This window comes from Streptomyces sp. TN58, assembly GCF_001941845.1.
Taxonomy (GTDB): domain Bacteria; phylum Actinomycetota; class Actinomycetes; order Streptomycetales; family Streptomycetaceae; genus Streptomyces.
Map to the genome: position 1 here is coordinate 2726155 of NZ_CP018870.1, position 55680 is coordinate 2781834.

53 protein-coding genes (2 of these 53 cut by a window edge) are annotated in these 55680 nt (G+C 71.6%); 13 read left to right on the top strand and 40 right to left on the bottom strand.

Annotated elements, in window-relative coordinates; all coding sequences use genetic code 11:
• The 4 genes from rdgB to BSL84_RS12435 all read right to left on the bottom strand — a co-directional run.
• A protein-coding gene (gene rdgB, locus BSL84_RS12420; protein ID WP_030026571.1) for an RdgB/HAM1 family non-canonical purine NTP pyrophosphatase crosses the window boundary here: on the bottom strand, positions 1-281 show its start. The gene continues 334 nt to the left of window position 1, outside the view; only the first 281 of its 615 coding nucleotides appear in the window; it begins with the start codon at positions 279-281; the stop codon falls past the left edge of the window.
• Positions 282-288: 7 nt separating this feature from the next.
• On the bottom strand, positions 289-669 hold the full coding sequence (locus tag BSL84_RS12425; protein WP_030026570.1) for a hypothetical protein: 381 nt from the start codon (positions 667-669) through the stop codon (positions 289-291).
• A 195-nt stretch (positions 670-864) separates the two neighbouring features.
• Positions 865-1590, bottom strand: a complete 726-nt coding sequence (gene rph / locus BSL84_RS12430) for a ribonuclease PH (protein ID WP_030026569.1) — start codon at positions 1588-1590, stop codon at positions 865-867.
• A gap of 212 nt (positions 1591-1802) precedes the next feature.
• The gene (locus BSL84_RS12435) at positions 1803-2126 is read right to left on the bottom strand and encodes a PTS glucose/sucrose transporter subunit IIB (RefSeq protein WP_267886695.1); all 324 of its coding nucleotides are present in this window, start codon (positions 2124-2126) and stop codon (positions 1803-1805) included.
• A gap of 141 nt (positions 2127-2267) precedes the next feature.
• On the opposite strand from BSL84_RS12435, the gene BSL84_RS12440 reads away from it, so the two are divergent.
• A complete protein-coding gene (locus BSL84_RS12440) occupies positions 2268-3563 on the top strand; it encodes a PTS transporter subunit EIIC (RefSeq protein ID WP_075970354.1) in 1296 nt (431 codons plus the stop codon).
• 373 nt (positions 3564-3936) lie between these two features.
• Positions 3937-5163, top strand: coding sequence for a PTS transporter subunit EIIC (locus tag BSL84_RS12445; protein ID WP_199816337.1), 1227 nt, complete (start codon positions 3937-3939; stop codon positions 5161-5163).
• A 94-nt stretch (positions 5164-5257) separates the two neighbouring features.
• On the opposite strand, the gene BSL84_RS12450 is transcribed toward BSL84_RS12445, so the two are convergent.
• Positions 5258-6010, bottom strand: coding sequence for an MBL fold metallo-hydrolase (locus tag BSL84_RS12450; RefSeq protein ID WP_030026562.1), 753 nt, complete (start codon positions 6008-6010; stop codon positions 5258-5260).
• 196 nt (positions 6011-6206) lie between these two features.
• Here BSL84_RS12450 and BSL84_RS12455 point away from each other — a divergent pair, with 196 nt between their 5' ends.
• Positions 6207-6626, top strand: coding sequence for a hypothetical protein (locus BSL84_RS12455; protein ID WP_075972065.1), 420 nt, complete (start codon positions 6207-6209; stop codon positions 6624-6626).
• A complete protein-coding gene (locus tag BSL84_RS12460) occupies positions 6626-6979 on the top strand; it encodes a DUF488 domain-containing protein (RefSeq protein WP_030026557.1) in 354 nt (117 codons plus the stop codon). Before BSL84_RS12455 ends, BSL84_RS12460 begins: the two co-directional genes overlap by 1 nt.
• A gap of 117 nt (positions 6980-7096) precedes the next feature.
• Here BSL84_RS12460 and BSL84_RS12465 read toward each other — a convergent pair whose 3' ends face one another.
• The 7 genes from BSL84_RS12465 to clpS all read right to left on the bottom strand — a co-directional run bounded on the left by BSL84_RS12465 (position 7097) and on the right by clpS (position 11812).
• On the bottom strand, positions 7097-8047 hold the full coding sequence (locus BSL84_RS12465) for a PLP-dependent cysteine synthase family protein (RefSeq protein WP_075970355.1): 951 nt from the start codon (positions 8045-8047) through the stop codon (positions 7097-7099).
• Entirely contained in the window at positions 8047-8334 is a 288-nt protein-coding gene (locus BSL84_RS12470; protein ID WP_030026553.1) for a MoaD/ThiS family protein, read from the bottom strand. The genes BSL84_RS12465 and BSL84_RS12470 overlap by 1 nt, the downstream gene beginning before the upstream one ends.
• A gap of 96 nt (positions 8335-8430) precedes the next feature.
• Positions 8431-8538, bottom strand: a complete 108-nt coding sequence (locus BSL84_RS37635) for a putative leader peptide (protein WP_311736929.1) — start codon at positions 8536-8538, stop codon at positions 8431-8433.
• Between the two features lie 77 nt (positions 8539-8615).
• Entirely contained in the window at positions 8616-9038 is a 423-nt protein-coding gene (locus BSL84_RS12475; RefSeq protein WP_030026551.1) for a Mov34/MPN/PAD-1 family protein, read from the bottom strand.
• Positions 9039-9128: 90 nt separating this feature from the next.
• Positions 9129-10568, bottom strand: coding sequence for an amino acid permease (locus BSL84_RS12480; protein WP_030026549.1), 1440 nt, complete (start codon positions 10566-10568; stop codon positions 9129-9131).
• 318 nt (positions 10569-10886) lie between these two features.
• Positions 10887-11498: a DUF2017 domain-containing protein gene (locus BSL84_RS12485; RefSeq protein WP_075970356.1), complete on the bottom strand. Its 612-nt coding sequence runs from the start codon at positions 11496-11498 to the stop codon at positions 10887-10889.
• A complete protein-coding gene (gene clpS / locus BSL84_RS12490; protein WP_045323904.1) occupies positions 11498-11812 on the bottom strand; it encodes an ATP-dependent Clp protease adapter ClpS in 315 nt (104 codons plus the stop codon). The genes BSL84_RS12485 and clpS overlap by 1 nt, the downstream gene beginning before the upstream one ends.
• A gap of 80 nt (positions 11813-11892) precedes the next feature.
• Between clpS and BSL84_RS12495 the strand changes: the two genes are divergently transcribed.
• Positions 11893-13221 (top strand): nicotinate phosphoribosyltransferase, encoded by a 1329-nt coding sequence (locus tag BSL84_RS12495; protein WP_030026545.1) that lies wholly within the window; start codon positions 11893-11895, stop codon positions 13219-13221.
• A gap of 320 nt (positions 13222-13541) precedes the next feature.
• The gene (locus tag BSL84_RS12500) at positions 13542-14141 is read left to right on the top strand and encodes an isochorismatase family protein (protein WP_030026544.1); all 600 of its coding nucleotides are present in this window, start codon (positions 13542-13544) and stop codon (positions 14139-14141) included.
• A gap of 134 nt (positions 14142-14275) precedes the next feature.
• On the opposite strand, the gene BSL84_RS12505 is transcribed toward BSL84_RS12500, so the two are convergent.
• Positions 14276-14578 carry a hypothetical protein gene (locus tag BSL84_RS12505; RefSeq protein WP_045323902.1) on the bottom strand — a complete coding sequence of 101 codons (303 nt, stop codon included), beginning with the start codon at positions 14576-14578 and terminating at the stop codon, positions 14276-14278.
• Between the two features lie 113 nt (positions 14579-14691).
• Positions 14692-17049, bottom strand: a complete 2358-nt coding sequence (locus tag BSL84_RS12510) for an immune inhibitor A domain-containing protein (protein WP_045323900.1) — start codon at positions 17047-17049, stop codon at positions 14692-14694.
• A 477-nt stretch (positions 17050-17526) separates the two neighbouring features.
• Here BSL84_RS12510 and BSL84_RS12515 point away from each other — a divergent pair, with 477 nt between their 5' ends.
• Positions 17527-17823 carry a hypothetical protein gene (locus BSL84_RS12515; RefSeq protein WP_075970357.1) on the top strand — a complete coding sequence of 99 codons (297 nt, stop codon included), beginning with the start codon at positions 17527-17529 and terminating at the stop codon, positions 17821-17823.
• Between the two features lie 130 nt (positions 17824-17953).
• Here BSL84_RS12515 and BSL84_RS12520 read toward each other — a convergent pair whose 3' ends face one another.
• Both BSL84_RS12520 and BSL84_RS12525 read right to left on the bottom strand, forming a co-directional pair.
• On the bottom strand, positions 17954-18682 hold the full coding sequence (locus BSL84_RS12520) for an RDD family protein (protein ID WP_045323899.1): 729 nt from the start codon (positions 18680-18682) through the stop codon (positions 17954-17956).
• Between the two features lie 130 nt (positions 18683-18812).
• Positions 18813-20402, bottom strand: a complete 1590-nt coding sequence (locus BSL84_RS12525; RefSeq protein WP_075970358.1) for an RDD family protein — start codon at positions 20400-20402, stop codon at positions 18813-18815.
• Positions 20403-20660: 258 nt separating this feature from the next.
• Between BSL84_RS12525 and BSL84_RS12530 the strand changes: the two genes are divergently transcribed.
• Positions 20661-21140 (top strand): SsgA family sporulation/cell division regulator, encoded by a 480-nt coding sequence (locus tag BSL84_RS12530; protein ID WP_030030879.1) that lies wholly within the window; start codon positions 20661-20663, stop codon positions 21138-21140.
• A gap of 125 nt (positions 21141-21265) precedes the next feature.
• Here BSL84_RS12530 and BSL84_RS12535 read toward each other — a convergent pair whose 3' ends face one another.
• Positions 21266-22648: an FAD-binding oxidoreductase gene (locus BSL84_RS12535; RefSeq protein WP_075970359.1), complete on the bottom strand. Its 1383-nt coding sequence runs from the start codon at positions 22646-22648 to the stop codon at positions 21266-21268.
• Positions 22649-22744: 96 nt separating this feature from the next.
• Between BSL84_RS12535 and BSL84_RS37470 the strand changes: the two genes are divergently transcribed.
• Positions 22745-24301 carry a tetratricopeptide repeat protein gene (locus tag BSL84_RS37470; protein WP_267894040.1) on the top strand — a complete coding sequence of 519 codons (1557 nt, stop codon included), beginning with the start codon at positions 22745-22747 and terminating at the stop codon, positions 24299-24301.
• A 289-nt stretch (positions 24302-24590) separates the two neighbouring features.
• Here the strand turns inward: BSL84_RS37470 and hppD are convergent, their stop codons facing one another.
• Positions 24591-25745 (bottom strand): 4-hydroxyphenylpyruvate dioxygenase, encoded by a 1155-nt coding sequence (gene hppD / locus BSL84_RS12545; protein WP_030030501.1) that lies wholly within the window; start codon positions 25743-25745, stop codon positions 24591-24593.
• 141 nt (positions 25746-25886) lie between these two features.
• Between hppD and BSL84_RS12550 the strand changes: the two genes are divergently transcribed.
• The 3 genes from BSL84_RS12550 (at position 25887) to BSL84_RS12560 (ending at position 28409) form a co-directional block, all read left to right on the top strand.
• Entirely contained in the window at positions 25887-26366 is a 480-nt protein-coding gene (locus BSL84_RS12550; RefSeq protein ID WP_030030502.1) for an Lrp/AsnC family transcriptional regulator, read from the top strand.
• Positions 26367-26451: 85 nt separating this feature from the next.
• Positions 26452-27117, top strand: a complete 666-nt coding sequence (locus tag BSL84_RS12555; protein WP_079273174.1) for an ArsR/SmtB family transcription factor — start codon at positions 26452-26454, stop codon at positions 27115-27117.
• A complete protein-coding gene (locus BSL84_RS12560) occupies positions 27114-28409 on the top strand; it encodes an MFS transporter (protein ID WP_075970360.1) in 1296 nt (431 codons plus the stop codon). Before BSL84_RS12555 ends, BSL84_RS12560 begins: the two co-directional genes overlap by 4 nt.
• Here the strand turns inward: BSL84_RS12560 and BSL84_RS12565 are convergent.
• The 19 genes from BSL84_RS12565 to BSL84_RS12655 all read right to left on the bottom strand — a co-directional run bounded on the left by BSL84_RS12565 (position 28339) and on the right by BSL84_RS12655 (position 50778).
• A complete protein-coding gene (locus BSL84_RS12565) occupies positions 28339-29136 on the bottom strand; it encodes a S16 family serine protease (protein WP_030030505.1) in 798 nt (265 codons plus the stop codon). The two genes, BSL84_RS12560 and BSL84_RS12565, sit on opposite strands and share 71 nt — an antisense overlap.
• 155 nt (positions 29137-29291) lie before the next feature.
• Positions 29292-29933, bottom strand: a complete 642-nt coding sequence (locus tag BSL84_RS12570) for an IclR family transcriptional regulator (RefSeq protein ID WP_030662724.1) — start codon at positions 29931-29933, stop codon at positions 29292-29294.
• A gap of 424 nt (positions 29934-30357) precedes the next feature.
• Positions 30358-32142 (bottom strand): DEAD/DEAH box helicase, encoded by a 1785-nt coding sequence (locus tag BSL84_RS12575; RefSeq protein ID WP_030031078.1) that lies wholly within the window; start codon positions 32140-32142, stop codon positions 30358-30360.
• A 148-nt stretch (positions 32143-32290) separates the two neighbouring features.
• The gene (locus BSL84_RS12580; RefSeq protein ID WP_030031079.1) at positions 32291-32659 is read right to left on the bottom strand and encodes a type II toxin-antitoxin system death-on-curing family toxin; all 369 of its coding nucleotides are present in this window, start codon (positions 32657-32659) and stop codon (positions 32291-32293) included.
• The gene (locus BSL84_RS12585; protein ID WP_030031080.1) at positions 32659-32856 is read right to left on the bottom strand and encodes an Arc family DNA-binding protein; all 198 of its coding nucleotides are present in this window, start codon (positions 32854-32856) and stop codon (positions 32659-32661) included. Before BSL84_RS12585 ends, BSL84_RS12580 begins: the two co-directional genes overlap by 1 nt.
• Positions 32857-32888: 32 nt before the next feature.
• Positions 32889-34349, bottom strand: coding sequence for an MFS transporter (locus BSL84_RS12590; protein WP_075970361.1), 1461 nt, complete (start codon positions 34347-34349; stop codon positions 32889-32891).
• A 98-nt stretch (positions 34350-34447) separates the two neighbouring features.
• Positions 34448-35341, bottom strand: a complete 894-nt coding sequence (locus BSL84_RS12595) for an IS982 family transposase (protein WP_030036058.1) — start codon at positions 35339-35341, stop codon at positions 34448-34450.
• 182 nt (positions 35342-35523) lie between these two features.
• On the bottom strand, positions 35524-36072 hold the full coding sequence (locus BSL84_RS12600) for a hypothetical protein (RefSeq protein WP_075970362.1): 549 nt from the start codon (positions 36070-36072) through the stop codon (positions 35524-35526).
• A complete protein-coding gene (locus BSL84_RS12605) occupies positions 36072-38357 on the bottom strand; it encodes a hypothetical protein (protein ID WP_075970363.1) in 2286 nt (761 codons plus the stop codon). Before BSL84_RS12605 ends, BSL84_RS12600 begins: the two co-directional genes overlap by 1 nt.
• Positions 38358-38369: 12 nt before the next feature.
• Positions 38370-38807, bottom strand: coding sequence for a hypothetical protein (locus BSL84_RS12610; RefSeq protein WP_075970364.1), 438 nt, complete (start codon positions 38805-38807; stop codon positions 38370-38372).
• Between the two features lie 61 nt (positions 38808-38868).
• Positions 38869-40044 (bottom strand): type VII secretion-associated serine protease mycosin, encoded by a 1176-nt coding sequence (gene mycP / locus BSL84_RS12615; RefSeq protein WP_075970365.1) that lies wholly within the window; start codon positions 40042-40044, stop codon positions 38869-38871.
• Between the two features lie 21 nt (positions 40045-40065).
• Positions 40066-41535, bottom strand: a complete 1470-nt coding sequence (locus tag BSL84_RS36045; protein WP_159393515.1) for a WXG100 family type VII secretion target — start codon at positions 41533-41535, stop codon at positions 40066-40068.
• Entirely contained in the window at positions 41532-42044 is a 513-nt protein-coding gene (locus BSL84_RS12625; RefSeq protein WP_159393516.1) for a hypothetical protein, read from the bottom strand. Before BSL84_RS12625 ends, BSL84_RS36045 begins: the two co-directional genes overlap by 4 nt.
• 132 nt (positions 42045-42176) lie before the next feature.
• Entirely contained in the window at positions 42177-44465 is a 2289-nt protein-coding gene (locus tag BSL84_RS12630; protein WP_234363621.1) for a xanthine dehydrogenase family protein molybdopterin-binding subunit, read from the bottom strand.
• Positions 44466-44515: 50 nt separating this feature from the next.
• Positions 44516-46741, bottom strand: coding sequence for a 2Fe-2S iron-sulfur cluster-binding protein (locus tag BSL84_RS12635; RefSeq protein ID WP_075970367.1), 2226 nt, complete (start codon positions 46739-46741; stop codon positions 44516-44518).
• Entirely contained in the window at positions 46738-47655 is a 918-nt protein-coding gene (locus tag BSL84_RS12640) for an FAD binding domain-containing protein (RefSeq protein ID WP_075970368.1), read from the bottom strand. The genes BSL84_RS12635 and BSL84_RS12640 overlap by 4 nt, the downstream gene beginning before the upstream one ends.
• Before the next feature lie 349 nt (positions 47656-48004).
• Positions 48005-49732 (bottom strand): beta-N-acetylhexosaminidase, encoded by a 1728-nt coding sequence (locus BSL84_RS12645; RefSeq protein ID WP_079273176.1) that lies wholly within the window; start codon positions 49730-49732, stop codon positions 48005-48007.
• Positions 49733-49904: 172 nt separating this feature from the next.
• The gene (locus BSL84_RS12650) at positions 49905-50189 is read right to left on the bottom strand and encodes a DUF3039 domain-containing protein (RefSeq protein WP_030010729.1); all 285 of its coding nucleotides are present in this window, start codon (positions 50187-50189) and stop codon (positions 49905-49907) included.
• Between the two features lie 28 nt (positions 50190-50217).
• Positions 50218-50778: a YqgE/AlgH family protein gene (locus BSL84_RS12655; RefSeq protein WP_030027547.1), complete on the bottom strand. Its 561-nt coding sequence runs from the start codon at positions 50776-50778 to the stop codon at positions 50218-50220.
• A 277-nt stretch (positions 50779-51055) separates the two neighbouring features.
• Here BSL84_RS12655 and murA point away from each other — a divergent pair, with 277 nt between their 5' ends.
• Entirely contained in the window at positions 51056-52399 is a 1344-nt protein-coding gene (gene murA, locus BSL84_RS12660) for a UDP-N-acetylglucosamine 1-carboxyvinyltransferase (protein WP_030027546.1), read from the top strand.
• A gap of 343 nt (positions 52400-52742) precedes the next feature.
• On the opposite strand, the gene BSL84_RS12665 is transcribed toward murA, so the two are convergent.
• The 3 genes from BSL84_RS12665 to BSL84_RS12675 form a co-directional block, all read right to left on the bottom strand.
• Complete coding sequence (locus BSL84_RS12665) at positions 52743-53024, bottom strand: HU family DNA-binding protein (protein WP_007264399.1); 282 nt, start codon at positions 53022-53024, stop codon at positions 52743-52745.
• 300 nt (positions 53025-53324) lie between these two features.
• Positions 53325-54761, bottom strand: a complete 1437-nt coding sequence (locus BSL84_RS12670; protein WP_030027545.1) for an NAD-dependent malic enzyme — start codon at positions 54759-54761, stop codon at positions 53325-53327.
• Positions 54762-55209: 448 nt separating this feature from the next.
• A protein-coding gene (locus BSL84_RS12675; protein WP_075970369.1) for a HelD family protein crosses the window boundary here: on the bottom strand, positions 55210-55680 show its end. The gene runs 1848 nt beyond the window's last position; 471 of the gene's 2319 nt are visible here — the last part of the coding sequence; the start codon falls outside the window, past its right edge; its stop codon occupies positions 55210-55212.

Sequence of the window (55680 nt, forward strand, 5' to 3'; positions counted from 1 at the left end):
CGGGCGGAGAAGATGCCGGGGGCGCCGTGCAGGACGTCGACGCAGAGGCCGGAGTCGTCGGCGACGGCGGGCAGGCCGGTGGCCTGGGCGAGGGCGTGGGCCTTGAGGAGGGCGTTCTCCGCGAAGGTGACGCCGGTCTCCTTGACGTCGGGGATCTCCGGGTACGCGTCCGCGCCGACCAGCCCGTGGGGCAGGCCGGCGTCGGCGAGGATGGCGCGCAGTTCGGAGATTTTGCCCGCGTTGCGGGTCGCGAGGATCAGGCGGCTGGGCGTCGAGGTCATGCCCTCATTATCCCGGGGTGCAGACCTTGGAGATCTCGCTGGCGGCGTCGGCGACGGGCTTGATGTCGGGGACGGAGTTGCCGCTGTCGATGGAGGTGCGGACGTTCGTGACGGCCTTGTTCATGGAGTCGATGGCCTTGCCGAGGTCGGCGTTGTCGGTCTGGTCGCCGATCTTCTTGAGGTTGGCCTCGATCTGGTCGAGCGCGTTCTTGGCGTCCTGGGGGCTGTTGCCCGCCTGGGAGACGGCCTGCTGGAGGTCGTTGGCGCCGTCCGTGATGGCGACGGCGGTGTTCGCGCAGTCCATGGCCGTGGAGATGGCGTCGCAGGCGGTGAGGGCCGGGACGGTCAGGACGGCTGCCGCGGCTACGGCCGCTATGCGGAGCTTCATGCGTTTCTCCCGAGAGGACGTCTACGTGGGCGGGCGCACGGCTGTTGCGCCGTGCGCCCGTTGTCCGTAGGGACGCCGGAGGGGGCCTGTGTGGTTGCCCCTGGCCCTTGGCCGTGGCCGTGGCCCCGCGTGCGGTGGCCGCGCCGGGTTCACCGCGTGGCGGCGCCCGGCCGGGCAGGCCTCTTCGGCGACCCCTCAGAGGCCCAGTGCGCTGCGCTGGATGGCTTCGAGGTCGGCGCATCCGCCGGCGGCGAGGTCGAGGAGGGCGTTGAGTTCCTTGCGGTCGAAGGGTTCGCCTTCGGCGGTGCCCTGGACCTCGACGAAGCGGCCGTCGCCGGTGCAGACGACGTTCATGTCGGTTTCGGCGCGCACGTCCTCCTCGTAGCAGAGGTCGAGGAGGGGGACGCCGTCGACGATGCCGACGCTGACGGCTGCGACGGTTCCGGTGAGGGGCTTGCGGCCGGCCTTGACGAGCTTCTTGGACTGGCCCCAGGCGACGGCGTCGGCGAGGGCGACGTAGGCGCCGGTGATGGCGGCGGTGCGGGTGCCGCCGTCGGCCTGGAGGACGTCGCAGTCCAGAACGATGGTGTTCTCGCCGAGGGCCTTGTAGTCGATGACGGCGCGCAGGGAGCGGCCGATGAGGCGGGAGATCTCGTGGGTGCGGCCGCCGATCTTGCCGCGTACGGATTCGCGGTCGCCGCGGGTGTTGGTGGAGCGGGGGAGCATCGAGTACTCGGAGGTGACCCAGCCTTCGCCGCTGCCCTTGCGCCAGCGGGGGACGCCTTCGGTGAAGGAGGCGGTGCAGAAGACCTTGGTGTCTCCGAAGGAGATGAGGACGGAGCCCTCGGCGTGCTTGCTCCATCCGCGTTCGATGGTGACCGGGCGGAGCTGTTCGGGCGTACGGCCGTCGATGCGAGACATGTGTCCGAGCCTAGTGGGTGGGAGGGGGTGTCCGGCCGGTGAGGCCGTTTCCGTCCCTTCCGCCCCCCCGTCCCTTCCGCCCCCGTCCCTTCCGCCCCCGTCTCTTCCGCCCCCGCTCTTCCGGCCTCCGTACGCGAAGACCCCGTCCGGGTTCTCGGGACGGGGTCTGTCGGTGTTCGGGCCGGGGGCCCGGGCGGCTCAGGGGGTGCCGGTCACATCATGTCTTCGATGTCGGCGGCGATCGGGTCGGCGTCGGTGCCGATGACGACCTGGACGGCCGTGCCCATGCGGACGACACCGTGGGCGCCGGCGGCCTTGAGGGCGGCTTCGTCGACGAGGTCGGGGTTGACGACCTCGGTGCGCAGGCGGGTGATGCAGCCTTCGACCTCTTCGATGTTCTCGATGCCGCCGAGCCCGGCGACGATCTTCTCAGCCTTGGTGGCCATGTGTGTCTCCCTGAGTGATGCGAAGAACGAGTCTCGGCGGCCGGAGCATGGATGCCCTCCCGCACGGCCCGCGTTGTCACGGTAACGCACGGTTGGCCCATCTACGCGAGCGCGTGTCCGGCCCCTGTCGAATGATGACGATCAGCAGCAACCTGCCCACAACTGGTCTACACCAGTGTGCACGGAACTGCTGCCGCATCCAAAAAACCCGGGCCGGGCAGGGAGACGCCGATGAGTGCGAGCAGCGCCGCCGCAGTACCACGACCGTCCCGGCGCGGCAGCTTCTTCCAGGGGCTGCAGAAGATGGGGCGGAGCCTGCAGCTGCCGATCGCGGTGCTGCCGGCGGCCGGCATCCTGAACCGGCTGGGGCTGATCGACGCCGAGGGCACGGGGGTCTGGCCGCAGATCGCCAAGGTGATGGCGGCGGCGGGCGGCGCCCTGCTCAATGCGGATCTCGGTCTGCCGCTGCTGTTCTGTGTCGGGGTCGCGATCGGGATGGCCAAGAAGGCGGACGGGTCGACGGCGCTGGCGGCGGTGGCCGGGTTCCTGGTCTACCGGAGCGTGCTGCGCGCTTTCCCGGTGCCGTGTCCGGAGGGGACGAAGGACGTGGGGGGTGGCTGCCTGGGGCCGGACGACACCTTCGCGCAGTACACCTTCCAGAATCCGGGAGTGTTCGGCGGCATCGTGATGGGTCTGCTGGCGGCCTGGCTCTGGCAGCGCTACCACCGGGTGAAGCTGGTGGACTGGCTCGGCTTCTTCAACGGCCGCCGGCTCGTGCCGATCATCATGGCCTTCGTGGCGATCGCGTTCGCGGCGCTCTGCCTGTGGATCTGGCCGCCGATCGGCGATGCGCTGGAGGGTTTCTCCGACTGGCTGGTGGGTCTGGACTACTGGGGTGCGGGGATCTTCGGTGTCGCGAACCGGGCGCTGCTGGTGATCGGCCTGCACCAGTTCCTGAACGTGCCGGTGTGGTTCCAGTTCGGCAGCTTCACGAAGCCGAACGGCGAGGTGGTGCACGGCGACATCAACATGTTCCTCAGCGGTGACCCGGATGCGGGCCTGTTCCTGACGGGCTTCTTCCCGATCATGATGTTCGCGCTGCCGGCGGCGGCTCTGGCGATCACGCACTGTGCGAAGCCGCAGCGGCGCAAGGAGGTCGGGGGGCTGATGCTGTCGGTGGCGCTGACGTCGTTCGTCACGGGGATCACGGAGCCGTTGGAGTACTCCTTCCTCTTCGTCGCGCCGGCGCTGTACGCGGTCCATGCGGTGCTCACGGGTGTGTCGATGGCGGTGACGTGGGCGTTCGGCGTCCATGACGGCTTCAGCTTCTCGGCGGGTCTGATCGACTACGTCATCAACTGGGGGTTGGCCACGAAGCCGTGGCTGATCATTCCGATCGGGTTGGGTTTCGCCGTCGTCTACTACGTCGTCTTCCGCTTCGCGATCACGAAGTTCGACATTCCGACGCCCGGTCGGGAGTCGGACGAGGAGATCGAGGCGATGCAGGCGGAGAACACCAAGGCGTGACACGAGCGGGCGGGCGGCAACGCGCCTGGCCCGCAGGGCCGTTCGGTGCGGGCGCCCGTGGCCCTCGGATCGCGGATCCGGGGGCCTGCGTCATGCCGGCGGGTGCGGGTGGCGGGGCGGCTCCGGCGGCGCCCGGTCCGTGTGGCGTAGGCCACAGGAAAACGAAGGTTCCTTATCTATCCCTCACCGTGCTACAACTGGTCTACACCACGATTGGTGTAGACCACGCGGGCCTGTCCGAGCCCGCGTACCCCCATTTCTGAGACGTCGCCGTCCCCCGTTCTTTTCCCCGTCGGCGTCGCCTTGCCCACTGGAGGAAGTTGTGTCCACGGCTACCGCCCCCGCGGCGGAAAAGAAGAAGGGCGCTGGCGTGATGGCCGTCATGCAGCGCATCGGCCGGAGCCTCATGCTCCCCGTTGCCGTGCTGCCCGCCGGCGCGCTCCTGCTCCGCCTGGGCGCGGACGACATGCTCGGCGACAAGGACGTCTTCCCGACGTTCGTACTCAAGATCGCCGGGTACATGGCCGCCGGCGGTGGCGCGATCCTCGACAACATGGCGCTGCTGTTCGCCGTCGGTATTGCGATCGGCTTCGCCAAGAAGTCGGACGGCTCCACCGCTCTTGCCGCCGTCACCGGTTACCTGGTCTTCCAGAAGGTCCTCGCCACCTTCACCGACAGCAACCTGCCCCAGGTCGCCAAGGTGGTCGGCGGAAAGATCGTCATGGTGGACGCCCCGGTCAACGCGGGTGTGCTCGGCGGCGTCGTGATGGGCATCATCGCCGCGCTGCTGTACCAGAAGTTCTACCGGACCAAGCTGCCGGACTGGGCGGGCTTCTTCGGCGGCCGCCGCCTCGTCCCGATCCTCTCCGCCCTGGCCGGTCTCGTCACCGGCATCGTCTTCGGTCTGATCTGGCCGGTGCTCGGCACGGGCCTGCACAACCTCGGTGAGTGGCTGACCGGCTCGGGTGCCATCGGCGCGGGCATCTTCGGCGTCGCCAACCGTGCGCTCATCCCGATCGGCATGCACCACCTGCTGAACTCCTTCCCGTGGTTCCAGGCCGGTTCGTTCGACACCGCCGACGGTGCCGTCCACGGCGACATCGGCCGCTTCCTCGCCGGTGACCCGACCGCCGGCCAGTTCATGACCGGCTTCTTCCCGATCATGATGTTCGCTCTGCCGGCTGCCTGCCTCGCGATCGTCCACTGCGCCCGCCCCGAGCGCCGCAAGGTCGTCGGCGGCATGATGTTCTCGCTCGCGCTCACCTCCTTCGTCACCGGTGTGACCGAGCCGATCGAGTTCACCTTCATGTTCATCGCCCCGGTGCTGTACGCGATCCACGCGGTGCTGACCGGTGTCTCCATGGCGCTCACCTGGGCCCTGGGCATGCGCGACGGCTTCGGCTTCTCGGCCGGCCTCGTGGACTTCCTGCTCAACCTGGGCATCGCGGAGAAGCCGTGGATGCTGGCCCTCGTGGGCCTCTGCTTCGCGGCGGTCTACTACGTGATCTTCCGCTTCGCGATCACCAAGTGGAACCTCCCCACCCCGGGCCGCGAGTCCGACGAGGAGCTCGCCGAGCTGCTGAAGGCCGAGGCCAAGTAGACAGGCGGTAGGTCCCGGACGCGCCGAAGCCCCCGTTCTCCCTTCCGGGAGGGCGGGGGCTTCCGCGTGTGCGGGGTGGCGCCGCTCAGGCCGCTCAGACCTCGTAGACCGCGCCCGCGTACGCCAGGTCGACCGGGCCGTCGTAGACCGCGCGGGCGTCGGCGAGGTTCTGCGCGGGGTCGGTCCACGGCGGGATGTGGGTGAGGACGAGCCGTCCGACGCCGCCGCTCCGCGCGTACTCGCCGGCTTCGCGGCCGTTGAGGTGGAGGTCGGGGATGTCCTCCTTGCCGTGCGTGAAGGAGGCCTCGCAGAGGAAGAGGTCGACGCCCTCGGCGAGCCGGCCCAGCTCGGGGCTGACACCGGTGTCCCCGGAGTACGTGAGCGAGCGGCCGCCGTGCTCGACGCGGATGGCGTACGACTCGACTGGGTGCGCGACCCGCTCGGTACGGACCTGGAAGGGGCCGATCTCGAAGGCTCCCGGCTTCAGGGTCCTGAAGTCGAAGACCTCGCTCATGGAGCGTTCGTCGGGGACGTCGTCGTAGGCCGTGGTCAGGCGCTTCTCGGTGCCCTCGGGCCCGAAGACGGGGATGGTGCCGCAGCGGCCGCCCTCGTGGCGGTAGTAGCGGGCGACGAAGTACGCGCACATGTCGATGCAGTGGTCGGCGTGCAGGTGGCTCAGGAAGATCGCGTCGAGGTCGTAGAGACCGCAGTAGCGCTGCAGGTCGCCGAGGGCGCCGTTGCCCATGTCGAGGAGCAGCCGGAAGCCGTCGGCCTCGACGAGGTAGCTCGAACAGGCCGATTCCGCGGACGGGAACGACCCAGAACAGCCGACGACGGTGAGCTTCATGGAGCGTGAACCTCCGTGGACGGTCCGTGGACGGAATGCGGGCCGTGCGTGGGTCGAGCGTAAGGCGCGAAACGTCCGGTCGCTCCTCCGCGGCAGGCCGTTGTGGGGGGAATCACCTGCGCTGTCACCCGGGGGAGCGATGGTGGGTACGGGCGTTGCCCATGCCGGTGCCGTCCCGCGCGGCTACGGTCGGAACATGGACACGTCCTGGTGGCCCGCGGTGGCCGCGGTCGTGGCCCTGGCGTTGGTGATGCTGATCGCCGGGGGGAGGCTGAGTGGCACGCGCCGGGCCCCGCCCGCGCGCGGCACCGGCCCGCCGCCGCACCCGCAGGCGGGTGAGCTGTGGACCCTGATGGACGGCCGGACCTGCCTGGTCCTGGCTGTGGGCCCGGTACGGGAACACCGGGCGCGGGTCGCGTGGATCACGGCGAAGTACCACGACCGGCGGGCCGGGGTGATCCCGCTGCCGCCGGGGACGGTGGGGGCGCAGGGCCGGGCGGCCTTCCTGGAGGCGGACCGGCCGGAGGAGGTGTCGCTGTGGGAGTTCCGGGTGCGGCTGGGGGTGCTGGACCCGGCGGTGTGGGACGAGGTCAAGGGACTGGGAGGCGGTCGGTGATGGCGGTGATCCGCGTACGGCGCGTGTACGACCCGCCGGAGCCGGAGGCGGACGGGCTGCGGGTGCTCGTGGACCGGTTGTGGCCGCGGGGGCTGGCGAAGGCGGCGGCGGGGGTCGACGAGTGGCCGAAGGCGGTCACGCCGTCGACGGAGCTGCGGAAGTGGTTCCACGACGGGGGTTCGGCGGACGGGTTCCGGCAGCGGTACGAGGCGGAGTTGGCGGAGCCGGAGGCCGTGGCGGAGCTGGATCGCTTGCGCGGGCTGGTCGGGGGTGGGCCGGTGACGCTGCTGACCGCCGTCAAGGACCCGGAGTCCAGCCATGCGGCGATCCTCGCCGAGCGGCTGGCGGACTGACCGGGCTCCGTCCGGACCCGCGCCTCGAACGCCGACGGGGCCGAAAGGCAGCCTCGCCGGCGTTCGAGGCGCGGGGGTGCGGGGGCAGGGCCCGCGCGGTGGTGCCGCGCGGTGCGGCTACGCCCAGAGCTGGCCCTGGAGGACTTCGATGGCTTCCTCCGTGGTCGCCGCGGTGTAGACGCCGGTGGAGAGGTACTTCCAGCCGCCGTCGGCCACGACGAAGACGATGTCGGCGCTCTCGCCCGCGGCCACCGCCTTGCGGCCGACGCCGATCGCCGCGTGCAGGGCGGCTCCGGTGGAGACGCCCGCGAAGATGCCCTCCTGCTGGAGCAGGTCGCGGGTGCGGGTGACGGCGTCGGCCGAGCCCACCGAGTAGCGGGTGGTGAGTACCGAGGCGTCGTACAGCTCCGGAACGAAGCCCTCGTCGAGGTTGCGCAGGCCGTACACGAGGTCGTCGTAGCGCGGCTCGGCCGCGACGATCTTCACTCCGGGTGCGTTCTCACGCAGGTAGCGGCCGACGCCCATCAGGGTGCCGGTGGTGCCCAGGCCGGCCACGAAGTGCGTGATCGACGGCAGGTCGGCGAGGATCTCGGGGCCGGTGGTGGCGTAGTGCGCGCCCGCGTTGTCCGGATTGCCGTACTGGTAGAGCATCACCCAGTCCGGGTGCTCCGCGGCCAGCTCCTTGGCCACCCGGACGGCGGTGTTGGAGCCGCCGGCGGCCGGCGACGAGATGATCTCGGCTCCCCACATGGCCAGGAGGTCGCGCCGTTCCTGGCTGGTGTTCTCGGGCATCACGCACACGATGCGGTAGCCCTTGAGCCTGGCCGCCATCGCCAGCGAGATGCCGGTGTTGCCCGAGGTCGGCTCCAGGATGGTGCAGCCGGGATACAGGCGGCCGTCCTTCTCGGCCTGCTCGACCATGTGGAGCGCGGGGCGGTCCTTGATCGAGCCGGTCGGGTTGCGGTCCTCCAGCTTGGCCCAGATCCGGACGTCGTCCGAGGGCGAGAGCCGGGGCAGCCGGACCAGCGGGGTGTTGCCGACCGCGGCCAGCGGGGAGTCGTAGCGCATTACTTCGATCCGCCGGCCACGGCCGGGAGGATGGTGACGTTGTCGCCGTCCTTGAGGGCGGTGGAGATGCCGTCGAGGAAGCGGACGTCCTCGTCGTTGAGGTAGACGTTCACGAAGCGGCGCAGCTGCCCGCCGGCAGCCTGGTCGATGAGTCGCTCTCGAATGCCCTTGTGCCGCGTCTCCAGGTCCGCGAAGAGGTCGGCGAGCGTGGCGCCCTCACCGTTGACGGCCTTCTCGCCGTCGGTGTAGGTGCGGAGGATGGTGGGGATGCGGACCTCGATGGCCATGGCTGGGCTCCAGTCGTCAGGGCGTAGGCAGGTGTGCGTGTGCGTGGGAAGCTGGCGCGCGGTTCGTCGGCCCTCCGCGCGAGAGGGCTCTGGTGCTCAGGCGGCAGGACAGATGGCGCTGGCGAGGCGGCACAGGTCGACGTGCAGCCGCGCCACGAGCAGCAGCCTGCCGGGCGTCTCGATGCTCACGTCGTGGGAAACCATGCGGTCATGTTAACGATTCCCGGTCCCCCGTTTGGAGTGTGATCCCGCATCTTGGACGCCTTCTGCTCACATGGTGGTCAGTAGGCCTCTACGACCCGCACTTCTTCCTCGGTGATCACGCCGTCGACGATGCGGTACGAGCGGAACTGGAAGTCTCCGAGCCCGTCCTTGTCTGCGGTGGAGACCAGCACGTAGTGCGCGCCGGGCTCGTTCGCGTAGGTGACGTCGGTGCGGGAGGGGTAGGCCTCGGTCGCGGTGTGCGAGTGGTAGACGATCACCGGCTCCTCGTCGCGGTCGTCCATCTCGCGGTAGAGCTTCAGGAGGTCCTTCGAGTCGAACTCGTAGAACGTGGGCGAGCGGGCCGCGTTGAGCATCGGGATGAACCGCTCGGGGCGGCCGGTGCCCGCCGGGCCGGCGACGACGCCGCACGCCTCGTCGGGGTGGTCCTGGCGGGCGTGCTCGACGATCCGGTCGTACAGGGCCTGGGTGAGGGTCAGCATGAGCGACAGGATAAGCAGACGGGCCCTTCCGTACCGAGGAGTGGTACGGAAGGGCCCGCATGGTGGACAGGACGTCCACGGGAGGGGTCGCTAGGAGGCCTTGCTGAAGGCCGCGCCGCGCGGGTCGCGGTTCTTCAGGACCAGGTAGGAGACGCCGAGGACGGCGCCCCACAGCGGCGCGCAGTACAGCGAGACGCGTGCGTCCTTGTCGGCGCCCATCATCACGATGACCATGCCGATGAAGGCCAGGGCGAACCAGCTGGTGAGGGGGGCGCCGGGGGCCTTGAACTTCGAGGCGGGCAGCAGGCCGCGGTCGGCCTTGGCCCGGTAGCGGATCTGGCAGACCAGGATCATGATCCAGGCCCACATGCCGGAGATGGTGGCGAAGGAGACGACGTAGTCGAAGGCCTTGCCGGGGGCGACGTAGTTGATCCAGACGCCGACGAGCATCAGCGCGGCGGAGAAGGTGGTGCCGATGAGCGGGGTGCCGCTCCTGGTGAGCCTGGTGAAGACCTTGGGGCCCTGGCCGTTGAGCGCGAGGTCGCGCAGCATGCGGCCGGTGGAGTACATGCCGGAGTTGCAGGAGGACAGGGCGGCGGTCAGGACGACGAAGTTGACGATCGCGGCGCCGATGCCCAGGCCCATGCGCTCGAAGGCGGCGACGAAGGGCGAGACGCCGGGCTGGAAGTGCGTCCACGGGACGACCGAGAGGATCATGATGAGGGCGCCGACGTAGAAGACGGCGATGCGCCACGGCACGGTGTTGATGGCCTTGGGCAGGGTCTTCTCGGGGTCCTTGGACTCGCCGGCGGTGACGCCGACCAGCTCGACGGCGAGGAAGGCGAACATCACGATCTGCAGGGTCATCAGCGTGCCGCCGATGCCCTTGGGGAAGAAGCCGCCGTCGTTCCAGAGGTTGGTGACGGTGGCGGTGTCACCGGCGTCGGAGAAGCCGATGGTGAGGATGCCGGCGCAGATCAGGATCATGCCGACGATGGCGGTGACCTTGACCATGGAGAACCAGAACTCCAGCTCGCCGAAGAGCTTCACGGAGATCAGGTTGGCGGCGTAGAGGATGACCGTGAAGATCAGCGCGTAGGCCCACTGCGGGAAGCTGTCGTGGGTCCAGTACGACATGTACTGCGCGGCGGCGGTGACCTCGGTGATGCCGGTGACCACCCAGAACAGCCAGTACGTCCAGCCGGTCGCGTACCCCCAGAACGGGCCCAGGAACTCGCGGGCGTAGTCCGAGAAGGAGCCGGAGACGGGGCGGTACATGAGCAGCTCGCCCAGGGCCCGCATGATGAAGAAGATGACCAGGCCCGCGATGGCGTAGGCCAGGATCAGGCTGGGGCCGGCCTTGGAGATCGCCTTGCCGGCGCCCAGGAAGAGGCCGGTGCCGATGGCTCCGCCGATCGCGATCATCTGGATCTGGCGGGCGCCGAGCGTGCGGTGGTAACCCTCGCCGCCCTCGCCCTCGGTGCCCTCGCCGGGCGTGTTGCCGTGCTGTTCGACCTGCACTGAGGTCATGTCTTGGTGCGCCTTTCTCCACGCCGACCCGCGCCGTCGTTGGCTGCGGATCGGGTCCTCGATCCCCCCGGATACGGATGGAGTTGCACCCGGCGGTCTGCCGGTTGAAGCGGGCCGGGGGACATGGGTGGCGTCCCTTCGGCGATCGTGAAGATTTATCACGCGCTTAGGGCCGCCGGATGGGGAGAAATGTGGTGCACGGCATCAAAATTTCCGGACAAAGTGCAGTGATCATGGCAGACCGCCGCATGACGGTGATCTGATCGTTATCCGGATTTGAGCGTCCGCTGAGCGAACGATGCCGTTCCTTGAGGTTCCTCAGAGGGTTTCGATCAAGGATTCCTGGAGGCCTCCCAGCCACAGGTACGCCATCACCATCGGCTTGCGCGGGTCGTCGTCCGGCAGCCGGAAGAGTGCGGCGCTCTCGTCGTCCTCGGTGATGTCGAGGCGGGCGGCGAGGGTCAGGCGCAGGTCGTTGAGCCCGCCGAGCCAGCGCAGCGGCAGCTCGCCGGTCAGCTCCAGCACGGCGGCCACGTCGCCGGCCGGGGTGAGCGCGTCCAGGCTGCGTACGAGCGCCAGCGCGTCGTCGCGCTTGCGGGCGCGCAGGTCGTTCTCGGTGTAGCGGCGGAACTCCGCCGCGCGGGCCTTCAGCTCGGCGGGGTCCACGCCCTCGTCTCCGGCGCCCCCGGGGGAGCCGTAGGCGTCGGGGAAGAGGCGGGCCAGCGCCGGGTCGGAGGGCGGCTCCGTGGGCCCGTCGGCGAACAGCGCGGCGAGCGGATCGGCGTCCTCGGCGGGCTCGGGGTCGCCGGGGCCGATCAGCTCCAGCATCTGGACCGCGAGGGAGCGCAGGATGGAGATCTCGATCTCGTCCAGCGCGACGGCGGCTCCGCCGCCCTTGAGGGATTCGAACATCCCGGTGGACCGGCTCATCAGTTGCGGTCCTGGGAGAGGGTCGCCCACAGGCCGTAGCCGTGCATGGCCTGCACGTCGCGCTCCATTTCCTCGCGGGAGCCGCTGGAGACGACCGCCCGCCCCTTGTGGTGGACGTCGAGCATCAGCTTGTGCGCCACGTCCTTCGAGTAGCCGAAGTACGCCTGGAACACGTACGCCACGTAGCTCATGAGGTTGACCGGGTCGTTGTGCACCAGGGTCACCCAGGGGACGTCAGGTTCCGGGACCGCGAAGGTCTCTTCGGCCGACTCGGTGCGTTCGATCTCAAGGGGAGCAACACTCACTCGTCCCATGCTGCCACCGTGACGGGCCCGTTGCACAAACGGGACCCACATCTCGTCACTTTGACGAAATGTGCGCTAGCATCGCCGCCATGAACCCTGCGGACCTGGGCCTGCCGGTGGACGTGCCGTCGACAGCGCTCTTCACGGACCATTACGAGCTCACGATGTTGCAGGCCGCCCTGGCCAACGGCACCGCCGACCGCCGCTCGGTCTTCGAGGTGTTCACCCGGCGGCTCCCCGAGGGGCGCCGCTACGGGGTGGTCGCGGGGACCGGGCGGGTGCTGGACGCGGTGGAGAACTTCCGCTTCGACGGCGCGGTGCTGGAGTTCCTGCGGGAGCGGGCCGTCGTCGACATGCGGACGCTGGACTGGCTGGCCTCCTACCGCTTCTCCGGCGACATCTGGGGCTACCCGGAGGGCGAGGTCTACTTCCCGGGCTCGCCGATCCTGCGCGTGGAGGGCAGCTTCGCCGAGTGCGTGCTGCTGGAGACGGTGATCCTGTCGATCCTCAACCACGACTCGGCGATCGCGGCGGCCGCCTCCCGGATGTCCTCGGCGGCCGGGGACCGGCCGCTGATCGAGATGGGCGCCCGGCGCACCCACGAACTGGCGGCCGTCGCCGCGTCGCGGGCCGCGTACGTGGGCGGCTTCGCCTCCACCTCGGACCTGGCGGCCGGCTTCCGGTACGGCATCCCCACCGTGGGCACCAGCGCGCACGCCTTCACCCTGGTCCACGACAGCGAGCGGGACGCGTTCACGGCGCAGGTGGCCTCGCTGGGCCGGGGCACCACGCTGCTGGTGGACACGTACGACGTGGCCGAGGCGGTGCGTACGGCCGTCGAGGTGGCGGGTACGGACCTGGGCGCGGTGCGGATCGACTCCGGGGACCTGCTGCTGGTGGCCCACCGGGTGCGCCAGCAGCTGGACGAGCTGGGGGCGTCCTCGACGAAGATCGTGGTCACCTCGGACCTGGACGAGTACGCCATCGCCTCTCTGGCAGCGGCTCCGGTGGACGCGTACGGCGTGGGCACGCAGCTGGTGACGGGCAGCGGGCACCCGACGTGCTCGATGGTCTACAAGCTGGTGGCGCGGGCCACGTCGGCGGACCCGAAGGCGGCGCTGGCGCCGGTGGCGAAGAAGTCCAGCGGTGGCAAGACGTCGATCGGCGGGCGCAAGTGGGCGGCGCGGCGACGGGACGCCGGCGGGGTGGCGGAGGCGGAGGTGGTGGGCGTGGGAGCCGTTCCGGCGGCCCTGGCCGACCAGCAGCTGCTGACCCACCTGGTCAAGGCGGGCGAGGTGGTCGGCCGCGAGCCGCTGGAGGCGGCCCGCGACCGCCACCGCGCGGCGCGGGCGGGTCTGCCGCTGTCGGCGACCCAGCTCTCGCGGGGCGAGGCCGTGATCCCGACGGAGTACGTGTAGCCCTGCGGGCACGCCCCGCGGGAGGGACGGGGGCTGCGCCCCCGACCCCCACAGCGCTCCCGCCGGCGCCCCTCACTCCCCCCAGCTACCGCTGGGAGGCGCCCCCGTACCGGGCCGGCTCGGTCGAGGCCGTCTGCCCGGCGCGGCTGGAAGTGCCCGCGGGGCACTCTCAGCCCCGCCGGCGTTTGAGGCGCGGGGGTCCGGGGGCAGAGCCCCCACGCGGCGCAGCCGCCATGCAGCACAGTGGGAAGGGGCGGGGTGGGGGAAGAGCCTCCCGCAGGGCCCGCCGCAGCACACCATCAAGCCGAAGGGCACGCGAAATGCACCGCGCACTGATCGTCGTCGACGTGCAGAACGACTTCTGCGAGGGCGGCAGCCTCGCGGTCACCGGCGGAGCCGACGTCGCCGCCGCCATCACCGAGCTGATCGGGCAGGCCACCGCCGGGTACCGGCACGTCGTCGCCACCCGCGACCACCACATCGACCCGGGGGCGCACTTCGCGCACCCGCCGGCCGAGCCGGACTACGAGAGCTCCTGGCCGGTGCACTGCGTGGCCGGCACGGAGGGGGTCGGCTTCCACCCGAACTTCGCGCCCGCCGTGGCCTCGGGTGCGGTCGCCGCGGTCTTCGACAAGGGCGACTACGAGGCCGCGTACAGCGGTTTCGAAGGCGCGGACGAGAACGGCGACGGCCTCGCCGCCTGGCTGCGGGAGCGGCACGTCGGCGAGGTCGACGTGGTGGGCATCGCCACCGACCACTGTGTGAAGGCCACCGCCCTCGACGCGGCCCGCGCCGGCTTCACCACGCGCGTCCTGCTGGACCTGACGGCGGCCGTGGCCCCGCACACCACCGAGCGGGCCCTGGAGGAGCTCCGCGCGGCCGGTGTGACCCTCGTGGGCGCGGTCGGGCCCCGGGCCTAGGGGGTCGTCGAAGTAGCGTCGGCCGCCCGTGAGGGCGGGGGTGGCGGGGTCCGGTGCGTGCGTGCCGGACCCAGCCCCCAGACGGAACCGGCACGACGCCCCCCAGGGCCCCGGGACAGGACCGCGCCGGGTCCCTACGTGCCCAGCAGGGCCCGGATGGGGTGCCAGAGCTCCTGGGCGCGGTCGGGTGCGGCGCGCCACAGCAGGCCGTCCGGATGGTGCAGGACGGCCGTCACCTCGTCGGGCGTGGGCGGCTGGGCGTTGCCCCGCAGGTACACGGCGCGCATTCCGAGGTTCCGCAGCCTGGTCAGGGCGCGGGCCCGGTTCGCGGCGTGCACCAGCACGCGGACGTTTCCGCCCTCACCGGACGGCCTCGGCAGCGTGAGCGCCACGACCACGCTGCCGCCTGGCAATCTGACGAAACCTCCACCGGGCATGTCGGTCATCTCCCCCGTCAATAAGAACCTCGTACCGGGGCATCTAAACGCGATCGGCCGCCGCCCGCTAGAGGGCGACGGCCGATCATGCTTTGACCTGCGGTTTTACCGGATTACTTCTTGGAGGGGCCAACCTCGACGGTCATGACCTCACCGTCGTAGGTCTCCTTCAGGATCTTGATCTTGGTGTTGGTGTCAGTGACCTTCACCGATCCGGTCGGGTTCTCCTCGGAGTAGTACTTGCCCGGGTTGCGGTCGTCGAAGACCAGGTTGGTGGGCTTCGGCTTCAGGAACAGCGACTCGCCGTTCTTGTGCAGCGTGAAGGCGTCCGTGGAGTACGCGCTGAAGGTGGCGTCGTACGGCTGGATCTTGTTCCGCAGCAGGGTGCCGTCCGACCACTTCATCGGCTTGGCGTTGGCGTCGATCGGCAGGATCAGACCCTGGCCGGGGTGGACGCTGGTGTTGTTGTCCTTCTGGCTGGTGTCCCACTGCCAGATGAGCAGACCGTCCTGGTACGGGTAGTGCTCGACCCAGTCCGGCTTGGTGTTGCCGAAGCCGAAGTTGTACGGGCCCACCTTGAGGGTGGAGTCGTACGACACGTAGCGGCGGTTCTCGGCCAGGTAGTACTGCGCGTACTCCTTGGTGAAGCCGGCGCCGATCCGGGAGAAGCCCTTGCCGGTCCAGCCGTTGTCGCCGTTCTCGGCGCCGTCGGTGAACAGCGCGGAGCCGTCCGCGGTGATGGTGAGGGCGTCGGCCGCGAAGCCCTTGCCGCCCGCGCCGCCGTCCGTCTGGTAGCGGAAGCGGAGGTCGACCTTCTTGCCCGCGTAGGCGTCGAGCGGGAAGTTGAGGTTCTGCCAGGCACCCGAGACGCCGGTGAGCGACGGGCTGCCGGAGGCGTCGGCCGGGATGGCCGTGCCGTCGGCGGTGCCGGCGAGGGCGGTCCAGGTGGCGCCGCCGTCCGTGGACACCTCGGTGTAGAGGTAGTCGTAGTCGGCCTCGATGTCCCACCAGCCCTTGAGGGACAGGGCGGCGGACGACTTGCCCGTCAGGTCGACGGAGCGGGTGAGGGTGTTCTTGAGGTCGTCACCCATGTTGCTCCACCACTGGGTGGAGCCCTCGGCGGGAGCGACGATGTCCGTCTGGACCTTCTTCTTCGGCAGCTCGACGACCAGGGCCTGCTTGTCCTTGGTGTTGAACGCCGAGACACCGAGCTTGTGCGTGGACTTCGTCGCGGCCTTGGCCGTGTCGTAGTTCAGCCAGCCCAGCTGGAGCTTGTCCCAGGCGGTCATGTCGCCCGGCATGTCGCCTATGGAGTCCTTGCCGGTGCCGAGCCAGGAGCCGGCCGACATCAGGGACCAGAAGCCGACGCCGTTCTCTCCGCCACCGGTGGTGTCGTAGAGGTCGGGCAGGCCGAGGTCGTGGCCGTACTCGTGGGCGAAGACACCGAGGCCGCCGTTCTCGGGCTGCATGGTGTAGTCGCCGACCCAGATGCCGGAGTTGCCGATCTGGGTGCCGCCGGCCTTGTTGTTGTCCGGGCCGGTCTTGCCCGCGGCGGTGCCGTAGGCGTACCAGCGGTGCGCCCACAGGGCGTCGGGGCCCTGCACGCCGCCGCCGGCCGACTCGTCCTCGCCCGCGTGGACGATCTGGAAGTGGTCGATGTAGCCGTCGGGCTCGTTGAAGTTGCCGTCGCCGTCGAAGTCGTAGCGGTCCCACTGGTCGTACTGGGCCAGCTTCGCCTTGATCTCGGCGTCGGTCTTCCCGGCCTTCTTCTGCGCCTCGACCCACGCCGTGACGCCGTCCTTGACGGTGTCCCAGACGTTGGAGCAGTTGGACTGGCCACAGAAGTTGGAGCCGTAACGGGCCTCGTTGTACGGGACCTTGACCCAGTCGGAGACCTCGCCCTCGACCGAGTAGCGGCCCGAGGAGGTCTTCTCGTAGTACGTCTTCAGGGAGTGCTTGCCCTCGCCGGTGGCGAAGTACAGGTCCTGGAAGTGCTGGCGGCTGAAGTCCGCGCGCCAGGCCGTGCTGTTGTCCTTGGCGCGGTCGGGCTGCGCGATGGAGTTGTGCATCGGACCGGGCGTGCCGCCGTACTTCGGCACGGCCGGCTTGGGGCCGGGACCGTCCGGGTCGTGCATGGTCGTGCTGTCGACCTGGTCGCCGAACTCGACGAGGATCGTGAAGATCTTGTCGGTCTTCTCGCGGCCGAGCTCGACGTACTTCTTGTCGTCGAGCTTGACGACCTTGGAGGCGCCGCGCTGCTCGACGCCCTTCTTGCCCTGGAGGACCTGGTCCAGGGCGGCCTTGCGCTGCTGGGCCTGCTGCTCGCTGAACGGGCCCTTGAGGTCGTGCTCGACGACCTTGGCAGGAGTGGTCGGGTCCTGCCGGTCCGCCACCGGGGCGGCCGAGGGCTTGCCCTCGGCCTGGGCGGCGGTGACGGTGAAGAAGGTGGCGCTGGTCGCACATGCGGCCATGGTCACGGTGACGGCGGCAGCGCGAATCGCACGCCGTCTGGCGGAATTGCTGGTCACTTGATGTCGTTCCCCTCCCGCGGCCGCAACGTCTGAGTTCGGAACTTCTCCATAGGAGCGGGGGGTTCCGCGCGGCGCGCGTCTCAAGTGACGACATTTGACCGGAGAGACGCGAGAAAAGACAGACCTTGACTTGCAGCTTACAACTGCACTATGCGGTCAGGGAGTTCCGCTATCCGGACGTTCCACTGCCATACGGGGCGAAGGGCGCTTCACGACCCCGATACGGGTCCGTACCGTCCCCTTTCTCCCCCTGTTCCGGCCCGAGAAAATGATGCCGTGCGCCCCCTGTGCTCCGGCACCGTGTGTTAGGTCACGCTTACCGGCGGCTCCTTCCGGGCATCCCCGTCATAGAGTCACTTGACGCGCGACGTTGGTTGAGCCGACTCCCCCTCCCCCTCACCGAGGACGGATATCGCCATGCCGCGTCCGACTGCCGCCCAGCTCGCGTACGGGTCCGCCACGGTCATCGTGTCGACGATCGCCATGCTGCTGCTCTCGCAGACGAGCACCGGGCTCGGCGTCGCGGTCATCTCCGCCGCCGCGCTCGCCCTGGGTCTGCTCGTCGCCCTCACCGTGCCCGCTCCCAAACGCCGGGGCCGCCACGCGGCGCGTACCGGCTCCGGCGCGGCGACGGCGTCCGCGACAGGGGCGGCGACAGCACCCCGGTTATCCGGACGGCGGGCGGAGTCTGCCGAACACCCCGTCCACCACTGACACTTCGCCCTTCGCCGGTGGGACGACGCGACGCGGGCGGCCTCGCTCGGGGGAGGCCGCCCGCGTCGCGGGCGTGCGCTGTGCGTGTGTGGTCACCGCGGGCCCGGCAGGGGCCGCGGGACGCGGCGGCTCAGGTCGACTGGACCACCACGGTCTTGGCCGCCTTGTCGTGCAGGCCCTGCTTGTAGGGCTTGTCGACGAGGATCGAGATGGCCAGCGCGATCGGCCACAGGCAGAAGCAGCAGATCAGCGCCGGCAGCCAGAGCACGGCGGCCCGGGTCAGGGCCGCGCCGGAGTTCGGCACGGTGCCGTCGTTGAGCATGGCGACGCGCAGGCCCATCAGCCTCTTGCCCGGCGTCCGGCCGTCCTTCTTGGTGAACCACCAGTCGTAGCCGAGGTAGGCGACGATCGAGATCAGGGTCATCAGCAGCCCGCTGCCGCTGTAGGACTTGGTGAAGACCTCGCTGACGTCCTCGCCCCGATCGGTCTGAACGGTGTAGCGGTTCGTGCCGAAGGCCAGCTGGATCAGGGCGAGCGGGATGGCGACGATCAGCACGTCGACGAGGCGGGCGGCGAGCCGCTTGCCGAAGTCGGCGAGCGGGGGCATGCCGGCCAGCGGGTCGGGCATGCCGTAGCCGCCGCCACCGCCGTACGGGTCTCCTCCGCCGCCGTACGGGGGCGGAGGGGGCGGGTATCCCCCGCCGCCGGGGCCCGCGCCGCCCGGGGGCGGGGGGCCGCCGCTCGCGGGGGGCGGCGGGCCGTACGGCGAACCGCCCGACGGAGGCGTCGGTTCCTCGGGCTTCTTGCGGAACGGGTCTTCCTCGGGCGGCTGGCCCGGCGGCGGCTGGTCGCTACTCATGGCCCGAGTCGAACCCGGGTCCGCCGCCCCCGCAACGGGACCGCGTCCGTTCGTGGCCGGGGCACGCCCGGTGACCTTCCGCGGACACCGTCCCAGGGCGTGTCGCGCGCCCGCCGGGGCGGGACAGCCCTCAGCGCGCCACGTACGTCCTGGCCGCCTTGTCGTGCCAGCCCTGGCGGCGGGGGCGGTTCACGAGGCACCACAGGCTGCCGGGCAGGCCCAGGAAGGCGTACACGAGCCAGCGCCGCAGGGCGGCGCCGAAGGACGGCGGGCGCAGGGTGGCGGTGGCCAGGACACGGACGCCCAGCAGCTTCTTGCCCGGGGTACGGCCCCAGCGGGCGGTGGGCAGCACCTCGTAGAAGAGGCCGAAGAGGACGACGGCCGCGAAGACCGCGCCGAGGCTGCCGGCGACGGTCGAGTCGAGCAGCCAGACGGTGGTGGTACGGCCGCTCGCCCGGGCCGCGTCGATCTTGGCCTGGACGTGGGCGGTGACCCCGGGCACGAGGGGCCGGGCGACGGCGGCGGCCACGGCGGCGAACACGAGGGAGTCCAGGACCCGGGCCAGGCCGCGGCGCACCAGCCCGGCGGGGCGTACGGCCCGGTCAGCCATCCGCTCGAAGACCTCCCGCGGCGTGCCGGAGCGGCCGGTGCGGGTGCCCGCGCGGGCTTCCTCGGCTCCGCGGGGCTCCCATCCCCGGGCGGCCGGCTCCGCCGCGGGCGCGGCGTCCGGGGCGGGCTGCGGAGCCTTCGGGCGGGCTCCTGCGGGCCGGGGCTCCCACGCCTCGGGGAGGGCGGGCGCGGCGGGCTGCGGCTCACGGCGTACGGGCCCGGCCGGGGCGGGAGCGGGGGCCGGGGCGGGGGCGGGGGCGGGAACCGGAGCGGGGGCGGGGGCCGCCTCGGGCCAGGAGGAGGTGAGTCCGGAGGGGCCGGGGCCGCCCGCTCCGGGCGCGTCGGGCCAAGCGGGGGCGGCGGGGGCCGCCGGGGCGGCCTGCGCGGCCTGCGCGGCCTGTGCGGCCGGGGAGCGCGCCGACAGGATGCCGGCGGAGGACGGCGCGGCGGGTCTGGCGGGTGCCGCCGCGGCGGACGGCGTACGGGCCAGGGAGATCCCCGCGGGCCGGGCCTGCGGCTGCCCGGGCTCTGCGGCGGGAGCGGCGGCGGGGGCAGGCTCGGGGGCGGCAGCAGGGGTGGGCGCGGAGGCGGGTGCGGGCTGCGGGTCGGCTTCCTGCGGGCTGCCCCACGACACCCGGCGGTCGCGGGGCCCGCCGAAGCCCGCCTGGTGCACGGGGTCGGCCTGCCACACCGCCGGTGCCGGCCCGGCCGCGGGATCCGCGTGGGGATCCGGAGCCGGCGCGGGTTCCGCGGGCGCCTCGGTCGCGGGGCTCTCGTCCAGGAACACCGGCCCCGTCTCGTCGGCGCGGACGGCGGGCGCGGCGACGGGGGTCCGGGCGGCGAGCGGGCGGACCGGAGCGGGGACGGGGGCGGGGACGGGGGCGGGGGCCGGGGCCGGGACGGGGGCGGGCGCGGTCATCGGGGTGGGCGCGGGAAGCGGGACGGGCAGGGGGACGGGCGTGGGGACGGGTGCGGGCGCCGCCGGGGCAGGGCGGCTCGTACCGGGGACCCAGGCCGCGCCGTTCCAGTACCGGATGTACCCGGGAATGGACGGATCCGGGTAGTAGCCCTCGCGGGCCGCGTGCTCGCCGTCACCAGGGGAGGCCGTCATGTCCCCAACTCCGATCGTGGCTTGAGGCTTGTGCAAGGGGAGGACCATAGCCAAGAACCGTGGGCCGACAGGTCCGGTAACGGGAGAATCCAAGCCATTGAGCGAACGTCACTCCACACGACTGTTTTCAGACAGCCGACAGGATTCAGCCAATCTCGCGTTCGGCGGCGAAAGTCGCGTCATACCCGGGCACATGGCAGCTCTCCGCAGGTGTGGGGCGCCGTCCGGCCCCCCGCACCGAACCGAAGTGAGGCAGTCATGCACCACCCCGTCATCGAGCGCGAGCTGGAACTGAAGCTGGTCCTGTCACCCGAGCGCAGCATCCCCGTCCCGGCGCGCCTGCTCTACCTCACGGAAGACCCGTACGCCGTCCACATCACCTTCCACACCGGCTCGGACACCCCGGTCCACTGGACCTTCGCCCGCGAGCTGCTCGTGGAGGGGGTGTTCCGCCCGTGCGGTCACGGCGACGTCCGGATCTGGCCCACGAAGGTCGACAACGACGCCGTGCTCTGCATGGCGCTCAGCTCGCCCGACGGAGACGCCCTCCTGGAGGCTCCTGCGCTGTCCGTGTCGGCGTGGCTGGAGCGGACCCTGCGCGTCGTCCCGCCCGGCACCGAGGCCGATCGGCTCGGCCTGGACGCGGCGCTGGCCGAGCTGCTGGCTCCGACGCCGGCCGACGACCTGTGGCTGCGGGACCCGTGGCCGTCGGACGAGTCGGCGGACGGGGACCTGTGATGGCGAACGGCCCCCGGACGCCGCGCGGTCCCCGCGATCCGCGCGACACCCGCGACACCCGCGATCCGCGCGGGCGCCGGAGCCCGCGCGCCCGGCGGAACCCGGCCGGTCTGCGCCTCGTACGGTCAGAGGACCTTGCCGGGGTTGAGGAGCGCCAGTGGATCGAAGGCCTGCTTGACGGCGCGCTGCATCTCCAGTCCGACCGGGCCGAGTTCGCGGGCGAGCCATTCCTTCTTCAGCACGCCGACGCCGTGTTCGCCGGTGATGGTCCCGCCGAGGGAGAGGCCGAGTCCCATGATCTCGCCGAAGGATTCGCGGGCCCGCCGCGTCTCGTCCTCGTCGGCGGGGTCGAAGCAGACGATGGGGTGGGTGTTGCCGTCGCCGGCGTGCGCGCAGACGCCGATGAGGAGGTCCTGGGCGCGGGCGATGGCGGCGGTCCCTTCGAGCATCTCCCCGAGCCGGGAGCGCGGCACGCACACGTCGTCGATCATCGTGGCGGGCCGCAGGGCCTCCAGTGCGGGGAAGGCCATCCGGCGGGCCTGGAGCAGCAGTTCCGACTCCGCCTCGTCCTCGGCGGGCACGACGGCGGTGGCTCCGGCGGCCGTGCACAGCTCCCCCACGGCGGCGAGGTCCTGGGGGGCGTGCGGGGTGTCGAAGGCGGCGAGCAGCAGCGCCTCGGTGGCTTCGGGCAGGCCCATCCTGCCGAGGGCGTTGACGGCGTGGACGGTCGTACGGTCCATCAGTTCCAGCATGGAGGGGGTCAGTCCGGCCTCCATGACGGCGCAGACGGCCTCGCAGGCGGCTGTCACGGAGGGGAACTCGGCGGCGAGGACCAGTTGCCGGGGTGGCGCCGGTTTGAGGGCGAGGACGGCCTGTACGACGATGCCGAGGCTGCCTTCGGAGCCGACGAAGAGCCGGGTGAGGTCATAGCCGGCGACTCCCTTGGCGGTGCGCCGGCCCGTGCGCAGCAGGCGCCCGTCGGCGAGGACGACGTCGAGGCCGAGGACGTATTCGGCGGTGACTCCGTACTTGACGCAGCACAGGCCGCCCGAGGCGGTGCCGATGTTGCCGCCGATGGTGCACTGCTCCCAGCTGGAGGGGTCGGGCGGGTAGTACAGGCCCCGTTCGGCGACGGCCCGTGAGAGGACGGCGTTGACGACGCCCGGTTCGACGACGGCGATCCGGTCGACGGCGCTGATCTCCAGGATCCGGTCCATCTTCACGAGGGAGAGCACGATGCAGCCGTCGGTGGCGTTGGCGGCGCCCGACAGGCCCGTACGGGCGCCCTGCGGGACCACGGGGATCCGTAGGGCGGTGGCGGTGCGCATGACGTGCCGGACCTGTTCGACCGTCCGGGGCAGGACGACGACCGCCGGGGTGCCGGCGGCGCAGAAGCTGGCCATGTCGCCGGCGTAGGAGGCGGTCACCTGGGGGTCGGTGAGGAGGGCGTCGGCGGGGAGCCCTTCGAGGAGGCTCGCTCGCAGACGTGCGGAGAGGTCATCATCCATGGGGCCAGCGTGGCACCCGGGGCCATCGGTGTGAACACGCCCGCGCCCGTCTGCGGACACCCCGGCATGCTCTTCATATTGACGCACAGTGACCCCATGGACCGTTTCGACGAGGATTCGCAGACGCCGGCGCCGCCCGTGACCTTCACCGGCCGCAAGACGCTCGTGGCCGCCGGGGTGGCGGTGGTCCTGATCGCCGGGGCCCTGTTGATCCGCCCGGCCCGGACCGGTGACGACGCCCGTCCGCCGGGGCCGAGCGAACGCGCCGCCGCGGCGGTGGGGATGGGTGCGCCCGCTTCGGCGACGGACGTGGTGGCGCTGGTGGCGGACCGGGAGAAGTGGGTGGCGTCGCACGCCGACGACGACGCCTCGTGGGCGGTGCTCGGCTCCGCCTACATCGAGCAGGCGCGGCGCACGGCGGACTCGGCCTGGTACCCGAAGGCGGAGAAGGCCCTGAAGCGGTCGCTGGAGGTGCGCCCGGCGGAGAAGGGCAACTTCGAGGCGATGACGGGCATGGGCGCGCTGGCCAATGCCCGGCGGGACTTCGGGACGGCCCGGAAGTGGGGCGAGCTGGTACGGGCGCAGGCGCCGAAGGAGTGGTCGGCGTACCCGGTGCTGGTGGACGCGTACACGGGGCTCGGCGACTACAAGGGCGCGCAGAAGGCGATGGAGCTGCTGCTGGAGCTGCGGCCGGGGCTGGTGGCGCACATCAGGGCCTCGCAGGTGTACCGGGACCGCGGCTGGCGCGAGGACGCGGTGGTGTCGATGGAGTCCGCGGCGGCCGCGGCGAAGGCTCCGGCCGAGAAGGCGTACGCGCTGTTCCGGCTCGGGGAGCTGTCGTGGGAGCGGGGTGAGCCGGCGGAGGCGCTGCGGCAGTACGAGGCGGCGCTGCGGACGGATCCGGCGCAGGCGGAGGCGCTGGCGGGCCGGGCGCGGGCGCTGGCGGCGCTGGGGCGCGGCGGGGAGGCGGTGCGGGACTACCGGATGGCGCTGGGGCGGACCCCGGTGCCGCAGCTGGCGCGGGAGCTGGGCGAGCTGCTGGAGTCGCTGGGCCGGGATCAGGAGGCGCGCGCGCAGTACGACGCGCTGGCGACGATGGCGGTCCGTGACAGTGCGAACGGCGTGGACGCCGATGTGGTGCTGGGCCTGTACGAGGCGGACCACGGGGATCCGGCGGCGGCGGTGCGGCGGTTGTCGCAGGAGTGGGAGCGGCACAAGAGCATGCAGGCGGCGGACGCGCTGGGGTGGGCGCTGCACCGGGCGGGCGATCACACGGCGGCTCTGGAGTACGCGAAGAAGGCGACGGAGCCGGGGCTGCGCAGCGCGGACTTCGCCTATCACCGGGCGATGATCGAGCAGGCGCTGGGTGACGAGGCGGGAGCGCGGCGGCATCTGCAGGAGGCGCTGCGGACGAACCCGTACTTCTCTCCGGTGCGGGGGCCGCTGGCGAAGGAGGCGCTGGCGGCGATCGGTCAGCCGCCGCCGGGCGGGCCGGAGCATCTGCAGCCGGTGGAGCCGTGGGTCGAGCCGGAGCTTCCGAAGCCGAACCCGGTGCCGAAGCCGAAGCCTGCGGCGAAGCCCGAGCCGTCGACGAAGCCTGAGCCGTCCGCGAAGCCCGAGCCGTCGGCGAAGCCGTCGCCGACCGCCCGCTGAGCTGCGGCGGGGGTGCGGTGGCCGCGCGTACGGCCCGGTGCGCGGGCGGGCGGCGGGTCGCCGCGCTCTGGCCCACTCCCCTCCGGAGGACACCACGCGGCGGCGCGCCCGGCCCCGCGCACCGGAGCCGACGGCAGCCCGGGGGCGTGGCGGTCGGATCTCGTCGGCCGGATCCGAACGGCACGCCCCAGGCCCCCGGCACGGGCCGGGGGCCTGTAGGGCCTGTATCGAGTTGCCCCGCGGCGTCGCGGCGCAACTCGATACAGGCCCTAGGTACGTGCGCGCGACGTCAGAGGTTGCCGCGCTTCTCCTGCTCGCGCTCGATGGCTTCGAACAGGGCCTTGAAGTTGCCCTTGCCGAAGCCCATCGAGCCGTGGCGCTCGATGATCTCGAAGAAGACGGTCGGGCGGTCCTGCACCGGCTTGGTGAAGATCTGCAGCAGGTAGCCGTCCTCGTCGCGGTCGGCGAGGATCTTCAGCTCGCGCAGCTCGTCGATCGGCACGCGGGTGTCGCCGACCCACTCGCCGAGGGTGTCGTAGTAGGTGTCCGGGACGGAGAGGAACTGGACGCCCGCCGCCCGCATGGAGCGGACGGTGGCGACGATGTCGTTCGAGGCCAGCGCGATGTGCTGGACACCGGGGCCGTTGTAGAACTCCAGGTACTCGTCGATCTGCGACTTCTTCTTCGCGATCGCCGGCTCGTTGATCGGGAACTTGACCTTCTTGGTGCCGTCCGCGACCACCTTGGACATCAGCGCCGAGTACTCGGTCGCGATGTCGTCGCCCACGAACTCCTTCATGTTCGTGAAGCCCATGACCTTGTTGTAGAAGGCGACCCACTCGTTCATGCGGCCGAGTTCCACGTTGCCGACGCAGTGGTCGATGGCCTGGAAGGTGCGCTTGGCCGGGGGCGCCACCATCGGCTCGACGGCGACGTAGCCCGGCAGGTAGGGGCCGGTGTAGTCGCCGCGCTCCACCAGGGTGTGGCGGGTCTGGCCGTAGGTCGCGATGGCGGCGAGTACGACGGTGCCGTGCTCGTCCTTGACCTCGTACGGCTCGTCGAGGCCGCGGGCGCCCTGCTCGACGGCGTACGCGTAGGCCGCGCGGACGTCGGGGACCTCGATGGCGAGGTCGATCACGCCGTCGCCGTGCTCGGTGACGTGCTCGGCGAGGAAGCGGCCGTGGTCGGTCGTCGCCTTGATGACCGAGGTCAGCACGAAGCGGGCCGAGCCGTTGGTCAGGACGTAGCTGGCCGTCTCGCGGCTGCCGTTCTCCGGTCCGGAGTAGGCGACGAGCTTCATGCCGAAGGCGGTCGAGTAGTAGTGCGCGGCCTGCTTGGCGTTGCCGACGGCGAAGACGACCGCGTCCATGCCCTTCACCGGGAAGGGGTCTGCCTCACGCGCGGTGTGCGGGGTGGTTTCGAGGTTCGCCAGAGACTCAGTCATGAGCGCAGAGTCCCGCCGATCCACAAGCTGCGCAATAGTTTCCTGATTGACTGTACAAACTGCACAGCCACGCCAGAGTATGGTTGAAACATCTGTGCACTATGACCACCCACGGGCATGCGTGGGCTGCGGGAGGCTCGCGTGGGTATCGACGAACTCGACGGCCGGCTCATCGTCCTGCTCGCCCGCGAGCCCCGGATCGGGGTCCTGGAGGCCTCGCGCCGGCTGGGCGTGGCGCGCGGGACGGTGCAGGCGCGCCTGGACCGGCTCCAGTCCAACGGCGTCATCCGCGGCTTCGGCCCGCAGGTCGACCCGACGGCGCTCGGCTATCCGGTGACCGCGTTCGCCACGCTGGAGATCAAGCAGGGGCAGGGGGCCGACGTACGGGCACACCTGGACGGGGTCCCGGAGGTGCTGGAGCTGCACACCACCACCGGCCACGGGGACATGCTGTGCCGCCTGGTGGCCCGGTCCAACGCCGATCTCCAGCGGGTGATCGACCGGGTCGTGGGCTTCGACGGGATCGTCAGGGCCTCGACGGCGATCGTGATGGAGAACCCGGTGCCGTTCCGGATCATCCCACTGGTGGAGCAGGCCGCAGAGGACGACAACAGGGGCTGAACACGGGGGCGCTGGGCCCGAGTTCCAAAGAAAGGGTTGCAAATAAATCCTTGCACAGGTTTCTTTGCAACTCTACGGTGGAGCCATGCCCGAGAACAGCGAACGCAGCGAACGCTTGACGTCCACAGGCCCGTTGGGGTCCGGGCAGCCCGTACAGCCGGACGTCCGCTCCCTCGACGCCCGCGCCCTGCGCGGCCTCGCCCACCCCCTGCGCATGCGCCTGCTGGCCGCCCTGCGCCAGGACGGGCCCGCGACCGCCTCCCGGCTGGCCGAGCGTCTCGGCGAGTCCAGCGGCGCCACCAGCTACCACCTGCGCCAACTCGCCGCGCACGGCTTCGTCGAGGACGCACCGGAGCACGGCAAGGGCCGCGAGCGGTGGTGGCGGGCCGCCCACGAGGGCACCCGCTTCGACGAGACGCTGGTCGACGACGGCGACGAGGCCACGCGCGCCGCGGCGGACGTCTTCCTGCGCCAGATCGCCGCGACCCACGCGCGGGAGGTCAACACCTGGCTGGCCACCTCGCACACCTGGTCACCGCAGTGGCGGACCGGCTCGGACTTCAGCGACTTCACGCTCCGGCTGACCGCCGCGCAGACCGACGAACTGGTCCACAAGCTGCACGACGTGATCAACAGCTACCGCGACCTGCCCGCCGAGGAGGGCACGGAGACGGTCCGCTTCCACACCCACGCCCTCCCGCGCCGCACCCGCGAGGTGCCGGGCAGTGCCGACCACCGCGGCGCCGAATGAGCCGGCGTCCGCTGGCCGCCGTTCTGGCCGCCAACACCATCTCCACCGCCGGCAGTTCACTCACCCTGATCGGTGTCCCGTGGTTCGTGCTCCAGACCACGGGCAGCGCGGGCCGGGCCGGCGTCGTCGCCTTCTGCGCCACCCTGCCCGTCATCGTGGCCGCCCTGGTCGGCGGACCGGTCATCGACCGGATCGGCCGCCGCCGCGTCTCCGCCGCCTCCGACCTGATCTGCGGCCTGGCGGTCGGCGCGATCCCGCTGCTGCACCACCTGGGCGTGCTGGAGTTCTGGATGCTGTGCGCGCTGATGGCCGTCGGCGGCCTGGTGCACACCCCCGGACTGACCGCCCGCGGTGTCCTCCTGCCGAACCTGGCCGAGCACGCGGGCACGACCCTCGCCCGGGCCGCGAGCCTCTACGACGCGGTCTCGCGCGGGGCCCGTATGGTCGGGGCGGCCGTGGCCGGACTGCTGATCGCCGGGTTCGGCGCCGAGACGGTACTGCTGCTGGACGCCGCCACCTTCGGGGTGTCGGCGCTGCTCGTCTGCGCCTTCCTGCGCGGAGTCCCGGCCGCCGAGCCGCAACGGGCCGCCGGCAAGGTGTCGTTCGCCGCCTTTTCCGCCGAACTCGCCGAGGGCTGGGTGTTCCTGACCCGTTCCCGCCTGCTCCTGGCCATCACGGTGATGGTCATGATGACCAACGGCCTGGACCAGGGCTGGTCCTCGGTCCTGCTGCCCGTGCACGGCCGGGACGTCCTCGGCGGCGCCACCGCGATCGGCCTGATGATCTCCCTCTTCGGCGGTTTCGCACTGCTGGGTGCCCTGCTCTACGGGATGTGGGGCGAGCGCTTCCCGCGCCGGACGGTGTTCGCGGCGGCCTTCCTGGTGTCCGGCGCCACCCGGTACGCGGTCGCCGCCGTCACCGACACGACGCTGCCGCTCGCGGTGACGATGGCGCTGGCCGGACTGGGCGCGGGCATGCTGAACCCGATCCTGTCCACGGTCGTCTACGAGCAGGTCCCCGAGGAGCTGCGCAGCCGGGTCGCGGGGGTGAGCACCGCGGGCTGCGAGCTGACCATGCCGATGGGCGGGCTGGCGGCGGGACTGCTCGTCGACGGCTTCGGGGTGGGCACCACGCTGCTGCTCTTCGGCGGCACCTACCTGCTCACGACGCTCGCACCGCTGGTGTTCCCCGCCTGGCGGGGGATGGAGCGTGAGCCGGACGTCAGCAGGACGGGGCGGCCTCTCCCCGGTTCAGCGCGCGAAGAGCGTTCACCGCATCCGTCAGCGAAGTGACGGGCACCAGCTGGAGCCCGTCGGGCAGCTCGGCCTGGGCGTCCGCGCACTCGTCCTTCGGTACGAGGAACACAGTGGCACCGTCGCGCCGCGCGGCCTGCGTCTTCAGGGCCACGCCGCCGACGGCGCCGACCTTGCCGTCGGCGGTGATGGTGCCCGTACCGGCGATGGTGCGGCCGCCGGTGAGGTCGCCGCCGCTGCCGTCGCCGTCGATCTTGTCGACGATGCCGAGGGAGAAGAGCAGCCCGGCGCTCGGGCCGCCGACGTCGGCGAGATTGAGGTCGACCTTCACGTCCTTGGGGTCCTTGTGGAGGAAGCCGAGGGCGGCGTCGGCGGCGGACGACTGCGACCTGGCCATCTCCTCCAGGTTGTGCTTCTCGATCTCCTCGTCGCTTCCACCGGAGGAGTAGACGACCTCACGGGGCAGGACGGCCCGATCAGCCGCGAACCAGTAGTCGGCGAGCTCGTGCAGCTGCATCGTCGAGGACGGTCCGGTGGCCCGGATGGTCGTCATCCGCAGCTGCCCGCTGGTGTCCCGGACGGGGGCCCCGGAGACGGTGATGACGGGCTTGCCCTGGTCGGAGCCCAGCACGTCGGCCGTGAGCCCGGGCTCGGCGACCACGAAGGGCAGCGGCGCGAAGGCCGCGGCGGCGAACAGCCCGAGAACGGGCACGGCGCAGACGGCCAGGGCGGCGGGACGCGGCAGACGTGTGAGACGAGAGAGCACCCGCCCAATCTATCCGCCCCGCCTGCCGTTCCAGCCCCGCCGTCCAATCCGGCCCCGCCGGCGTTCGAGGCGCGGGGGTCCGGGGGCGGAGCCCCCGGCAACGGCGCCGCAGACGGGTACGGGCCCCGGCACTCCGGATCCGCCGAGCCCGCGGCCTAGCGAAGGGCGTCGGCGACCTCCCGCGCCGCGTCCACCACCCGCGGGCCCACCCGCTCCGGCACGGCGTCGGCCAGCATGACGACGCCGACGCTGCCCTCCAGCCCGCTGATGCCGACCAGCGGCGCCGCGGCCCCGCTGGCGCCTGCTTCGAGCTCTCCGTGGGTGAGCGTGTACCCCGGTTCGATGAGGGAGCCCTGACGGGCGGCCAGGATGGCCCGGCCGGCGGCCCCGCGGTCCAGCGGGTGGCGGAAACCGGCCCGGTAGGCGACGTGGTAGTCCGTCCAGGTCGGCTCGACGACGGCGACGGCGAGCGCCTCGGTGCCGTCGACGAGCGTCAGGTGCGCGGTGGCGCCTATGTCCTCGGCGAGGGACCGCAGCGCGGGCAGGGCGGCCTCGCGCACCAGCGGGTGCACCTGCCGGCCCAGCCGCAGCACCCCGAGTCCGACCCTGGCCCGGCCGCCGAGGTCACGGCGGACCAGGGCGTGCTGTTCGAGGGTGGCGAGGAGCCGGTAGACCACCGTGCGGTTGACGCCGAGGCGGTTGGAGAGCTCGGTGACGGTCAGACCGTGGTCGGTGTCGGCGAGCAGTTTGAGGACTCTGAGCCCTCTGTCGAGAGTCTGGGAGGTTTCCGCGGTCACGACGCCTCTCCCTCTTTCGGTGAGCGGCGGTGACTCTCGCGGTGGCGCACCGCCGGTCCCGCGGCGGCGCACAGGAGAGGCCGCCGGTAGCGGCCATTGCACCGGCTGCGCTCCCGCGGCGGCGCTGCCACGGTGCGTTCGATGCGGGGAATGTAGCGAGCAGGTCCGCTCAGCGGAAGGGCTCGTCCAGAATCCGGGCGCGCGCTACCTGTTTGTGCCGTTTCCTGATCGCCTCAAGTGTCGTTTCGTGACAACGATTCGCACAGGCGCGGAAGTGGCGGGACGAGGACGGGGCCCGTGCGAACCTCCGCACGGACCCCGTCACACGTACTGGGCGAAACCCCCGAACCCAACCGAACCCGCTGCACTCGGCGCACTCGGCGCACTCGGCGCACTCGGCGCACTCTCGGCGCACTCGGCGCGGTCAGCGCATACGGGTCGCCCACTCCTGCACCTTCTTGATGCGCTCGCGGATCTGCCCCGCCGTCGCCTCCGCGCTCGGCGGTCCGCCGCAGACGCGGCGCAGCTCCGTGTGGATCACGCCGTGCGGCTTGCCGCTCTGGTGGACGTAGGCTCCCACCATCGTGTTGAGCGACTTGCGCAGCTCCAGCAGTTCCTTGTGGGAAACCACGGGCCGCCGCTCGGCCGGCAGCTCCAGCAGGTCCGCCTCCGTGTCGGGCTTGCGGCGGCTGTGCGCGATCTGCCGGGACTGCCGCTTCTGCAGCAGCATCTGCACCTGGTCCGGTTCGAGCAGCCCGGGGATGCCGAGGTAGTCCTGCTCCTCCTCGCTGCCGGGGTGGGCCTGCATGCCGAACTCGGCGCCGTCGTAGAGCACCCGGTCGAAGACGGCGTCGGACTCCAGTGCCTCGAAGGACATCTGCTCGTCCTCGCCGGTGTCCTCGTCCTCCTGCCGGTTCGCCTCGTCCATCTCCTTCTCGGACTCGGCGTAGGGGTCCTCCTCGCCCTGCTTCTTCGGCTTGTCGAGGACGTGGTCGCGTTCGACCTCCATCTCGTTGGCGAAGCCGAGGAGGTAGGGGATGGTCGGCAGGAACACCGACGCCGTCTCGCCGCGCCTGCGCGAGCGCACGAAGCGGCCGACGGCCTGGGCGAAGAACAGCGGGGTGGAGATCGTCGTCGCGTACACGCCGACCGCGAGGCGCGGTACGTCGACGCCCTCGGACACCATGCGGACGGCGACCATCCAGCGGTCGTCGTTCGCGCTGAAGGTGTCGATGTTCTTCGACGCGCCGGTGTCGTCGGACAGCACCAGGGTGGGCCTGGTCCCGGTGATCTCCCGGATGAGCTTGGCGTACGCGCGTGCCGAGTCCTGGTCGGAGGCGATGACGAGGCCGCCGGCGTCCGGGATGCCCTTGCGGACCTCGGTGAGCCGCCGGTCGGCGGCGCGCAGCACGTTCGGCATCCATTCGCCGCGCGGGTCCAGGGCGGTGCGCCAGGCCTGCGAGATGGCGTCCTTGGTCATCGGCTCGCCGAGGCGGGCGGCGATCTCGTCGCCGGCCTTGGTCCGCCAGCGCATGTTGCCGCTGTAGGAGAGGAAGATGACCGGCCGGACGACGCCGTCGCCGAGTGCGTTGCCGTAGCCGTAGGTGTAGTCGGCGGAGGAGCGCCGGATGCCGTCGTTGCCCTCTTCGTAGGTGACGAAGGGGATGGGGTTGGTGTCGGAGCGGAAGGGCGTCCCGGTCAGCGCGAGCCGGCGGGTCGCCGGGTCGAACGCCTCCAGGCAGGCCTCGCCCCAGGACTTCGAGTCGCCGGCGTGGTGGATCTCGTCGAGGATCACCAGGGTCTTGCGCTGCTCGCAGCGGTTGCGGTGGAGCATGGGGCGCACGCCGACGCCGGCGTAGGTGACGGCGACGCCGTGGTAGTCCTTGCTGAGCGGGCCGGCCGAGTATTCGGGGTCCAGCCGGATGCCTATCCGGGCCGCGGCCTCCGCCCACTGCTTCTTCAGGTGCTCGGTGGGTGCGACGACGGTCACCTGCTGCACGACGTGGTGGTGCAGCAGCCAGGAGGCGAGGGTCAGGGCGAAGGTGGTCTTGCCTGCGCCGGGGGTCGCGACGGCGAGGAAGTCGCGGGGCTGGTTCTGGATATAGCGGTCCAGCGCTCCCTGCTGCCAGGCGCGCAGCTTGCTGGCGGTGCCCCACGGGGCACGGCCGGGGAAGGCGGGTGAGAGGTGGTGGGAGGCGGTAGTAGTCACGGTCTCCGGTTCGTGCTCTCGGCGTACTCGGTAAGGGGCAGGCGGTCGTACGTAGGACAACCGGGCCACCCTACCGGGGTGGGCCCGTCCCTCGCGGAGGGACAGGCCCGTGACCTCGGGCGGTGCGGCGAGCGTCACATCGCCTGCCTCAGCGCGCGAACCTCGGCAGCTGCGCAGCGATCTTGGGTACGTCGAGAGCCCCCTGGCACACGTCCAGCACGAACTGCTCGGCTTCGTCCACGTCGAACTCGGGGTCGAGCGGATGCCCGTTCATGTGGAGGAAGACCCAGGCCGCGTACCAGGCAATGCGCTTGTTCCCGTCTACCAGCCCGTGGTTGCGGGCCAGCGATTCCATCAGAGCCGCCGCCTTCTGCCAGATGTCCGGGTAGGCGTCCTGGCCGAACACGCTCGCCTGCGGGCGCGCCAGTGCCGAGTCGAGGAGACCGTAGTCGCGCACTTCGTCCGCTCCGAGACGCTCCGCGAGGTTGAGTAGCTCGGGAAGCGTGAGGTAGTGCATCAGGCAAGCCTCCGGTTCAGCTCTGCGCTCGCCTTCAGCACATGCTCCGCCGCCTCGTTGAACAGTCGGGAGTGTTCGTTTACGGCCTTGATGACCGCGTCGTGCGCGAAGGACTGCATGCTCCGGCCCTCCGCCTCGGCGCGCTCGCGCAGGGCGTCCAGCTCTTCTTCGGTGAATCTGACGTTGAGACCAGCCATGGAATGACGGTACCGCGCGGTACCGCACGGTGTCACGCGGATTCGGGAGTCGGCTCCAGCCGGGTCGCGACCCACGCCCCCACCAGTGCCACGCACGCCATCGGCAGGAACACGACGGCGAAGGCGGCCGGGTTCGAGGCGCCGCCCGCCCCGCCGGCGGTCACCGCGTGCGCGGCCCCGACCGCCCCGCCGCCGAGCGCGGCGAAGGCGGCGCCCCCGGCGGCCAGCAGCACGACGTTGGCGAGGGCGTCGGAGATCTGCAGGGCGGCGGAGTTGGCGCCGACCTCCTGCGGCGGCGACAGCTTCAGCAGCAGCACGCTCGTGGAGCCGATCACCAGGCCCATGCCGAGGCATCCCACGGCCCAGGCCAGTGCCAGCGTCCACACGGGCACGGACTCGACGAGCACTGCGGGCGCGGCGGCGATGGCCAGCGCCACCAGCACCATGCCGGTGACCATCAGCCGTTCCCGGTACGGGGCCGTGCGGCCCTGCGACTGCACCCAGGAGCCGCCGGCCCAGGTCACCCCGCCCAGCGCGAGGGAGAAGCCGGCCATCGTCGGGCTCAGCCCCCGCTGGGTGACGAGCATCAGCGGTACGAAGCTCTCGGCGGCGACGAACGCCCCCGCGGCCACCCCGCGCAGCAGCACCACGGACGGCAGCCCGCGCCGGGCCAGGTACGTCCCGCGGGGCAGCAGCCCCAGCACGGCGGGCACCAGCAGGGCCGCACCGGCGACGCCGGGTACGAGCGAGAGCCACCGCAGGTCCTGGGCGGCGTACTGGAGCAGTCCCGCGCCGACGGAGATCCCGAGCGCGAGGCGGATGCGGCGCCGGTCGAAGCCGCGGGGCTCGCCGTCCACGGGGCCGGAGGCGGTCCGGCGGATGGCGGGCAGCGCGACGACGAGCGGTACGACGACGAGCGCGGGTATGCCGAGGAACACCCACCGCCAGCCGAGGTGTTCGGTGACCGTGCCGGAGGCCAGTGGCCCGACGATGGAGGGCACGACCCAGCTCGCGGCGAAGGCGGCCATGATCGCGGGCCGCAGCCGCTCCTCGTAGGCGCGGCTGACGACGACGTACAGCGCGACGATGACGAGCCCGCCGCCGAAGCCCTGTACGGCGCGGCCGCACACGAACACCCACATGGCGCCGGCGGTCCCGGAAACGACGAGGCCGGCGGCGAAGGCGGCGATCCCGACGGTCAGCGGCTTGAGCGGGCCCTGCCGGTCGGCCCACTGCCCGGCCAGGACCATGCCGAAGAGGCTGGTCGTGAAGTAGGAGGAGAAGGCGAAGGCGTAAAGCCCGATCCCGTCCAGCTCGCGGGCGGCGACGGGCATGGCGGTGCCGACGGCGGTGGCCTCGAAGGCGATGAGGAAGACGACGGAGATGATCCCGATGCTGAGCGTCCGGTACGCGGGCCCCATGACACCGCTGCCGCGCGGCGGGGTCGGGAGGGGTGCGGTTCTCTGCGGCACGCGGGGTTCGAGGGCGCTCATCGCCCCAGCGTAAGGTGCAAGCCCCGGTTTTGACCCTGTCCATTCGACGTATCCCACCCTCGTCCCCCGGACCTAGACGAGTAAGTCCGAAGTGTTGGTCAGTGGTCGTAGGCGACGAGTGATCGGGTGATGGATGTTCCGTTGGCCCGGTTGTGCCAGATGGCTGCGGTCAGGGCCAGGATGCGTTGTCCGACGCGGGCCAGGACCCCAGATGGGGTCCTGGCTCCGTGACGTTCGAGGTCGAGTTGGCCTTTGAGGGTGTCGTTCACCGACTCGATGAGCTGCCGGATCGGTTTGAGCAGGTGCTCGCCCGGCCGTGGCTTGCGGTTGCGGTAGCTGGGCCGCAGCAGGGTCAGGCCGTGGTCGGCCATGAAGGCGTCCAGGTGCTTGGAGACGTAGCCCTTGTCACCGACGATGGTCTGCCCGGGGTGGGTGGCCAGCAGGTCGATGTCCTGGGTGAGCATGCCGGCGAGGACTTCACGCTCGTCCGTTTTCGGGTTGGCCAGCGCCCAGGCAATGGGCAGGCCGCCGGGTGTGCAGAGCAGGTGCAGACGCAAGCCCCAGAAGAACCGTGAGTGCGAGGCGCAGTAGCCGTAACCGGCCCAGCCCGCCAGTTGCGAGCGTTTGACCGTCGGCCGTGAGCGGGCGCACTCCACGGGGGTGGAGTCCACGATCCATACGTCGTCGTGCCACAGGTCGGTGTCGCGGGCCAGAGTGCGGATGAACCGGCTGATCAGCGTGTTGGCGGCCCGCAGGCGCTTGTTGTATCCGGACTGCTCGGGCAGGTAGGGGAACTCGGCGCTCAGGTGGCGGCGGGCGAACCGAAGCCAGCGGGTCTCGGAGGCGAAGCCGAGGACGGCCTGCATGACCGCGAGCGTCAACAGCTCGGCATCCGTCAGCCTCGGCGGACGGCCCCATCGCCGCGTTCCTGCCAGAGAGTCATCAATCCTCACGTACAGTGCAGTCGCGAGGGTTTCGAGATCTGTCGTCACAAACGGATCAACGAGACCCTCGCTTCATGCGCCCGAAAACTTCGGACTTACTCGTCTAGGCCCACGCCGGGCGCGAGGGCGGGGGGCGGGTGAGCGGGCGGGTGAGGGCAGGCCACCCGGCCCCAGGCGCACCGGGAGCCGCCTTCGCCCGCACGGGCTGCCTCAGCCTGCGCGGGCAGCTACTACGGACCACAGCCCGCCTGCTGCCGAGCCGATTCCATGAACTTCTTCATCAGAGTGGCGAACGCGGGGCGCCGCTCCTCCTGCTTCAGCCCGTCGGGGACGGCATCGATGAACAGCGTGAGGTCGAAGGCCTCCCCGGATGGCCCGTTACACCCGAGGACGACCGCGGCCCCGCTGTCCCACAGCTTGCTGTTGCCGATGTAGGGCAGCGCCTCAGGGTGGTGCTTCTCCACTTCGGAACCCCAACTGACCTCCTGCCCCGGCGGCCTGCGCCCCGCCGAAGCGGTCAACCGGGGCTTACCGTCGACCTCGATGTTGCAGGTGGCTCTGTTCCGGCCGGCAGTCAGGCGGAGATCTCCCGGCGAGTCGACTCGCACCTCGTCACCGCTCCCGACGAACGGCGCGAGTTCGGCCGGGGTGAACACCCCGAAGCATGTGTATGAAGGCAACTCGGGCGCGCCCGACTTTTCGTCGTCGGAGCAGCCGACCAGCACTGACGTCCCCATGGCACCGGCGACCACCAGCCAGGGGAATCGCACCCGGGACATCAGGCTCCGCCGTTCATGGTCGCTACGAGGCCACGGCCCACGGAATGCGCATTCGCCGCCTCGGTGGACGCAACACCTGCGTAGGAATTGATCGTACGTTCAGACAGCCCCGACCCCCGCGCTGCGATGCGTACCGAATCAGCGGCAGCGGTCGACGCGGCTGTCTGCGACATCGTGAAGTCCGTCCCCGCTTGCTGATTGCTGCCCTCAAGCTTCTTCGCAACGTCGTCCTTCGCCCCCTCGACGACGCTCGCGGCGATGTCCTCCTGCAGCGCAGCCACGATGTCGCCGGCGACGGGTACCAGTTCCAGGTACTTTCCGCCTGCCGCACTGATGCCGCGGTTCACCCACTTGGCGTTTTCCTCGACGCCCTTGACGTATTCCTCCGCCTTGTGGGCGTTCGCCCCGAACGTGCCATCGGCGCGAGCCTGGGACAGCATGCCTGCGATCTCTCCGCCTGGATGCACCGCAACCTTGATCGCAGCATCGACGTCGTCGTACTCGCCCCAATGGGCGAACACGTCGTTGACCAGTGCAGTCGTGAAAGTCCGCTGTGCTGCGGTCATCGCGCCATAGGCGTCAGGGTCCTGGCCCACTGCCCCGATGAACCTGGCCATACCGGCCTTGTCGAACTCGGCCATCACACCGTTTGCCTTGATCGTATGACTGTTGTTGTCCGCCGCCGCCTGGATGTCGGGCATGTACTCCGCCGCCATCTGCCCGAAGTGGCTGGACAGGCCGTTCAGCGGGCCCTCCGGATCCCCCGGCTTCGCCTCGACCAGCTCCGGCTTGTCGCCGACCTTCTCGACGATCCGTTCCATGACGGCCGTCATCGCCTCCGTGTGCGACACGGGCTTCGCGTCCTCGTCGCCCGGGCTGCGGCCCGACACCGCCGCCAACAGGGCGTCGCCGAGGGCGTGTTGGGCCGGGCGCAGGTCTCCGGTACGGGTGGTGTCGAAGCCGTCCACGTACGGCTTCTTGTCGAGCATGTAGTCGACCATGCCCCGCTCCTTGCCGTGCTGCCCGCCGACCGGCTTGTCGTCTTTGGTGACGATGCCGTCCTTGTTGCCGTCCTCGCGGACCGGCTCGTTGAAGAAGGCCGTCGCCGCCTCCGGGTTGTTGCCCAGCGCCTCCATGAGCCCCGTCAGCGGGTAGAAGCCGCGGCCGCCCTCCGGGCCCTGGTTGAGGACGGTCTCCAGGCCGATCGGCGTGTGCAACTCCCAGGCCTGCGGGTCCTTGCGGTCCATCGCGACCATGTCGCGGCCGACCGACGTCAGGAACTCCGTGTCGTACTTCCCCTCGCGCAGCAGCGCGCCGAGCGCCTGGTAGCCGTAGATCTGCCGCACGCCGCCGAAGACGGCCATCTCCTTGCGCCCGGCCTTCATCAGCTGGGTCGTCCAGGCGGCGTCGAGGTGGCCCGGCACGTCCTTGTGGGTGGCCAGGCCGAGCATGGCGCCCAGGTCGCTCTGGATGTTCGAGACCATCAGCGCCCGGTCCCTGCCGGCCGCGCCCAGGCTCGTCGCGTCCAGGGACATCGCGGAGTACATCTGCAGGGTGCCCTCGGCGCCGATGGTGCGGAACAGGCCCGTCGAGAACTCGGGGTCCTCACGGTTGTCGTCCAGCAGCTCCTCCAGCTCGCGCAGCGCCTCGACGTTGCGGGCCGTGCCGCCCGGGCCGGTGACCTTCTTCATCAGGTCGGCGGCGCGGGCCGCCTGTTCGGCGTCGAGGGTGGTGAACTTCGGTCCGCTGAAATCGTGTTCGTCGGCCGCGTTCGCCTGGAGCACGCGGACGAGGGAGTCGTCGGCGTCCTGGGCGTTCTCGACGGCCCGGTTGACCTGGGACTGCCAGGCGTTGCGGTGCGCGTTGAGGGTCTGCTGGTAGTCGGGGTCGTGGCGGGCGGCGTTCCGCTCGGCCTCGGTGGGGAGCGGAACGGCGCTGACCCGCCCGGTGGCGTCGATCCGGAAGCCGGCCGCCGGAGCCTCCGCGGCGAGCCGCTTCAGCTCGTCCTGCGCGGCCTTGAGGGTGGCGTGGGCGTCGGCGAGGACCTGGTGCATCCCCTTGGCGGCCTTGGCCGCGTCCTCGAACTCCTTCGCCGTCTTGTCGACGAACCCGCGCGCCACTGCGGCGGTGACGCCGTTCCAGTCGGCCTTGTCGGACTTCGCCTTCATGCCGGTGCGGGCGGCCTCGGCCATCTCGTCGAGCTTGCCGGCCATCGCCGTCCAGTCGGTGACCGCGGTCTGGAGCTTGTCCAGGGGCGCGTTCATCACGTTCTCGTACGTCAGCATGCCCCGCCGCCCCTACGTGAGGTACTTGTCGATCGCGGACGCCGTGAAGTCGGCGTGGAGCTGCTGCTCGTCCTTGGCGTGGGAGGCGAGGGAGTAGTTCAGGCCGTTGGAGATGGTGGCGCAGGCGGCGACGAGGGTCTTCACCTGGCCCTCCCAGACGGTGTGGGCCTTGGCGAGGGCGGCCCCACTCGCGAACCCCTCCCGGGTCAGGGCCGCGGCGGCCTCGCCGGTCGCGGTGGCGGCGTGCTTGCCGTCGGCCTGGAGGCGGGCGTGCAGCTTGTACGCCTCGGAGCCGACCGCTCCGATCTGGTCCTGGTTGAGCGCGAGGTCAGGGGCGCCGCCTCCGGGCCCGCCGGGTCCTGGTGGGCCGCCGGGGGCCTGGTTGAGCCGCATGGCGGCGCTGGAGTCGGCCGCGGCGCGAGCCGCTAACCATTCCTCGTCGAACGACATCGCGCGAACCTCCGAATGGGAGTCGGTCGGGTCGGGTCAGGGGCGGCCGGTCGGGGGCGGGTCAACGATTCCGGCGCATGACGACGGCGGTGACGGCCCCACCGATGAGCACACACGCCCCGAGCCCGAGCCCGACCCAGAGGAGAGAGCTGCCGCCCTTCTTCTCGGCGGCCTGCGGGGCGGGGGCGGGGGCGGGCGCAACGGAAGCCTTGGCGTCGGGCGACGCGGACGCCTTGCCGCCACCGGCCGCCGCCGCGGCCAGATCGGGCAGCGGGTACACATCGGCCGGGCCGGGATCCCCGGGCGTCTGCAACGCGATCCGGGGCCGGACCACGCCGTAGCCGACGTAGTCGTTGCGCTGCGACCCGTCGACGGGCTTCCCGGCGGTGTTCAGCAGAACGCGCAGCACCTGGTTGTTGGTCCACTCGGGGTGGGCGGACCAGAGCAGGGCGGCGGAGGCGGAGGCGAGAGCGGAGGCGTCACTGGTGCCGGAGGAAGTACAAAGCCCGGTCTTGCCTGCACAAGCCGTGACGATGCCGCTTCCGAATCCAGCCATATCCACCTGCGGACCGTACTGCGACTCCTTAGTTGGCTCACCGCTCGCGTCGATGGCTCCGACCCCGACAACTCCAGGAGTTGCAGCCGGATAAAAGAGTTCGTTGTTTCCGTAGTTTCCTGTGCCAGCGAAAATCAGTTTCCCCTTGGAGAGTGCGTACTTCACAGCTTCGCGGCGCGGTTCGTCATCGCCAGTTGTGCCGTCCACGCCCAGAGAGATGTTGATGATCTTGGCGTCCGAGTCTGCCGCGTATCTGATGGCCGCCACCCACGACGGGGTCGCTCGATTGGTCTCGTGAGGTACGCGGATCGGCAGGATTTTGACGCCGGGTGCGAGCCCGAAGGCGCCATCACCACTCGGATGCTTTCCGCTGCCTGCGATGACTGCAGCCATGGTGGTGCCGTGGCTACTGATATCGGTCCGCTCATCGCCCTCAACGCTATCCGGTTCAAAGTCCTTACCGGGGAGCACTTGCCCTTCAAGTTCCGGGATGCGTTTGACACCAGAATCGATCACCGCAACGGTGACACCCTTGCCAGTGCTTGTCTTCCAGATCTCGTCGGCCTTCATCAGATCGAGATGCCACTGCTGCGATCGGATGGTCTCCGCGTGGGCCGGGGTCGCGGCGACCCCGGCCAGCAGGAGACCCACCAGGGCCGCGGTCGCCTTACGCATGTGCATCCCGTACAACGTCCGTTCTGCTCAGTCGATCACGGGCGGGGCAACACGACGATTGCCCTGCCAGGTCTCTTCGTCCTCGGTCAGGTAATCGGGACGCTCGCTTCCCTGGTTGTCCCGACGCCTACCCGCAGTCTGCGCGCCCGCGCCCGCGCCCGCGTGACCCACAGGACCGGCACCATTGCGGACGAGGCCGGATCCACCCTGGGTGAACGGCTGACCCGCTGCGATCGGACGACCGACCGCACCGGCCTGACGCCCACCCATGACGCCACCGGGCTCCGACGCCAGTCGGCGACCTGCCGGGAGTCCTGCCTGGGTGCCGCCGTAGTGGCCGCCTGCGCCATGCCCCATGCCTCCGCCCATGGGACGACCGGCCTGCGTGCCTTCGCCGATGACCGTACCGCGCGGGATGCCGGAGGTCGGTCCGGTGGACGTTACTGGACGACCGCCCGTGATGCCGGCGTCACGCGGGGGCAGGCCAGGCGTACCGATGACCTTGCCGCCAGGAGGAACGCCAGGACCACCCAATCCGGGGTATGGACCGATGCCCGGACCGGTGGCGAAGGGACCAGGTCCCCCCTTCACGCCTCCTACCAGCGGCACCGTCACGGGCGGCGGGAAGGGGCCGGGTGTGGGGCCGGCTGGACCTGTTGTCGGCGGGAGGCCTGATGTGCTCGTCACTGGAGGCGCAGTGCGGTCGGGAAGCGTCCCGACGCTGTCGATGTCTACATCAACCTCGCGGTCGGGGATTGACGGGACGGAGACCCCCGGAACCGTATTGTCTGGTTTCGGCAGATGCGCCGACACCGAACCCGGCTCGCTTGCAGAGCCACCGCCACCCGATGCCGAGGATCCGTACGAGGGGCTTGAGTAATTCCCCGCCCCAGAACTTGTGCCTGGGCGGGCCCTATCGGTGTCGGCTGCGATACCCTCCGGCACTAGAACCGGCGGCGGCGGCGGAAGCCTCGGGATTTCGACCTTGCCCATCTGCACCGCGGACTGTTCGTACGCCCCGGCCAACTTGTTCATCGCGTCCACGGCTCGCGCGTGGTCGCCGCTCAGCTTCGACCAGGCCTCCTGGCCCAGCTTCACCGCGTCCGGGTCGTTGTGGTACTCGCGGGACGTCGCCAGGTTCTCCCTGAGCTTCGCGTCCGCAGCAGCGTCGTACGGAGGGAAGTTCCCCGCGCCGTCCTTGGACGGCTTGACCTCGTGCATGATCTGCGCCGCATCGGACATGTAATGGCCGCCGACCCTGCTGTAATTGGCCAGGTCAAGCGTGGCGCTGCCCGCGCGGCTCACCCAGTCCTGGAACGCCGTGGCGCCTTCACCCTCCCAGCCCTTGACCTTGTGGTCCTTGAGCTTCTTGCCGATCTGCTCGATCGTCGTGGCGGCCTCGGTGAGCTTCGTGCCCAGCGCCGCGACCTTCGCCGGATCGAGCGACTCGATCATCGCGTGCAGCTGTCCGTGCGTGTAACCCTCGAAGTCCGTCATCCGACATCCACGCCCTTCCTCGTCGCGTTCGGCTGCGGGTTGTCGCCCGTCCCCTTCGTGTGGGGGTCACGGTCCCGGCCGTACTCGTCTTGGGCCTGCTTGGCGATGACGACCATGCGCCGCTTCTGCTCCTCGTCCACCTCGGCGTAGCCGCCGCCCGCGGACAGGACCGCGATGCCCACGGCCTCGATCAGCTCAGCCAGACCCTTCGACAGCTTCTGCAGCTCCGAGTGGACGGTCTTGTACGCCCCGTACAGCTTGTCCGCCTCCGGAAAGCCCTGCCCCAGGGCGCCCGTCGGCAGCGTGCCGTCCGCCAGTTTGTTGTGGTGCGCCGGGGATTCCTGAAGCTTGGTCAGGAGATCGTCCACCAGGCTCTTGTAGCCCTTCAGGTCCTCGTACTGGACCTGGAGGGCCGCCGCCTTCGCCTGTGCGTCCGCCTGGGCTCGGATCGACGCCGCCAAGTCCCCCGACAGGTCTAGCGCCAGAACCCCGACTGTGTCCTCTGCCACGATGGCCTCCCCGACTCCCCGTCCCCGTTCGCACCCGTTCGCACGTGTGCGCGCACACTCTCGGCGATCACTCTAGCGACCGGCACCGACAGGCCCAAGTCCGGGGTTGCACGTGCAATGCGGCTCACATGGTCACGAGTTGGGCGCCCCCACCGCCGCCGAGGGCCTGATCGGGAGCCTGTTGACCGGGCGGCCCGTCGCCGCGCGGACCGCCGAGGCGATCGCCGCCGGGGTCGTCACCACCGGGACCGCGCTCGCCGCCTTCGCGCCGAACGGGGCCACCACGTCGCGTTCCTCCACCAGTTTGACGATGCGGACCGTCGGGGCGTCCAGCGCCGTCGGCAGGGCGTAGCCCGTCAGGTCGGGGTGGCGGACCAGGCCGGCGACCGTGCGGAGGTTCTCCGTCAGGGCCGCGCCCACGCCCTGGGTGACGCCCGCTTCGATACGGGCTTCCAGCTGGCGGGGGTTGAGGATGCGGCCCACGTCCTGGGCCACCGCGAGTTCCACCACCCGTACCGAGCCGAGCTCGACGTCCACGTCGACCACCGCGCGGATCGCGCAGAAGGCGAGGCCGACGAACGCGTCGCCCTGGCCGTCCGCGTCCAGCGGTTCCGTCGGGTGGGGGCGGCACTGGGCGGTCGCCCAGAGCTCCTTGCCCGCCATGGCCTCCGCGACCGACATCGAGAACGCGCCGTCGTACGACGTGATGCGGCCGTCCTGGATCTGCAGGAGTTCCGTCGACATGCCCAGCTTGTGTGCCATGGGCTGCAGGAGCTGGGTGCGGACCATCTTGGCGGCGCGTTCCACCGCGCCGCCCGACACCCACGTGTGGCGGCCGTGCGCCGCGGGGCCGGCCGGCGGCTGGTCGGTGTCCACCGGGGCCACCGCCACCTCGTCGACGCCCAGGACCTCCTGGACGATCTGGCGGGCCAGGGTGCCGAAGCCCTGCCCGGTGTCGACGGCCGCGCAGATGACCGTGGCCGCGCCGTCGACCACCTTCACCGTGGCGGTGGAGACCTCGTCGGTCCCCTCGGCGCCGAGCATGTGCACCATGCCGACGCCGTAGCCGACGCCGCGCCGCACCGCGCCGGGCTCGCCCGCGCCCTCCGGGCCGCCCGGCAGCAGCCACTCGTCCTCGGGCGCGTCCTTCGGCAGCGCGGGCAGTTCGAAGTCGCGTACCGACCGGAGGAGTTCGGCCACCGGGGCCGGGCAGGTCACCGTCTGGCCGGTCGGGAGGAGGTCCCCCGTCGCCAGGACGTTGCGCATGCGCAGTTCCGCGCCGTCGATGCCGAGGGCCGCCGCGAGCTTGTCCATCTGGCCCTCGTACGCGGCGCACACCTGCATCGCGCCCTCGCCGCGGACGTGGCCCGACGGCGGGTTGTTGGTGCGTACGACCCAGCCCTCGACGAAGGCGTGCGGGACGACGTACGGGCCGCAGGCGAAGGCCACCGCCGCCGCCAGGGATTCGGCGGAGGCGTCGGCGTACGCGCCCGCGTCCATCAGGATCTGCGCCTCGACCTTGACCAGGCGGCCCTCCGCGTCCGCGTGGTGGCGGTAGCGCAGCAGGGTCGGGTGGCGGTGGGTGTGGCCGAGGAAGGACTCCTCGCGGGTGGCGGCCAGCTTCACCGGGCAGCCCGTACGCAGGGCGAGGAGGCCGAGCGGGAGCTGGAAGGCGGCGTCCTCCCGGTCGGCCGTCGCGCCGGGCACGCCGGTGACGACGACGCGTACGCGGTCCGGTTCCAGGCCGAAGCAGGCGGCGGCCAGGTCGCGGTCGGTGTGCGGGTCGGTGGAGGCGGTGTACAGGTCGACGCCGCCGTCGGGGCGGGGCACGGCCAGGCCGGCCTCGGCGCCGATGGGCGCGGGGTCCTGGCGGCCGATTCGGTACAGGCCCTCGACGACGACCTCGCCGGTGGCCTCCACGTCGCCGTAGCGCAGCGGGATGTGCCGGATCAGGTTGCCGTCGGGGTGCAGGGGGGCGGCCCCGAAGGACTGCTCGGGGTCGGTGACCGGGTCGAGGAGTTCGTACTCGACGGCGATCGCGGCCGCGGCGAGCCGTGCCGTGTCGGGGTGGTCGGCGGCGACGGCGGCGATGGGCTCGCCGTGGTGGCGCACGACGTCGTGCGCGAACACCGGCCGGTCGGCGATCCGGCGGCCGTGGGTGGTGGCGCCGGGCACGTCGGCGTGGGTGACGACGGCACGGACGCCGGGCATCTCGGCGGCGGCCGTGGTGTCGATGGAGACGATCCGGGCGTGGGCGTGCGGGGAGCGCAGCACGGCGGCCCACAGCAGGCCCTCGGCCCACAGGTCGGCGGCGTAGGGGAAGGTGCCCTCGGTCTTGGCGCGGGTGTGGGTGGCCTCGACCGAGGCGCCGATGCCGCGCGGGACCTGCGGGCCGTCCGGTTCCGGTGTCGTCGCCGTCAGTGCGGTCGTCGTGGTGTGGACCGTCGTCGCGGTCGCCGCGTCCTGCCCGCTCACGCCGTGCCTCCGTGGTGGATGCCGCCCTCGCCGGGCGCTGCCTGGTGCGGGATGCGCGTGTCCGGCACGCCCTCGGCCTGCGGCTGGGCGTGCCCCTGCATCGGGGCCGAGGCCGTCTCCGCGGACGCGGCCGACGCGGCCTCCCGCCCGGCCACGACCTCGCGCACGGCCTCGACGACGCCCGCGTAGCCGGAGCAGCGGCAGAGGTTGCCGCACAGCGCCTGGCGGGTCTCCAGCTCGCTGGGGGCGTGGTTGCCCTCCAGCAGGTCGTGGATGGTCATGGCCATGCCGGGTACGCAGAATCCGCACTGCACCGCACCCGACCTGCACAACGCCTGCTGCACGTCCGAGAGTTCCCCGCCCGTCGCGAGGCCTTCGACGGTGCGGACCTCGCTGCCGGCCGCCGTCGCCGCCGGGACCAGGCAGGAGGCGACGAGCCGGCCGTCGACCTGCACGGCGCAGGCGCCGCACTCGCCCTGCGAGCAGCCGTCCTTGGCGCCGGCGAGGCCGAGGCGCTCGCGCAGCACGTAGAGGAGGGACTCGCCGATCCAGGCTCCGGTGACGGGCCGGTCGGCGCCGTTGACGCGCAGGACGTAGGAGGCCTGCGGGTGCTCGTGGTGGACGGCGTCGGCGGGATGCTCTTCATCCTCGTACGCCGACACATCGGCCGGGATCCCTTCGCCGTCCGCCGGCGCCGGGGGCTCCGCCGGGCTGTCGGCGGTGTCCCCGGGCGGCGTGGAGCCGGCCGGGATCTCCTCGGGGGCCGGAGCGGTCCCGGCCGGCGTCTGCCCTTCGGCGTCGGCGTGCTCCGCAGCGGGTGCCGGTGCGGGTGCCGGTGCCGTCGCGGCCGCCGGTGCGGGGGCGGGCTCGGCGGCCGGGACGGCGAAGCCGCGGCCGTCCGTCGCGGCGGGCTCCGGCGCGGCAGGCTCCGTGGCGGCGGTCTCCGGCGCGGCGGCCTCCGCTTCGGGGGCGTGGCCGGGCTGGCCGGACTGGCCGGGCGCGGGCTCCGGCGCCTGGCCGAAGGCCGAGAAGCCGTGGCCGTCGGTGTCGGCGGGGCGTGCCGAACGACCGGTGTGCCCGGGGTGTTCGGGGTACTCGGTGTGCCCGGCCCGCCCGCTGTGCTCGGTGTGCCCCGAATGTCCGAAGGGGTCGGCGGGTTCGGCGTGCCGGCCGTGTTCCGCGTGCGCGGTGTCCGCGTCCGGCGCCTCGACCCGCGGTCCGCCGAAGAGGTCCGTGCCGCCGGCCGTCCCGGCCGTCCCGGCGGGCTCCTGCGCCGCGGTTGCCGGACGGGGCCGCTCCCCCGCGAGCGCCGTGGCCGCAGGGCCGTGTGCGGCCTCGATGTCGTGCGGTGCCTGGTGGGCGGGCTCGGCCTCCTGCAGGGCGGTGCCGACGCCGGGGCCGCCGAGCACGCGCGGCCCGCGGCCCGGGGCGCCCACACCGGGTCCGCCGAGCAGCCGTCCGGCGGCCTGTGCCGTGGCGGCGGAGGCCGCGGCCGCGGCGGCGGCCTCGTCCGTGCCGGGCAGGACGCCCGCGTCCTGCCCGCCGTGCGCCTGGCCGGGGTCGGAGCCGAGGCCCTGGCCGGGGTCCGCGGCCGGCTGCTGCGTCAGGTAGGCCCACGGGGCCGGGGCGCCGCCCGGCAGGGTCGCCGGGGCCTGGCTCCAGTCCGCGTCCAGGCCGCCCGTGCGGTAGTCGCCCTGCTGCGGGGCGAAGTCCTGCACGGCCCACTGGCCGGTCGTCGACGGCGCGCCCTCGGGCTCGTGCACCGCCTCGGGGAACCGCCACTCCGCCGTCTCGCCGGGGTCGTGCGCCGGCTCCGCCTCGGGCGCGGCATCCGCGAAGGCGGCCGCCACGGACTCCGGGATGGGGATCGAAGCGGGGATCGGCCCGCCGACGGAGGCGGCAGAAGCAGAACCCGGACCGGAAGCACCTGAAGCGCCCGAAGCGGAACCAGCCTCCGGCCACTGCGCCGGGATCGCCCACGTGCCCGTGGCCGCCGGGTCCGTGCTCGCCGATCCCAGCGGCACGATCATCGGCGGCGGCACGTAGCCGTGTCCGGGCGCCGCGAGGGGCTCACCGGTGCCGAGCGCGTCCAGCATGTCCTGCGGCAGTTTCACGAAGGCCGTGGCGTCCGAGTCGTACTCGCCGCCCTGCGGGACCGGTTCCCAGCCCCAGCCCGCCGCGCCGTTCCCCTGGGTCACGTTCTCGTTCTCGTTCTCGCTCATGAGGTCAGTGCCCTTCCGAGGGCCCTCCGTGCCAGCACGGCCACCGTCCGCCGCAGGTGCAGTACGCCCGGAGCCACCGGTTCCCCCTGGTCGGGGACGCAGGCGGCCGCGACGTACTCGCCGAAGGCCTCCAGCGCCTCGGGGGCCAGGCTCCGCCCGCCGTCCCAGTCGATCAGCGAGGCCACCCACTGCTCGGCCTCCAGGGGGCGCAGCGGCATCGGTGCCACGGCGCCGATCGCGCAGCGCACGCCCCGGCGTGCCGGGTCCAGTACGAGCCCCACGGACGCCACCGCGCGCCCGGGCCCCGTGCGCCCGGTGGCTTTGAGGAACACCTGCGGGGCGTGCAGCAGCGGCACCCGCACGAAGCCGATGAGCTCGCCGGGCCGCAGCATCTCCCGGCCGGCCAGGAGGTGCGAGACCGGGATCTCGCGCTGCCCGCCCGGACCGACGATGACGAGTACGGCCTCCAGCGCGGCCAGCACGGGCAGTGCGTCGCCGGTGGGCGCGGCGCTGGCGATGTTGCCGCCGAGGGTGCCGGCGTTGCGGATCTGCGGGGGCCCGGCGGAGCGCGCGGCGGCCGCGAGCCCGGGGATCAGGGCGGCGAAGTCCGGCCGGCCCATCCGGGCGTGCGTGAGGCCGGCGCCGAGCAGCGCGTGGCCGTCCTGGTACTGCCAGCCGCGGATCTCGTTGATCCGGCCCAGGCCGACCAGGGCGGCGGGCCTCAGCAGCCCGGCGTTGACAGCGGCCATGAGGTCGGTGCCGCCCGCGACGGGAACGGCGGCGGGCATGGCGGTGAGCGCCGCGACGGCCTCGTCGAGCGAGGCCGGCAGCGTCACGGACTGCGCCGCCTGCCGCCCCTGAGCCCCCTGAGGTGAATCAGGTGCGTGCGGTGCGTGCGGTGCGTGCGTGGTCAACCCAGCTGCCCCTTCCCGATGTCCCGGTCCTGGCGCTCACGCCTGTCCGCCGTACGGTACGTGCTCACCGCCGGGACGTGGCAACTCTGGCACATCTTCCGGGCCGCCCGCCGCGAGGGTCCTCCCAGCGGCCGACGCCTCCCCCGCGCCCCCGCGCGCTTCGTCGGGCCCGGGCTCCCGCCGGGCCGCCCGGTCGCCTGTGGTCACGCCCCGTACGGGGCGGGGTGACGGCTTCGCCGGACCTCTTCCGCCTCGCCCCCGAACGTCCGATTTTCCCCGCATAGCGGGAAATGCAGCCAGAGTTCCGGACCCGGTCTGTTTCCGGCCGGGTCGCGCCCGCGCCCCCGTGTCACACGTTCGGGGGCGCGCCCTCGACCGGGCGCCCCCGGACTCCGGGCCGCCGCTGCCACGGCAACGGGCCGCCCGGCGGCCGGTATCCGACGCCGAGCGCGTCCAACCGCGGGTAGTGCGCGGCCATCCGCTCCTCGAACCACGCGAAGTCGCGCTCGCCGGGCGCCGGCTGCCACGACCACACCGCTTCGGCGAAGGCCGCCAGCCGCGGGAACACCTGGTAGTCGACCCGGCCCTGGTCCTGCGTCACCTCGGTCCACATGTTGGCCTGCGCGCCCAGCACATGGGCCGCGGCCTGCGGCGTCAGCGTCGGCGGGACCGGCTCGAAGCGGTAGACGTCCTCCAGCGTGCGCACGTACCCGATGGGCATCGGCTCGTCCGGGCCGCCCGCCTGACGGTGGTCCAGGTACACCTGCTGCTCGGGGCACATCACCACGTCGTGGCCGGCCTCGGCGGCGGCGATCCCGCCCGCGCGGCCGCGCCACGAGGACACGGCCGCGCCGGGTGCGAGCCCGCCCTCCAGGATCTCGTCCCATCCGATCAGCCGCCGCCCGCGCTCGGCGAGCCAGCCGTCGAAGTGCCGGATGAACCAGGACTGCAGCCCGTCCTCCCCGTCCACGCCCAGCTCCCGGATCCGCCGCTGCGCGACCGGGGAGGCCTTCCACTGCGTCTTGGGGCACTCGTCGCCGCCCACGTGCACGAAGGGCGAGACGTCCGCCGGGAACAGCTCCAGCAGTTCCTCGAAGACTCCCTCGTAGAAGCGCAGCACGGCGTCGGTCGGCGCGAGGACGTTCTCGCAGATTCCCCAGTCGTCCCAGACGCCGAGGGCCGCGGTGTCGACGACGTCGGTGTTGCCCAGCTCCGGGTAGGCGGCGATCGCGGCCTGGGAGTGCCCCGGTACGTCGATCTCCGGGACGATCCGGACGTGCCGCTCGGCGGCGTACGCCACGATCTCGCGGATGTCGTCCTGCGTGTAGAAGCCGCCGTGCGGGGTGTCGTCCCACAGCGGCGAGGCCCGGTGGCCGCGGCGGCTGCGCGCCCGCCACGCCCCGACCTCCGTGAGGCGCGGGTGGCGCCTGATCTCGATGCGCCAGCCCTGGTCGTCGGTCAGGTGCAGGTGGAGCACGTTGAGCTTGTGGGCGGCGAGCAGGTCGATGTAGCGCAGCACGCCGTCCTTGGGTGTGAAGTGCCGGGCGACGTCGAGCATCATCCCGCGCCAGCCGAAGCGGGGGCCGTCGACGACGTCGGCGTACGGCAGGCTCCATGTGCGGCCGGGCAGCGGCGCCTTGCGGTACGCGTCGGGTCCGAGCAGCTGGCGCAGGGTCTGGGCGCCCCAGAAGAGTCCGGCCGCCGTCGCTCCCGTCAGCTCCGCCCCGCCCTCGCCGATGCCGATGCGGTACGACTCCGGCCCGCTGTCCCCCGCGACGTCCGGGTCGATCCGCAGCCGCAGCTCCGCGACCGCGCCCCCGCCGGAGCCCGGCCCCGATCCGGATCCCGGCCCGGCGGCGGGCAGTGCCCAGCCGGTGGCCGCCCCCAGCTCCCGCCGGAGCCAGCGGGCGACGGTTCCGGTACCGGGCCCGGCGTCGAGGACCGGCTCGGGGCCGAACGTGAAGCGGTGCCCGTCCTCGTCGAGGAGTACGGCCCGGGGTGCGGGGATCAGGCCCGTGCGGATCAGGCCCGTGCGGATCAGGCGCGTGCGGATCAGGTCCGTGCGGATCAGGTCCATGCGTCACAGCCCTTCGCGGCAGCGTTGCGTTGCGCCCTGCGCAACAGGCGTTCCGCGGGGCGCTCGTCGCGCCGACCCTAGCGCGCCCCGGGGGCATGGCGAAGGCCCCCGGACGCACGATGGTGCGCCGGGGGCCTCGGTCCCGCGAAAGGCAGGGGTGCGGGGGCTCGGACTACTTGTCCTTGCCGCCCTTGTCCTTGTCCCCGCCGGGGCCCATGGACTCGTAGATCTCCTTGCACATGGGGCAGACCGGGTACTTCTTCGGGTCCCGGCCCGGTACCCAGACCTTGCCGCAGAGCGCGACGACGGGGGTCCCGTCGAGCGCGCTCGCCATGATCTTGTCCTTCTGGACGTAGTGGGCGAAGCGCTCGTGGTCGCCGTCACCGTGCGACACCTGCGGCGTCGGCTCTACGAGGGTCCCCGTGCCAGTCCCGCGCTCGGGCTCAAGAGTGCTCATGGACCCAGGGTACTTAACCCCGGGCCAGTCAGTTGAGCGACGGGTCGTCCGGATAGGTGGCGACCATCGCGAGATCGCTGCGCTGGCGGCGCAGCACCGACCGCCACAGCCGCTCCGGGTCCGGCGAGGACACGTCCCCGGGCTCCGACTCCACCACGTACCAGGCGCCCTCGCCCACCTCCTCCTCCAGCTGGCCCGGGCCCCAGCCGGAGTAGCCGGCGAAGATGCGCAGGGCCCCCAGGGCGGAGGCCAGCAGCTCCGGCGGCGTCTCCAGGTCGACCAGCCCGATCGCCCCGTGCACGCGGCGCCAGCCGATCGGCCCCTCCTCGCCCGGGATGACGGCCAGGCCGAGAGCGGAGTCCAGCGCCACCGGCCCGCCCTGGAACACCACGCCGGGGGCTCCGGCGAGCGGGGCCCAGGGCAGCAGGACGTCGCCGACGCCCACCGGGGTCGGCCGGTTGAGGACCACGCCGAGGGAGCCCTGCTCGTCGTGGTCGAGCAGCAGCACCACCGCGCGGTCGAAGTTCGGGTCCGCGAGGGCTGGGGTGGCCACGAGCAGCCGCCCTGTGAGGGAGGACACCTCGGTCATGCCGCCATGATCCCGCACATCCGCCGTTTCCGGGGAGCGCGCGGGGGATCGGATCGCCCGCGGCTCGACACGGGGGGCGGCGGTGGGGCGCGGGTCCGGACGAAGTAGGTCCGGACGAAGTGGGCGGAACGCAACGCTCCGCCATGTGGTGGATACGGAGGGTGTTGTACCGAATTCATGACAGTCCTACGGCCACGTCGGCCTTACGAACAAGGGGGTGGTGGCCCTTACCCTTTTCCCTGGCCCCCTGCCCACCCCTCTCCGGAACGCGAGATTCATGACCGGCATCAGTGACGATGTACTGCTTGTCCACGGCGGCACCCCGCTTGAGGGCGAGATCCGTGTCCGCGGTGCGAAGAACCTCGTGCCCAAGGCCATGGTCGCCGCTCTGCTCGGCAGCGGACCCAGCCGGCTGCGCAACGTTCCCGACATCCGCGACGTGCGCGTCGTGCGCGGCCTGCTCCAGCTGCACGGGGTGACGGTCCGTCCCGGCGAGGAGCCGGGCGAGCTCGTGCTCGATCCCACCCACGTCGAGAGCGCGAACGTCGCCGACATCGACGCCCACGCGGGCTCTTCGCGGATCCCGATCCTCTTCTGCGGTCCGCTGCTGCACCGCCTCGGCCACGCCTTCATCCCGGGCCTCGGCGGCTGCGACATCGGCGGCCGGCCGATCGACTTCCACTTCGACGTGCTCCGCCAGTTCGGCGCGACCATCGAGAAGCGCGAGGGCGGCCAGTACCTGGAGGCCCCACAGCGGCTGCGCGGCTGCAAGATCCGCCTGCCCTACCCGTCCGTCGGCTCGACCGAGCAGGTGCTGCTGACGGCCGTCCTGGCCGAGGGCGTCACCGAGCTCAGCAACGCCGCCGTGGAGCCGGAGATCGAGGACCTCATCTGCGTGCTGCAGAAGATGGGCGCCATCATCTCCATGGACACCGACCGCACCATCCGGATCACCGGTGTGGAGCGGCTCGGCGGCTACAACCACAAGGCGCTCCCGGACCGCCTGGAGGCCGCGTCCTGGGCTTCCGCGGCCCTCGCCACGGGCGGCAACATCTACGTGCGCGGCGCCCAGCAGCGCTCGATGATGACCTTCCTGAACACGTACCGGAAGGTCGGCGGCGCCTTCGAGATCGACGACGACGGCATCCGCTTCTGGCACCCGGGCGGCCCGCTCAACGCCATCGCGCTGGAGACGGACGTGCACCCCGGCTTCCAGACCGACTGGCAGCAGCCGCTGGTCGTGGCCCTGACGCAGGCCTCCGGCCTGTCGATCGTCCACGAGACCGTCTACGAGTCCCGGCTCGGCTTCACCTCGGCGCTCAACCAGATGGGTGCTCACATCCAGCTGTACCGCGAGTGCCTGGGCGGCTCGGCCTGCCGCTTCGGCCAGCGCAACTTCCTGCACTCGGCGGTCGTCTCCGGCCCGACCAAGCTGCAGGGCGCCGACCTGGTCATCCCCGACCTGCGCGGCGGGTTCTCGTACCTGATCGCGGCGCTGGCCGCGGAGGGCACCTCGCGGGTCCACGGCATCGACCTGATCAACCGCGGCTACGAGAACTTCATGGAGAAGCTCGTCGAGCTCGGTGCGAAGGTCGAGCTCCCGGGCGGCGACCTCGTCTAGCCTCTGCGCCCGTACGGGCATGGGAAAGCCCCCCGGTCCCGCAAGGGCCGGGGGGCTTTCGCATGCCCCGTGCGTACCGCGCGCATCAGGCGGGCGGCCCGCGACGGGCCCCGGTGGCCCCTGGCGGGCCCTGACGGGGCCTCACAGGCCCTGCCAGGGCCCGCGGGTGCCGGGGGAGGCGGCACGGGCCGCGCGGGGCGGCGCCGGGCGGAGCGCGGACAGGCAGAAGGGCGGCCTCCCCGCGCGGGGTGGCCGCCCTTCACCGTTCTACGTACTACTGCTGCATTCAGCCGTGCTCGACGCCGGGCGAAGACCTGCGCGGCCTCCGGCGCCGGGGCAGGACCTACTTGCCCTTGGCGGCTTCCTTGAGCTTGGAGCCCGCGGAGACCTTCACGCTGTAGCCGGCCGGGATCTGGATGGGGTCGCCGGTCTGCGGGTTGCGCGCGGTGCGAGCGGCACGGTGGGTGCGCTCGAAGGTCAGGAAGCCGGGGATGGTGACCTTCTCGTCGCCCTTGGCGACAATCTCGCCGACGGTCTCGGCGAGCGCGGCCAGAACGGCGTCGGCGTCCTTGCGGGTCACCTCGGCGCGCTCGGACAGAGCGGCCACCAGCTCACTGCGGTTCATGTTGTACTCCCGTGTTCAACTTGCCTTAGAGGCGTGAGATCGAAGCCGATGCTGCCAGGGCCCTAGGACAGTCCCCGGACCCGGGTCTGAACGTCAGACCCTCTCGCCCGGTTACGCATCCTGCCCCCACCAGCGGCGGGAAAGCCAATCCGGCACCCGCCGGGGTCACACGAAAAGCGCCACAGTCACGCCCCGGTGACGCTCCGTCCGCACCCGTGGGATGCGAACAGCGGAGCTCGTTGGCATCCCCGCAACCCTAGAGGCGGCCCGGCGGGCCCGCATCTCGCGACGCGCCGGGGATCAGGGAGCCGTGAGGCCCGTCACAGACCCGTTCTGCACGGCCGAGGCGGCCTTGCGGACGGCGCCCGCGACCGCGCCGGCGACCTTGTCGTTGAACACCGACGGGATGATGTAGTTCGCGTTCAGCTCGTCCTGGCCGACGACGTCCGCCAGCGCGGTCGCGGCGGCCAGCATCATGCTGGTGTCCACCGTGCGGGACTGGGCGTCCAGCAGGCCGCGGAAGACGCCCGGGAAGACCAGGACGTTGTTGATCTGGTTCGGGAAGTCGGAGCGGCCGGTGGCGACCACGGCGGCGGTCTGGCGGGCCACGGCCGGGTCCACCTCGGGGTCCGGGTTCGCGAGCGCGAACACGATGGCGCCTTCCGCCATGGCGGCGACGTCCTCGCCGGACAGCACGTTCGGGGCCGAGACGCCGATGAAGACGTCGGCGCCGACCACGGCCTCCTTCAGAGTGCCGGTGTAGCCCTCGGGGTTGGTGTTGTCGGCGATCCAGCGCAGCGGGGAGTCCGCGGCCGCGTCGACGAGGTCCGGGCGGCCGGCGTGCACGACGCCGTGGATGTCGGCGCTGACGGCGTTCTTCACGCCCGCCGCGAGGAGCAGCTTGAGGATGGCGGTGCCGGCCGCGCCGGCGCCCGACATGACGACCTTGACGTCTTCAACCGCCTTGCCCACCACACGCAGTGCGTTGGTGAGGGCCGCGAGCACGACGATCGCGGTGCCGTGCTGGTCGTCGTGGAAGACGGGGATGTCGAGGGCCTCGCGCAGCCGGGCCTCGATCTCGAAGCAGCGCGGCGCGGAGATGTCCTCCAGGTTGATGCCGGCGAAGCCCGGGGCGATGGCGCGGACGATCTCGACGATCTTGTCGGTGTCCTGGGTGTCCAGGCAGATCGGCCAGGCGTCGATGCCGGCGAAGCGCTTGAAGAGGGCCGCCTTGCCCTCCATGACGGGCAGCGCGGCCATCGGGCCGATGTTGCCCAGGCCCAGCACGGCGGAGCCGTCCGTCACGACTGCGACGGAGTTGCGCTTGATGGTCAGGCGGCGCGCGTCCTCGGGGTTCTCGGCGATGGCGGTGCACACGCGGGCGACGCCCGGGGTGTAGATCATCGAGAGGTCGTCGCGGTTGCGGATGGGGTGCTTGGACGACATCTCGATCTTGCCGCCGAGGTGCATCAGGAACGTACGGTCGGAGACCTTGCCGAGGCTGACGCCCTCGATGCCGCGCAGCTTCTCCACGATCTCGTCCGCGTGCGCGGTGGAGGTCGCGGCGATGGTGACGTCGATCCGCAGCTTCTCGTGGCCGGACGCGGTCACGTCGAGACCGGTGACCGAGCCGCCGGAGGACTCCACGGCGGTGGTGAGCTGGGAGACCGCGGTTCCGCTCGCGGGCACTTCCAGGCGGACCGTCATCGAATACGAGACGCTGGGCGCCGTTGCCATGGCCGTGTTTCCTCTTCTGTCCCTGGTTCGCTTAACACACAGGGCCCGCGCTCCGCAGCAGATGCGGCAGGACCTGTTGTCCGATCGTCCCACCTACCAGCCGGTACAAGGTAACCAGCTACAAATTTCGGAAAGACTCTTCCACCATACGAGATATTCAGGGGTCGTGGAACGGTGGGGTCATACGAAACAGGTCCGCGCCCCCCACAGGTGGGGAGCGCGGACCTGGTTTCCTCTACGTTTACGACACCGACCCGCCATGCTCGCCTCGCGGCAAGTGGTCGCTCTGAGCGACGAAGGTTGGGCCCGGGGGCTTGGATCGAGTCGGTGCCGTACCCAGGCTAACAAAGGATCGCCGAATGCGATCCCCCTGCTCGCGCTCGGTTCAGGGGACCACGCTCCTGGCCGCGGACCATACGGCCGTACGCGGCGCCGCGGGCCCCGGCCGCTACGGGAGCAGCAGCTCCGGCACCCCGTGCGCGTCCGGCTTGTCCGCTTCGGCCGAGACCACCGTCAGCTGCTGCGTCGCACGCGTCAGCGCCACGTACAGCACCCGCAGGCCCGCCGGGGACTCGTCCGCGATCTCCGCCGGGGAGACGACCACGGTGGCGTCGTACTCCAGGCCCTTGGCCTCCAGGCTGCCGAGTGCCACGGCCCGTCCGCCCAGGTCGGCGAGCCAGCCCGCGGCCTCCGCACGCCGGTCCATGGCCACGACCACACCGACGGTGCCGTCCACCTGCTCCAGCAGCCGACGCGTCTCCTCCCGCACCACGGAGCCCAGCTCCGCGCCGGCGGCCGTGAACCGCGGCTGGAGTCCCGTCGAACGCACCGCCGACGGCGGCTCCATCCCGGGCATCGCCAGGCGCAGCACCCGGGAGGCGACCTCGGCGACCTCGGCCGGGTTGCGGTAGTTGACCGT

What these genes read in the sequence shown, in the direction of transcription:
- BSL84_RS12425 (WP_030026570.1), bottom strand. Translation starts at nt 669, where the DNA reads ATGAAGCTCCGCATAGCGGCCGTAGCCGCGGCAGCCGTCCTGACCGTC.
- rph (WP_030026569.1), bottom strand. Translation starts at nt 1,590, where the DNA reads ATGTCTCGCATCGACGGCCGTACGCCCGAACAGCTCCGCCCGGTCACC.
- BSL84_RS12440 (WP_075970354.1), top strand. Translation starts at nt 2,268, where the DNA reads ATGAGTGCGAGCAGCGCCGCCGCAGTACCACGACCGTCCCGGCGCGGC.
- BSL84_RS12445 (WP_199816337.1), top strand. Translation starts at nt 3,937, where the DNA reads ATGGCCGTCATGCAGCGCATCGGCCGGAGCCTCATGCTCCCCGTTGCC.
- BSL84_RS12450 (WP_030026562.1), bottom strand. Translation starts at nt 6,010, where the DNA reads ATGAAGCTCACCGTCGTCGGCTGTTCTGGGTCGTTCCCGTCCGCGGAA.
- BSL84_RS12455 (WP_075972065.1), top strand. Translation starts at nt 6,207, where the DNA reads ATGGACACGTCCTGGTGGCCCGCGGTGGCCGCGGTCGTGGCCCTGGCG.
- BSL84_RS12460 (WP_030026557.1), top strand. Translation starts at nt 6,626, where the DNA reads ATGGCGGTGATCCGCGTACGGCGCGTGTACGACCCGCCGGAGCCGGAG.
- BSL84_RS12465 (WP_075970355.1), bottom strand. Translation starts at nt 8,047, where the DNA reads ATGCGCTACGACTCCCCGCTGGCCGCGGTCGGCAACACCCCGCTGGTC.
- BSL84_RS12470 (WP_030026553.1), bottom strand. Translation starts at nt 8,334, where the DNA reads ATGGCCATCGAGGTCCGCATCCCCACCATCCTCCGCACCTACACCGAC.
- BSL84_RS37635 (WP_311736929.1), bottom strand. Translation starts at nt 8,538, where the DNA reads ATGGTTTCCCACGACGTGAGCATCGAGACGCCCGGCAGGCTGCTGCTC.
- BSL84_RS12475 (WP_030026551.1), bottom strand. Translation starts at nt 9,038, where the DNA reads ATGCTGACCCTCACCCAGGCCCTGTACGACCGGATCGTCGAGCACGCC.
- BSL84_RS12480 (WP_030026549.1), bottom strand. Translation starts at nt 10,568, where the DNA reads ATGACCTCAGTGCAGGTCGAACAGCACGGCAACACGCCCGGCGAGGGC.
- BSL84_RS12485 (WP_075970356.1), bottom strand. Translation starts at nt 11,498, where the DNA reads ATGAGCCGGTCCACCGGGATGTTCGAATCCCTCAAGGGCGGCGGAGCC.
- clpS (WP_045323904.1), bottom strand. Translation starts at nt 11,812, where the DNA reads ATGGGACGAGTGAGTGTTGCTCCCCTTGAGATCGAACGCACCGAGTCG.
- BSL84_RS12495 (WP_030026545.1), top strand. Translation starts at nt 11,893, where the DNA reads ATGAACCCTGCGGACCTGGGCCTGCCGGTGGACGTGCCGTCGACAGCG.
- BSL84_RS12500 (WP_030026544.1), top strand. Translation starts at nt 13,542, where the DNA reads ATGCACCGCGCACTGATCGTCGTCGACGTGCAGAACGACTTCTGCGAG.
- BSL84_RS12505 (WP_045323902.1), bottom strand. Translation starts at nt 14,578, where the DNA reads ATGCCCGGTGGAGGTTTCGTCAGATTGCCAGGCGGCAGCGTGGTCGTG.
- BSL84_RS12510 (WP_045323900.1), bottom strand. Translation starts at nt 17,049, where the DNA reads ATGGCCGCATGTGCGACCAGCGCCACCTTCTTCACCGTCACCGCCGCC.
- BSL84_RS12515 (WP_075970357.1), top strand. Translation starts at nt 17,527, where the DNA reads ATGCCGCGTCCGACTGCCGCCCAGCTCGCGTACGGGTCCGCCACGGTC.
- BSL84_RS12520 (WP_045323899.1), bottom strand. Translation starts at nt 18,682, where the DNA reads ATGAGTAGCGACCAGCCGCCGCCGGGCCAGCCGCCCGAGGAAGACCCG.
- BSL84_RS12525 (WP_075970358.1), bottom strand. Translation starts at nt 20,402, where the DNA reads ATGACGGCCTCCCCTGGTGACGGCGAGCACGCGGCCCGCGAGGGCTAC.
- BSL84_RS12530 (WP_030030879.1), top strand. Translation starts at nt 20,661, where the DNA reads ATGCACCACCCCGTCATCGAGCGCGAGCTGGAACTGAAGCTGGTCCTG.
- BSL84_RS12535 (WP_075970359.1), bottom strand. Translation starts at nt 22,648, where the DNA reads ATGGATGATGACCTCTCCGCACGTCTGCGAGCGAGCCTCCTCGAAGGG.
- BSL84_RS37470 (WP_267894040.1), top strand. Translation starts at nt 22,745, where the DNA reads ATGGACCGTTTCGACGAGGATTCGCAGACGCCGGCGCCGCCCGTGACC.
- hppD (WP_030030501.1), bottom strand. Translation starts at nt 25,745, where the DNA reads ATGACTGAGTCTCTGGCGAACCTCGAAACCACCCCGCACACCGCGCGT.
- BSL84_RS12555 (WP_079273174.1), top strand. Translation starts at nt 26,452, where the DNA reads ATGCCCGAGAACAGCGAACGCAGCGAACGCTTGACGTCCACAGGCCCG.
- BSL84_RS12560 (WP_075970360.1), top strand. Translation starts at nt 27,114, where the DNA reads ATGAGCCGGCGTCCGCTGGCCGCCGTTCTGGCCGCCAACACCATCTCC.
- BSL84_RS12580 (WP_030031079.1), bottom strand. Translation starts at nt 32,659, where the DNA reads ATGCACTACCTCACGCTTCCCGAGCTACTCAACCTCGCGGAGCGTCTC.
- BSL84_RS12585 (WP_030031080.1), bottom strand. Translation starts at nt 32,856, where the DNA reads ATGGCTGGTCTCAACGTCAGATTCACCGAAGAAGAGCTGGACGCCCTG.
- BSL84_RS12590 (WP_075970361.1), bottom strand. Translation starts at nt 34,349, where the DNA reads ATGAGCGCCCTCGAACCCCGCGTGCCGCAGAGAACCGCACCCCTCCCG.
- BSL84_RS12600 (WP_075970362.1), bottom strand. Translation starts at nt 36,072, where the DNA reads ATGTCCCGGGTGCGATTCCCCTGGCTGGTGGTCGCCGGTGCCATGGGG.
- BSL84_RS12605 (WP_075970363.1), bottom strand. Translation starts at nt 38,357, where the DNA reads ATGCTGACGTACGAGAACGTGATGAACGCGCCCCTGGACAAGCTCCAG.
- BSL84_RS12610 (WP_075970364.1), bottom strand. Translation starts at nt 38,807, where the DNA reads ATGTCGTTCGACGAGGAATGGTTAGCGGCTCGCGCCGCGGCCGACTCC.
- mycP (WP_075970365.1), bottom strand. Translation starts at nt 40,044, where the DNA reads ATGCACATGCGTAAGGCGACCGCGGCCCTGGTGGGTCTCCTGCTGGCC.
- BSL84_RS36045 (WP_159393515.1), bottom strand. Translation starts at nt 41,535, where the DNA reads ATGACGGACTTCGAGGGTTACACGCACGGACAGCTGCACGCGATGATC.
- BSL84_RS12635 (WP_075970367.1), bottom strand. Translation starts at nt 46,741, where the DNA reads ATGAGCGAGAACGAGAACGAGAACGTGACCCAGGGGAACGGCGCGGCG.
- BSL84_RS12645 (WP_079273176.1), bottom strand. Translation starts at nt 49,732, where the DNA reads ATGGACCTGATCCGCACGGACCTGATCCGCACGCGCCTGATCCGCACG.
- BSL84_RS12650 (WP_030010729.1), bottom strand. Translation starts at nt 50,189, where the DNA reads ATGAGCACTCTTGAGCCCGAGCGCGGGACTGGCACGGGGACCCTCGTA.
- BSL84_RS12655 (WP_030027547.1), bottom strand. Translation starts at nt 50,778, where the DNA reads ATGACCGAGGTGTCCTCCCTCACAGGGCGGCTGCTCGTGGCCACCCCA.
- murA (WP_030027546.1), top strand. Translation starts at nt 51,056, where the DNA reads ATGACCGGCATCAGTGACGATGTACTGCTTGTCCACGGCGGCACCCCG.
- BSL84_RS12665 (WP_007264399.1), bottom strand. Translation starts at nt 53,024, where the DNA reads ATGAACCGCAGTGAGCTGGTGGCCGCTCTGTCCGAGCGCGCCGAGGTG.
- BSL84_RS12670 (WP_030027545.1), bottom strand. Translation starts at nt 54,761, where the DNA reads ATGGCAACGGCGCCCAGCGTCTCGTATTCGATGACGGTCCGCCTGGAA.